The organism is Corynebacterium sp. Marseille-P8863 (assembly GCF_946902955.1).
Lineage (GTDB): Bacteria > Actinomycetota > Actinomycetes > Mycobacteriales > Mycobacteriaceae > Corynebacterium > Corynebacterium gottingense.
Map to the genome: position 1 here is coordinate 1 of NZ_CAMPQC010000001.1, position 56042 is coordinate 56042.

Annotated in this window: 53 protein-coding genes, 2 tRNA genes and 2 pseudogenes (1 of these 57 running past the window's edge); 39 read left to right on the plus strand and 18 right to left on the minus strand. The window is 64.6% G+C overall.

Annotated elements, in window-relative coordinates; genetic code table 11:
* Positions 1-219 precede the first annotated feature (219 nt).
* Both OVO38_RS00005 and OVO38_RS00010 read right to left on the minus strand, forming a co-directional pair.
* A tRNA-Pro gene (locus OVO38_RS00005) sits at positions 220-293 on the minus strand.
* A 79-nt stretch (positions 294-372) separates the two neighbouring features.
* Positions 373-1224 carry a metallophosphoesterase gene (locus tag OVO38_RS00010; protein ID WP_095535959.1) on the minus strand — a complete coding sequence of 284 codons (852 nt, stop codon included), beginning with the start codon at positions 1222-1224 and terminating at the stop codon, positions 373-375.
* 112 nt (positions 1225-1336) lie between these two features.
* On the opposite strand from OVO38_RS00010, the gene OVO38_RS00015 reads away from it, so the two are divergent.
* Positions 1337-1789 (plus strand): GatB/YqeY domain-containing protein, encoded by a 453-nt coding sequence (locus OVO38_RS00015; RefSeq protein WP_095538153.1) that lies wholly within the window; start codon positions 1337-1339, stop codon positions 1787-1789.
* Between the two features lie 13 nt (positions 1790-1802).
* Here OVO38_RS00015 and OVO38_RS00020 read toward each other — a convergent pair whose 3' ends face one another.
* Positions 1803-4280, minus strand: a complete 2478-nt coding sequence (locus OVO38_RS00020) for a transglycosylase domain-containing protein (protein WP_267207419.1) — start codon at positions 4278-4280, stop codon at positions 1803-1805.
* A gap of 363 nt (positions 4281-4643) precedes the next feature.
* On the opposite strand from OVO38_RS00020, the gene OVO38_RS00025 reads away from it, so the two are divergent.
* The 10 genes from OVO38_RS00025 to OVO38_RS00070 all read left to right on the plus strand — a co-directional run bounded on the left by OVO38_RS00025 (position 4644) and on the right by OVO38_RS00070 (position 14584).
* The gene (locus OVO38_RS00025; RefSeq protein ID WP_095275337.1) at positions 4644-4922 is read left to right on the plus strand and encodes a WhiB family transcriptional regulator; all 279 of its coding nucleotides are present in this window, start codon (positions 4644-4646) and stop codon (positions 4920-4922) included.
* 342 nt (positions 4923-5264) lie between these two features.
* Positions 5265-5363 (plus strand): K(+)-transporting ATPase subunit F, encoded by a 99-nt coding sequence (kdpF, locus tag OVO38_RS00030; protein WP_095275207.1) that lies wholly within the window; start codon positions 5265-5267, stop codon positions 5361-5363.
* The gene (kdpA, locus tag OVO38_RS00035; protein WP_095535927.1) at positions 5360-7075 is read left to right on the plus strand and encodes a potassium-transporting ATPase subunit KdpA; all 1716 of its coding nucleotides are present in this window, start codon (positions 5360-5362) and stop codon (positions 7073-7075) included. Before kdpF ends, kdpA begins: the two co-directional genes overlap by 4 nt.
* Positions 7072-9126: a potassium-transporting ATPase subunit KdpB gene (gene kdpB / locus OVO38_RS00040; RefSeq protein ID WP_095535928.1), complete on the plus strand. Its 2055-nt coding sequence runs from the start codon at positions 7072-7074 to the stop codon at positions 9124-9126. Before kdpA ends, kdpB begins: the two co-directional genes overlap by 4 nt.
* Before the next feature lie 13 nt (positions 9127-9139).
* Entirely contained in the window at positions 9140-9691 is a 552-nt protein-coding gene (locus OVO38_RS00045) for a potassium-transporting ATPase subunit C (RefSeq protein WP_095535929.1), read from the plus strand.
* Positions 9692-9793: 102 nt separating this feature from the next.
* Complete coding sequence (locus OVO38_RS00050) at positions 9794-12328, plus strand: ATP-binding protein (RefSeq protein WP_416358554.1); 2535 nt, start codon at positions 9794-9796, stop codon at positions 12326-12328.
* Complete coding sequence (locus OVO38_RS00055) at positions 12318-13037, plus strand: response regulator (protein WP_095535931.1); 720 nt, start codon at positions 12318-12320, stop codon at positions 13035-13037. The genes OVO38_RS00050 and OVO38_RS00055 overlap by 11 nt, the downstream gene beginning before the upstream one ends.
* Before the next feature lie 41 nt (positions 13038-13078).
* A complete protein-coding gene (locus OVO38_RS00060; protein ID WP_095066741.1) occupies positions 13079-13234 on the plus strand; it encodes a DUF4177 domain-containing protein in 156 nt (51 codons plus the stop codon).
* Positions 13235-13237: 3 nt separating this feature from the next.
* On the plus strand, positions 13238-13720 hold the full coding sequence (locus OVO38_RS00065; protein WP_095554540.1) for a RidA family protein: 483 nt from the start codon (positions 13238-13240) through the stop codon (positions 13718-13720).
* 51 nt (positions 13721-13771) lie between these two features.
* Positions 13772-14584, plus strand: a complete 813-nt coding sequence (locus OVO38_RS00070; protein WP_095538156.1) for an MBL fold metallo-hydrolase — start codon at positions 13772-13774, stop codon at positions 14582-14584.
* Positions 14585-14652: 68 nt separating this feature from the next.
* On the opposite strand, the gene glxR is transcribed toward OVO38_RS00070, so the two are convergent.
* On the minus strand, positions 14653-15336 hold the full coding sequence (glxR, locus tag OVO38_RS00075; protein WP_095535934.1) for a CRP-like cAMP-activated global transcriptional regulator GlxR: 684 nt from the start codon (positions 15334-15336) through the stop codon (positions 14653-14655).
* A gap of 319 nt (positions 15337-15655) precedes the next feature.
* Between glxR and nth the strand changes: the two genes are divergently transcribed.
* The 4 genes from nth to OVO38_RS00095 are packed head-to-tail and all read left to right on the plus strand — an operon-like array spanning position 15656 to position 19061.
* On the plus strand, positions 15656-16489 hold the full coding sequence (gene nth / locus OVO38_RS00080; protein ID WP_095275198.1) for an endonuclease III: 834 nt from the start codon (positions 15656-15658) through the stop codon (positions 16487-16489).
* Positions 16486-17076, plus strand: coding sequence for a TlpA family protein disulfide reductase (locus tag OVO38_RS00085; RefSeq protein ID WP_095553277.1), 591 nt, complete (start codon positions 16486-16488; stop codon positions 17074-17076). Before nth ends, OVO38_RS00085 begins: the two co-directional genes overlap by 4 nt.
* Entirely contained in the window at positions 17073-17813 is a 741-nt protein-coding gene (locus tag OVO38_RS00090) for an NUDIX hydrolase (RefSeq protein WP_095275196.1), read from the plus strand. The genes OVO38_RS00085 and OVO38_RS00090 overlap by 4 nt, the downstream gene beginning before the upstream one ends.
* A 57-nt stretch (positions 17814-17870) precedes the next feature.
* Positions 17871-19061, plus strand: a complete 1191-nt coding sequence (locus tag OVO38_RS00095; protein ID WP_095553279.1) for a MarP family serine protease — start codon at positions 17871-17873, stop codon at positions 19059-19061.
* A 13-nt stretch (positions 19062-19074) separates the two neighbouring features.
* Here OVO38_RS00095 and OVO38_RS00100 read toward each other — a convergent pair whose 3' ends face one another.
* Together OVO38_RS00100 and OVO38_RS00105 are read right to left on the minus strand one after the other, a co-directional pair.
* Positions 19075-19848 carry an alpha/beta fold hydrolase gene (locus OVO38_RS00100; RefSeq protein ID WP_095553280.1) on the minus strand — a complete coding sequence of 258 codons (774 nt, stop codon included), beginning with the start codon at positions 19846-19848 and terminating at the stop codon, positions 19075-19077.
* A gap of 30 nt (positions 19849-19878) precedes the next feature.
* Positions 19879-20421: a phage holin family protein gene (locus tag OVO38_RS00105; RefSeq protein WP_095275193.1), complete on the minus strand. Its 543-nt coding sequence runs from the start codon at positions 20419-20421 to the stop codon at positions 19879-19881.
* Between the two features lie 251 nt (positions 20422-20672).
* On the opposite strand from OVO38_RS00105, the gene OVO38_RS00110 reads away from it, so the two are divergent.
* The gene (locus OVO38_RS00110; protein WP_267207433.1) at positions 20673-21695 is read left to right on the plus strand and encodes a dienelactone hydrolase family protein; all 1023 of its coding nucleotides are present in this window, start codon (positions 20673-20675) and stop codon (positions 21693-21695) included.
* 24 nt (positions 21696-21719) lie between these two features.
* Here OVO38_RS00110 and OVO38_RS00115 read toward each other — a convergent pair whose 3' ends face one another.
* Positions 21720-22526: an HAD family hydrolase gene (locus OVO38_RS00115; RefSeq protein WP_267207435.1), complete on the minus strand. Its 807-nt coding sequence runs from the start codon at positions 22524-22526 to the stop codon at positions 21720-21722.
* Positions 22527-22701: 175 nt separating this feature from the next.
* Between OVO38_RS00115 and ssd the strand changes: the two genes are divergently transcribed.
* The 7 genes from ssd (at position 22702) to OVO38_RS00150 (ending at position 27159) form a co-directional block, all read left to right on the plus strand.
* On the plus strand, positions 22702-23727 hold the full coding sequence (ssd, locus tag OVO38_RS00120; RefSeq protein ID WP_267207437.1) for a septum site-determining protein Ssd: 1026 nt from the start codon (positions 22702-22704) through the stop codon (positions 23725-23727).
* Positions 23727-24854, plus strand: coding sequence for a TadA family conjugal transfer-associated ATPase (locus OVO38_RS00125; protein WP_095538165.1), 1128 nt, complete (start codon positions 23727-23729; stop codon positions 24852-24854). The genes ssd and OVO38_RS00125 overlap by 1 nt, the downstream gene beginning before the upstream one ends.
* Entirely contained in the window at positions 24851-25642 is a 792-nt protein-coding gene (locus OVO38_RS00130; RefSeq protein ID WP_095553284.1) for a type II secretion system F family protein, read from the plus strand. The genes OVO38_RS00125 and OVO38_RS00130 overlap by 4 nt, the downstream gene beginning before the upstream one ends.
* Positions 25639-26229: a type II secretion system F family protein gene (locus OVO38_RS00135; RefSeq protein WP_095554551.1), complete on the plus strand. Its 591-nt coding sequence runs from the start codon at positions 25639-25641 to the stop codon at positions 26227-26229. The genes OVO38_RS00130 and OVO38_RS00135 overlap by 4 nt, the downstream gene beginning before the upstream one ends.
* Positions 26230-26327: 98 nt before the next feature.
* Positions 26328-26519, plus strand: a complete 192-nt coding sequence (locus OVO38_RS00140; protein ID WP_267207643.1) for a DUF4244 domain-containing protein — start codon at positions 26328-26330, stop codon at positions 26517-26519.
* Positions 26519-26803, plus strand: a complete 285-nt coding sequence (locus OVO38_RS00145) for a hypothetical protein (RefSeq protein WP_095548586.1) — start codon at positions 26519-26521, stop codon at positions 26801-26803. Before OVO38_RS00140 ends, OVO38_RS00145 begins: the two co-directional genes overlap by 1 nt.
* Positions 26803-27159 carry an Rv3654c family TadE-like protein gene (locus OVO38_RS00150; protein ID WP_095275185.1) on the plus strand — a complete coding sequence of 119 codons (357 nt, stop codon included), beginning with the start codon at positions 26803-26805 and terminating at the stop codon, positions 27157-27159. Before OVO38_RS00145 ends, OVO38_RS00150 begins: the two co-directional genes overlap by 1 nt.
* Here the strand turns inward: OVO38_RS00150 and OVO38_RS00155 are convergent.
* Positions 27107-29494: a DEAD/DEAH box helicase gene (locus OVO38_RS00155; RefSeq protein ID WP_267207445.1), complete on the minus strand. Its 2388-nt coding sequence runs from the start codon at positions 29492-29494 to the stop codon at positions 27107-27109. The two genes, OVO38_RS00150 and OVO38_RS00155, sit on opposite strands and share 53 nt — an antisense overlap.
* A gap of 190 nt (positions 29495-29684) precedes the next feature.
* Here OVO38_RS00155 and OVO38_RS00160 point away from each other — a divergent pair, with 190 nt between their 5' ends.
* On the plus strand, positions 29685-29888 hold the full coding sequence (locus tag OVO38_RS00160; RefSeq protein ID WP_034996968.1) for a cold-shock protein: 204 nt from the start codon (positions 29685-29687) through the stop codon (positions 29886-29888).
* 133 nt (positions 29889-30021) lie between these two features.
* Here OVO38_RS00160 and OVO38_RS00165 read toward each other — a convergent pair whose 3' ends face one another.
* A complete protein-coding gene (locus OVO38_RS00165; RefSeq protein WP_011018353.1) occupies positions 30022-31206 on the minus strand; it encodes an IS256-like element IS3503 family transposase in 1185 nt (394 codons plus the stop codon).
* A gap of 271 nt (positions 31207-31477) precedes the next feature.
* Between OVO38_RS00165 and OVO38_RS00170 the strand changes: the two genes are divergently transcribed.
* The 4 genes and pseudogenes from OVO38_RS00170 to OVO38_RS00185 form a co-directional block, all read left to right on the plus strand.
* Complete coding sequence (locus OVO38_RS00170; protein ID WP_011274127.1) at positions 31478-31705, plus strand: MbtH family protein; 228 nt, start codon at positions 31478-31480, stop codon at positions 31703-31705.
* Between the two features lie 93 nt (positions 31706-31798).
* Positions 31799-33523 carry an ABC transporter ATP-binding protein gene (locus OVO38_RS00175; protein ID WP_005291902.1) on the plus strand — a complete coding sequence of 575 codons (1725 nt, stop codon included), beginning with the start codon at positions 31799-31801 and terminating at the stop codon, positions 33521-33523.
* On the plus strand, positions 33516-35243 hold the full coding sequence (locus OVO38_RS00180; RefSeq protein WP_011274125.1) for an ABC transporter transmembrane domain-containing protein: 1728 nt from the start codon (positions 33516-33518) through the stop codon (positions 35241-35243). The genes OVO38_RS00175 and OVO38_RS00180 overlap by 8 nt, the downstream gene beginning before the upstream one ends.
* 79 nt (positions 35244-35322) lie before the next feature.
* A pseudogene (locus OVO38_RS00185) lies at positions 35323-35439 on the plus strand (hypothetical protein); the annotation flags it as partial.
* A gap of 59 nt (positions 35440-35498) precedes the next feature.
* On the opposite strand, the pseudogene OVO38_RS00190 reads toward OVO38_RS00185, so the two are convergent.
* Positions 35499-36122 (minus strand): annotated as a pseudogene (locus OVO38_RS00190) (enterochelin esterase); the annotation flags it as partial.
* A gap of 59 nt (positions 36123-36181) precedes the next feature.
* On the opposite strand from OVO38_RS00190, the gene OVO38_RS00195 reads away from it, so the two are divergent.
* From OVO38_RS00195 to OVO38_RS00205, 3 genes are all read left to right on the plus strand, one after another.
* Positions 36182-37126, plus strand: coding sequence for a methionyl-tRNA formyltransferase (locus OVO38_RS00195; protein WP_005325328.1), 945 nt, complete (start codon positions 36182-36184; stop codon positions 37124-37126).
* Positions 37127-37191: 65 nt separating this feature from the next.
* Positions 37192-38208 carry an iron-siderophore ABC transporter substrate-binding protein gene (locus OVO38_RS00200; protein WP_095535948.1) on the plus strand — a complete coding sequence of 339 codons (1017 nt, stop codon included), beginning with the start codon at positions 37192-37194 and terminating at the stop codon, positions 38206-38208.
* A 173-nt stretch (positions 38209-38381) separates the two neighbouring features.
* A complete protein-coding gene (locus OVO38_RS00205; RefSeq protein WP_005325329.1) occupies positions 38382-39020 on the plus strand; it encodes a DedA family protein in 639 nt (212 codons plus the stop codon).
* Positions 39021-39030: 10 nt separating this feature from the next.
* Here the strand turns inward: OVO38_RS00205 and OVO38_RS00210 are convergent, their stop codons facing one another.
* The 5 genes from OVO38_RS00210 to OVO38_RS00230 form a co-directional block, all read right to left on the minus strand.
* Positions 39031-39813 (minus strand): ABC transporter ATP-binding protein, encoded by a 783-nt coding sequence (locus tag OVO38_RS00210; protein WP_019176090.1) that lies wholly within the window; start codon positions 39811-39813, stop codon positions 39031-39033.
* A 50-nt stretch (positions 39814-39863) separates the two neighbouring features.
* Complete coding sequence (locus OVO38_RS00215) at positions 39864-40958, minus strand: FecCD family ABC transporter permease (RefSeq protein ID WP_005325330.1); 1095 nt, start codon at positions 40956-40958, stop codon at positions 39864-39866.
* Positions 40958-42076 (minus strand): FecCD family ABC transporter permease, encoded by a 1119-nt coding sequence (locus OVO38_RS00220; RefSeq protein WP_095535949.1) that lies wholly within the window; start codon positions 42074-42076, stop codon positions 40958-40960. The genes OVO38_RS00215 and OVO38_RS00220 overlap by 1 nt, the downstream gene beginning before the upstream one ends.
* A gap of 475 nt (positions 42077-42551) precedes the next feature.
* A complete protein-coding gene (locus tag OVO38_RS00225; protein WP_011018353.1) occupies positions 42552-43736 on the minus strand; it encodes an IS256-like element IS3503 family transposase in 1185 nt (394 codons plus the stop codon).
* A 369-nt stretch (positions 43737-44105) separates the two neighbouring features.
* A complete protein-coding gene (locus OVO38_RS00230) occupies positions 44106-44738 on the minus strand; it encodes a DedA family protein (protein ID WP_323746813.1) in 633 nt (210 codons plus the stop codon).
* Positions 44739-44999: 261 nt separating this feature from the next.
* Here OVO38_RS00230 and topA point away from each other — a divergent pair, with 261 nt between their 5' ends.
* The gene (topA, locus tag OVO38_RS00235; RefSeq protein ID WP_267207467.1) at positions 45000-47912 is read left to right on the plus strand and encodes a type I DNA topoisomerase; all 2913 of its coding nucleotides are present in this window, start codon (positions 45000-45002) and stop codon (positions 47910-47912) included.
* Complete coding sequence (locus OVO38_RS00240; protein ID WP_267207468.1) at positions 47913-48686, plus strand: hypothetical protein; 774 nt, start codon at positions 47913-47915, stop codon at positions 48684-48686.
* A gap of 132 nt (positions 48687-48818) precedes the next feature.
* Here the strand turns inward: OVO38_RS00240 and OVO38_RS00245 are convergent, their stop codons facing one another.
* The gene (locus OVO38_RS00245) at positions 48819-50345 is read right to left on the minus strand and encodes an adenylate/guanylate cyclase domain-containing protein (protein ID WP_095535188.1); all 1527 of its coding nucleotides are present in this window, start codon (positions 50343-50345) and stop codon (positions 48819-48821) included.
* A 58-nt stretch (positions 50346-50403) separates the two neighbouring features.
* Between OVO38_RS00245 and OVO38_RS00250 the strand changes: the two genes are divergently transcribed.
* From OVO38_RS00250 to OVO38_RS00275, 6 genes are all read left to right on the plus strand, one after another.
* Positions 50404-51633, plus strand: coding sequence for a DNA polymerase III subunit delta' (locus OVO38_RS00250; RefSeq protein WP_267207469.1), 1230 nt, complete (start codon positions 50404-50406; stop codon positions 51631-51633).
* Positions 51634-51707: 74 nt separating this feature from the next.
* Positions 51708-51783: transfer RNA gene (locus tag OVO38_RS00255), tRNA-Thr, on the plus strand.
* 107 nt (positions 51784-51890) lie between these two features.
* Positions 51891-52178, plus strand: a complete 288-nt coding sequence (locus tag OVO38_RS00260; protein ID WP_267207470.1) for a hypothetical protein — start codon at positions 51891-51893, stop codon at positions 52176-52178.
* A gap of 74 nt (positions 52179-52252) precedes the next feature.
* On the plus strand, positions 52253-52672 hold the full coding sequence (locus OVO38_RS00265) for a hypothetical protein (protein ID WP_095547727.1): 420 nt from the start codon (positions 52253-52255) through the stop codon (positions 52670-52672).
* A gap of 4 nt (positions 52673-52676) precedes the next feature.
* Positions 52677-53096 carry a hypothetical protein gene (locus OVO38_RS00270; protein WP_095275177.1) on the plus strand — a complete coding sequence of 140 codons (420 nt, stop codon included), beginning with the start codon at positions 52677-52679 and terminating at the stop codon, positions 53094-53096.
* Positions 53097-53636: 540 nt separating this feature from the next.
* Positions 53637-54224: a hypothetical protein gene (locus OVO38_RS00275; RefSeq protein ID WP_267207471.1), complete on the plus strand. Its 588-nt coding sequence runs from the start codon at positions 53637-53639 to the stop codon at positions 54222-54224.
* Positions 54225-54513: 289 nt separating this feature from the next.
* Here OVO38_RS00275 and OVO38_RS00280 read toward each other — a convergent pair whose 3' ends face one another.
* The gene (locus OVO38_RS00280; RefSeq protein ID WP_233126916.1) at positions 54514-55026 is read right to left on the minus strand and encodes a hypothetical protein; all 513 of its coding nucleotides are present in this window, start codon (positions 55024-55026) and stop codon (positions 54514-54516) included.
* A gap of 255 nt (positions 55027-55281) precedes the next feature.
* A protein-coding gene (locus tag OVO38_RS00285; protein ID WP_267207472.1) for an MFS transporter crosses the window boundary here: on the minus strand, positions 55282-56042 show its 3' portion. It continues 427 nt past the right edge of the window; only the last 761 of its 1188 coding nucleotides appear in the window; its start codon lies beyond the right edge, outside the window; the stop codon is at positions 55282-55284.

Genomic DNA, 56042 nt, shown 5'->3' on the forward strand with positions numbered 1-56042 from the left:
GCCTGCGCCTGTGCCGGGGCTGGGGCGGTTGCCTGCCGGGATTTACGGTGTTTTCGGTGCTTTTCGGCTAGATGACGAGGGCAGGGTGACGAGGATGCGAGTAAGTCCTCGCATCCTCGTCATGGTGATCTCGTCAAACACGCCCAGCCCCCACACACCGCAACCCCGCCAACAAGGCAAAGCAAAAACCCCGCCCTGCTGGGCGGGGTTTCAGTACCGTCGGGATAACAGGATTTGAACCTGCGACCTCCTCGTCCCGAACGAGGCGCGCTACCAAGCTGCGCCATATCCCGGTTGTAACTGCTCTGCTGAGCGGTACCTGGGATACTTTAGCCCAGCGTCGCCGTTTGGCCAAAACGGCAGGTCAAGTGCCTACTCGGCTCGTTCGGTGATGTGCAGCAGCGCCGCCGACGGCGGGCAGAACAGCCGCACCGGCGCGTACTTGGAGGTGCCGAGCCCGTTGGAGACCTCCATCCACATCTTCCCGTAGCGGTGCAGGCCGGAGGCGCGCTCGCGGTCGATGTCCGCATTCGTGACGATGGCGCGCTCGCCCGGCAAACAGATCTGCCCGCCGTGCGTGTGTCCGGCAAGCGCGAGGTCGTAGCCGTCTGTTTCGAATTGGTCGAGGACGCGTCGATAAGGCGCGTGCAACAGGCCGATCGACAGGTCCGCGTCCGCATTGGGTGCTCCCGCGATCTCCTCGTAACGGTCCAGGTCGTGGTGCGGGTCGTCCACACCGGCGAGCGCGAGTCGGACGTCGCCGACCTTGAACTCGAGGCGGTGGTGGGTGGCGTCGCGCCAGCCGCGCTCGATGAACGCGGCGCGCATCCCCTCCCACGGCAGGTCCACGTACGACGGCTCGCGCTTCTGGTCCAGCAGGTATTTGAACGGGTTCACGGGCTTGGGCGCCCAGTAGTCGTTGGTGCCAAAGACGAACGCACCGGGGCGGTCGAGCAGCGGCCCGAGCGCGTCGAGGACCCACGGCACGCCGCGCAGGTCCGAGAGGTTGTCGCCGGTGTTGATCACCAGGTCGGGCTCGAGCGCGTCGAGGGAGGAGACGAACTCCACCTTGCGCTTTGCCCCCGGGATCATGTGCAGGTCCGCGATGTGGAGGACGTCGAAGGAGTCCTTCCCGCGCAGCGTGCCTGGCGCGAGCAGCGGCAGCTCGTATTCCTTGAGTTGGAAGTTGGTGGTCTGGCTCGCGCCGTACGCCAGCGCGCCCATGCCGGCCGCGCCGAGGCCGCCGATGGTCGTTGCGATAGTTTTCAGCTTGCTCACTCGCCCAACCTTAGTGTGCCCCCGCCGTCGTGGGGGTGCGTCGCGTATCGTTTGCCCTATGAGTGCATTGAAAGACCAGATCCGCGCAGACCTCAAGGAAGCTATGAAGGCGAAGGAGAAGGAGCGCACCGGCACGATCCGCATGCTGCTGGCCTCCATTCAGGCCGCGGAGACCGAGGGCTCCAAGCACGAGGTCACCGACGAGGACATCCAGAAGATCATCGCCCGCGAGGTGAAGAAGCGCCGCGAGTCGGCGGAGATCTACTCGCAGAACGGCCGCGAGGATCTCGCGGAGTCCGAGCTCGCGGAGGCGGAGATTCTGCAGGGCTACCAGCCGAAGCAGCTGGATGATGCGGAGCTCAAGGAGCTTGTCGACGCCGCCGTGTCCGCCACCGGAGCCACCTCCATGGCCCAGATGGGCCAGGTAATGAAGGAGGCGACCGCCAAGGCCGCTGGCCGCGCCGACGGCAAGCGCATCTCCGAGGCGGTCAAGGCGCGCCTCTCCCAGTAAGCGCCGACCGCGCCTACTGCTGGCCGTTACCGCCGAGGATGTTGCTGATGTTGTCGGCGGCGTCGCCAAGCTGGCGGCCAATATCATCCAGGTCGACCGGTGCCTCCGGCGCCTGGGGCGCCGCCGGGCCCGACGGCGCGGGGGCGGAGGGGGCGGCCGGCGACGGGTTCGCCGGGGCCGCTGCGCCCGCACCGCCTGCACCTCCGGCGCCTGGGGCGCCGCCGGAGCCGCCCGAGCCATCAGAAGCGTTGATGGTGACCAAGCTGCCGGGGGCAAGGTTCGGATCCGCGGGGACGGCGGAGACGACGCTGTTGAACGGCGCGCCGCCGCCGGCGACCATGTTGACTGTCACCGTGTAGCCCAGGCCCTGGAGCCGGGCGCGCGCGGTGTTCGCGTCCATGCCGACGACCTGATCAATCGGCCCGCGCCTCGTGCCCTTGTCAAAGGCGCCGCTGGCGGCCGGGATGCCGGCCGCTGCCGCGCCGGGCACGCCGTAGGCGGTTTGGAACCAGGTGCGGGCGGCCTCGTTGCCGCCGTACAGGTCGCCGTAGGAGCACTGGCGGACTGGGCCGGTGCACAGCGGGGTGGTCTGGGTGCCGTCATTGAAGATGTAGGTCGCCGCCGCCATCCCGCGGGTGAACCCGAGGAACGCGGAGGACTGGTGGGACTCGGTCGTGCCGGTCTTGGCGGCGACCGGGGCGTTCCACCCGGCCGCGGCGGCGGCGTCCTTCGCGGTGCCGTTCACGGCGTCGCCCGACATGCCCTGCGCCAGCGCATTCGCGATGTCGGGCTCGATCGCCTGCTCGCAGGCGGGGCGGTCGATGAAGACCTCCTGGCCGTGCTTGTCGCGCACGGACCTGATCGGGTTCGGCTCGCACCAGCGGCCGTTGGAGGCCAGCGAGGCGCCCACGTTGGACAGCTCCAGCGCGTTCACGGCGGTGGGGCCGAGGACGAAGGCGCCCATGTTCTCGTCCTTGGCGGCCTGGGCGACGGAGCGGTCGTCGCCAAACGAGCCCTCGTCCAGGTAGGAGCGGAGCCCCAGGCGCACGGCAATGTCCACGGTGCGCGCGACACCGACCTGCTGCACGAGCTGGATGAAGGTGGTGTTGGGGGACTGCGCGAGGGCGTCGCGAAGCGAAAGGCGCGGCTTGTAGGTGCCCGCGTTCTCCACGCAGTACGCGTCGGGCGGGCAGTTGGCGGCGCCGCCCTTGCCCATGCCGTAGACGACGGCGCGGGTGGGCGTCTCCAGCATGGTGTCCAGGCCGTAGCCCTGCTCCAGCGCGGCAGCGGCGGTGAAGATCTTGAACACGGAGCCGGCACCGTTGCCCACCAGGGAGGTCGGCTGCGGCATGATGGTCTGGCTCTGCTCCAGGTCCAGGCCGTAGTAGCGCGACGAGGCCATGGCCAGGATGTCACGGGAATCCGCGCCCGGCTTGATCACGTTGACCACCTCGGCCACGCCGTTGGTGTACGGGCTGACGTTGTTGCGCGCCGCCTGCACCGTGGACTCCTGCACCTGCGGGTCCAGGGTGGTGGTGATGGTGTAGGAACCGCGCTCAAGCTCCTCCAGGGGCAGGCCCTTGTCGGCAAGGTAGCGCAGCGCGTAGTCGCACATGAAGCCGCTGTCGCCCGCGGTGAGGCAGCCCTGGGGGAGGGTGCGCGGCGTATCCACGATGCCCAGCGGCTTGCCCGCCAGCACGTCGGCCTCGTGCTGGTCCAGGAAGCCCTGCGCGGCCATGTTGTTCAGCACCACGTTGCGGCGCTCGGTCGCCCCGTCCGGGTTGGTGTAGGGGTTGAGGTATTCCACGGACTGGAGCAGGCCGATGAGCAGCGCGGCCTGGTCTGGGGTGAGTTCCTTCGCCGAGGTGTCGAAGTAGGTGCGCGCGGCGGCCTCGATGCCAAACGCGTGGTTACCAAAGGAGACGAGGTTGAGGTAGCGCGTGAGGATCTCGTCCTTGCTCAGCGTCTTGTCTAGGTCCGAGGCCATGCGCATCTCGCGCAGCTTGCGGGGGATCGACTGCTCAGTCGCGGCCTGCGCGTCCTCGTCGTCCTTCGCGTCCACGAGCCAGAGGTAGTTCTTCACGTACTGCTGGTTAATCGTGGAGGCACCCTGCTCCACGCCGCCGGCGAGCACGTTGGTGACCATCGCGCGGGCGAAGCCCTGCATGTCGACGCCCTCGTGCTGGTAGAAGCGGCGGTCTTCCGTGGAGACGAGTGCGTCCTTCACGTGCTGGGAAATCTCCTCGCTGCCCACCTCGTAGCGGCGCTGGTTGTAGATCCATGCCATGGGTGTGCCGTTGACGTCCGTCACCGTGGTCACGCCGGGCACCTCGCCGCCCGACATGTCGGAGAGGTTTGACTGCATCGTCTCATCGGTGCGGGCAATAGCCATGCCGCCGATGCCCGCGACGGGGGCCAGGCAGAGCGCGATAGCGACGCCGGCGGCGAGGAGCGCGGCGAGAAGTTTTCCTAAGGAACTCAGTGCAGACACGCCTTTACCTTAAATGATCGGCGTGCCGCGGGTGAATACATATCTCCCCCCAAAAATGTGACCCATTCGACAGGGGTGGGGGTGTGTGAATACACTTACAGGTGCAAAATGCATACAGCATTCCTGAAGCTTATTTGCCAGGTTGCGGGCCCGCGATCGGGAACCTGCAGCAAAGCAACGGTAGGCCGATGTGGGTGCCGCACAGGCTTGGCGTAGTATAAATTGCGTCAAGGTGTGAATTATGCACGAACGCCCTCCCGAAAGGAGCCCGCCATGACCACAACACTCGGACGCAACGACCTGCACGCTGGACTGCGCGCAGCCTCTACCACCGCGCGAAAGTGTGACGCAGACGGCAACCTCATGTTTGATCGCGGGGAATGGGTGACCAGGGCGCATTGCCGCAACGGCGATCCGGACGCGCTCTTCGTTCGCGGCGCCGAACAGCGCAAAGCCGCGGCCATCTGCCGCCGCTGCCCGGTGCAGATGGAATGCTGCGCGGACGCGCTGGACAACAAGGTGGAGTTCGGCGTCTGGGGCGGCCTTACCGAGCGCCAGCGTCGCGCCGTGCTGCGCAAGAACCCCGATGTGACCGACTGGGCCGAGTACCTGTCCTCCGGAAAGGAAATCGAAGGGCTCTAACGCACGTACGTCTTGCGGCCCCGCTCAACTTTCTGAGCGGGGCCGCACTCTTTTCACGGCTTCTCCCGACGGGTGGAAGTGGGCGCGTAAAGAAAACGTAAAAGTTTGGCAGGTGGGGTGTAAATATCGCGCAAAGAACATGCGGAAGCGACGCTGACTAGCCATAACGTGAGTTGTGGCAGGTGCAATCGCACCGGCGCCTGATTCGCAGCACGTATCGGGCAATCGCTTCAACACATGTTCACATGGAGGACTCTTCCTGATGCTGGACCTTTTCGTCATTGTGGTCGTGTTCCTTACGCTCGGCTGCCCCTCCCTGGTTAATGAGATCAGGAGAGGAAAATGATGAGTACCGTAACCGCGACAGTCGGGCTCATCGTTGTCGCACTCCTCGTGGTCTACCTTGTCATTTCGCTCATTGATCCGGAGCGATTCGCATGATGCACGCAATAGCGGCGGTACTGCCGCAATTCCTCGTCCTTATAGCGCTGCTGGTGCTCGCGTACGTTCCCCTGGGCAGTTGGATGGCGCGCAGCTACACATCCGAGCGGGATTGGGCGGTAGAGCGCGGTATTTACGCAATCCTGCGCGTCGACCCCAGCCGGGGGCACAGCAGTAAAAACTATGCGCGTGCACTCCTCGGATTCAGCCTCGCTTCCGTGCTCGCGCTCTACTTAGTCCAGCGGTTGCAAACGGTGCTGCCGAGTTTCGGCAACGCTCGCGACACGGCGGTCGAGCCGTGGATGGCCTTCAACACCGCGGCGTCGTTTGTGTCAAACACGAACTGGCAGTCTTACTCCGGCGAAGACACGCTGACCAACGCAACGCAGATGCTTGGCCTGACGGTACAGAACTTCGCCTCCGCAGCCGTTGGCATGTCTGTGGCTGCCGCGCTCATCCGCGGCATTGGCCACCTCGGGTATAGCCGCGACACGGTGGCTGAGCAGTCCGGCCAGCAGCTCATCGGAAACTTCTGGGTGGACTTAACGCGCAGCCTTGTCCGCATCCTGCTGCCGCTATCACTGGTCATTTCCACTGTGCTCATCCTGGGCGGCACGATGCAAACCTTCGGGTCCAATCTGGTGAGCGCGTCCGGCGTCGATATTTCGCGTGCGCCGGTGGCAAGCCAGGAAGCAATCAAGCTTCTCGGCACTAACGGCGGCGGTATCTTTGGTGCGAACTCTGCGCACCCGTTTGAAAACCCCACGGGCTTTACCAACATGGTGGAGATCTTCGCACTGCTCGTGATCTCCTTCAGCTTCATCCGCGCCTACGGTGTCATGCTCAAATCCCACAAGCACGCCTATACCCTCCTTGGGGTGGCCGGTGGTCTGTGGGCAGTGATGGTCATGCTGGTGGCGTGGGCGCAGCACACCGTGGTGGGAGGTGCCGCCACTGCGGCCGGAAGCAACATGGAGGGCATTGAGCAGCGCCTCGGCATCGATGCGTCCGCGCTCTTTGCGGTCTCGACGACAGGGACGTCCACGGGTGCAGTCGACTCGATGCATGACAGTTACTCGCCGCTCGGCGGCGGCCTGCTCATCCTCAACATGCTGTTGGGAGAAATCGCGCCGGGTGGCGTCGGTACCGGTCTATACGGCCTGGTGATTGTCGCTGTGCTCGCAGTGTTCATCGGCGGGCTACTGGTCGGTCGCACTCCAGAGTTCATGGGCAACAAGATTGGCCGCCAGGAGATTTCCGCGGTGAGCTTGTACATCCTGACGATGCCGGTACTGGTGCTGGTCGGCGTCGGTGCGTCGGTTGCGCAGCGTGCGCTGGTTGAAGCGTCCGCGACGAACTTTGGCGCGCCGGGCACGCCTGACAACGCCCACGCGCTCTCTGAAGTGCTGTACGCCTTCACCTCGGCGGCAAACAACAACGGCTCCGCCTTCGCAGGGCTGACGGTGACCGAACCGTGGTGGCAGATCTCGCTTGGCGTGGTCATGCTGCTTGGCCGGTTCTTGCCCATCGTGTTCGCGCTGTCGCTGGCCGGCAGCCTTGCGGGGCAGCGTGCCCAAGCAACCACCGCGGGGAGCTTGCCCACGGCTGGCATCACCTTCGCCTTGCTCACGGTTGGCGTCATCGTGCTGGTCGCAGCACTGACGTTCTTCCCCGTTCTTACCCTGGGTCCCATTTCGGAGGCACTCTCATGACTACCCAAACTTTGACACCCCAAAAGAAGCAGCGCAACGACAACAGCAGTCTCGTGGGCCCGGCGCTGCAGGCGCTGCCCCGGAAGATGTCGCCGCTGGAGCAGTCCCGGAACCCTGTGATGTTCGTCGTCTGGGTCGGCGCTGCGCTGACCACGATGTGGTCCATCGCTGCGCCGAGTGTCTACGGCTGGGTGATCACGATTTGGCTGTGGTTTACCATCGCGTTCGCGGCGTTTGCGGAAGCCTACGCTGAGGGGCGCGGCAAGGCCCAGGCTGACAGTTTGCGCTCGGTGCGTGACGACGCCACCGCGAACCTCGTGACCGACAACGGCATCGAAGTCGTCCCGGCGTCGGAGCTAACAAGAGGCGCGATTGTCCGGGTTGAAGCGGGGGAGACCATCCCCGGCGACGGTGATGTGATCGAGGGCGCGGCCACTGTCGATGAATCTGCGATCACTGGTGAGTCTGCCCCGGTTGTGCGCGAGGCGGGCGGCGATCGCTGTGCAGTGACGGGCGGCACCGTCGTGTTGTCCGACTCCATCGTTGTCACGATCACCTCCGAGCCCGGCTCGACCTTCGTGGATACCATGATCGCGCTGGTGGAGGGGGCTGAGCGCAGGAAAACACCCAACGAGATCGCGTTGAGCATCCTGTTGTCTACGCTGACGATCCTTTTCCTCATCGCCGTCACCGCCCTTGCCCCAATGGGTGTTTTTACTGGCGCTGAACTGTCCCCACTCTCACTGATCGCGCTGCTGGTGTGCCTGATCCCCACGACGATTGCGGCACTGCTTTCTGCGGTGGGCATCGCAGGGATGAACCGCCTGGTTCGCCACAACGTGCTCGCCACCTCGGGCCGCGCGGTGGAAGCCGCCGGTGACGTGGCGACCCTGCTGCTAGATAAGACGGGCACCATCACCTACGGAAACCGTCAGGCAACGGACCTGATCGTGGCGCAAGGCGTCGATGAACTCGAGGCAGCGAACGTCGCGCGCGTGGCTTCGGTCGCAGATGAAACGCCCGAGGGGCGCTCGATTGTCGCATGGCTGATCGAGCACTACGACCTGTCCTCCGGGGCAGGCGAGGAAGAACGCACCGCCGAGGTCATCCCGTTCAGTGCTTCGACTCGCATGTCCGGCCTGGACCTTGCCGGGCGCAAACTGCGCAAGGGCGCAGGAGACGCGGTGCGCCGCTGGGTCACCGAGGCCGGTGGCCAGTGGCCGCAAGAGATTGAGGCGGCAATCACCCAGATCGCGCAGGAAGGCGGGACCCCGCTGCCTGTTGCCGTGGAAGAGGCGGACGAGACTCGGCGGGTGCTGGCAGTGGTGCGCTTGAGCGACGTCGTGAAGCCGGGCATGGCGGAGCGCTTCGCGGAACTGCGCGCAATGGGCATTAAAACGGTGATGGTCACCGGCGATAACCCGCTCACGGCTGCCGCGATCGCACAAGAGGCCGGCGTGGACGACTACATTGCCGAGGCTACCCCAGAGGATAAACTCGCCCGCATTCGGGAAGAGCAGGCACAAGGGCGCATGGTCGCGATGACCGGCGATGGCACGAACGACGCACCGGCGCTCGCGCAGGCCGATGTCGGCGTGGCGATGAATACTGGCACCTCCGCGGCCAAGGAGGCCGCGAACATGGTCGATCTGGATTCGGACCCGACAAAGCTCATCGACGTCGTGCGTATCGGCAAGCAGCTGCTTATCACCCGCGGCGCGCTGACCACCTTCTCTCTGGCCAACGACCTGGCGAAGTACTTCGCCATTCTGCCTGCGTTGTTCTCCGCGCAGCTGCCGCACCTCGAACAGCTCAACGTGATGCACCTGCATTCACCGCAGTCGGCCATCGTTTCTGCAGTGGTGTTTAACGCGCTGATTATCGTCGCGCTGATCCCGCTCGCCTTGAAGGGTGTGTCGTACACCCCCGCTTCAGCGTCCTCGTTACTTCGCCGCAACCTCGGAATCTGGGGGCTGGGCGGCGTGCTCACACCATTCATCGGGATCTGGCTCATTGACCAGGTCGTCGCACTCCTCCCGGGATTGCAGTAGGAAAGGAATAGTCATGCGTATCTATATGCGTAACCTCATCGCCGGTTTTGTGGCAGTACTGCTGTGTACCTTCGCCCTCGGTTTGGCGTACCCGGCGGCGGTGTGGGGAATTTCCCGCATCAAGGTGGATTCGGCGGAGGGGAGCCTGCTCTACCAGGGTGAATGTCTGGCGGGCTCAGCCAAAATTCAAGATGGCGTGAGCGAAGGCCCGTACTTCTTCCCTCGCGCCGAGGGCATGAGCAACTACGGTGCGAGTAGTGCGGTGCTGCAGGAGGAGATAGGCAAGCGTCGGCAAGCAATTGCTCAGCGGGAAGGGGTCGCGGAGGGCGAGGTACCGAGCGACGCGGTGACCGGCTCTGGTTCCGGCGTCGACCCTGGGATCAGCCCCGCGTACGCCGCACTCCAAGCACCTCGAGTCGCGCGGGAGCAGGGTATGAGTGTCGCGGAGATCGAGGAGCTGATTGCCACCCACACTGACCTCGCTAGCCTGGGGATTCTTGGCCAGGACGCTGTCAATGTGACCACGCTGAACATGGCGTTGCCCACGCCACCGCCCTGCGCATAAGAGAATTGACTTATGTCCACGCACTCCACACCCCAGACTCCTAAGCGGGGTCGGCTCAAAATCTATCTTGGCGCTGCGCCCGGCTCGGGCAAGACCTGCGCAATGCTGAGTGAGGCGCACACACTGCTGCGGGGTGGCACTGATGTAGTCGTCGGCATTGTTGAAGATCACGGCCGTGCCTACACGAAGTCGCTGTGCGAGGGCCTCGAGGTCATTCCGCGGCGGCACGTTGGCGCGATCGCCGCCGGTGAGTTGGATACCGAGGCAGTGCTTAGGAGGCGACCGAGCATCGTGCTTATCGACGAGTTCGCGCACTCCAATCCTCGCGGCGAAACGCACGCGAAGCGCTGGGAGGATGTAGAGGAGATCTTGGATGCGGGAATCGACGTGATTTCCACCTTGAACATCCAGCACGTAGAAAGCCTCAACGACGTCATCACGCAGATCACAGGCATCGCGCCGCAGGAAACGGTGCCCGATGAGGTGGTTCGTGCCGCCGACGAGATCGAGCTGATTGACGTCTCCCCGCAACTGTTGCGCACGCGCTTGAGCGACGGCCAGGTCTACCACGAGGCGCGCATCGCACCGGCGCTAAATAACTACTTTCGCGTCGGTAACCTCACCGCGCTCCGCGAGCTCGCCCTGCTTTGGCTGGCAGATCAGGTCGACGAAGCCCTGGCGGCCTACCGTGCCGAGCAGGAGATCACGGAGACGTGGGAGGCGCGGGAGCGGGTTGTCGTGGCTGTGCAGAATGTTGCGCACGCCGAGCTGCTCATCCGGCGCGGGCGTCGCATTGCGACGAAGTCTTCCGCGGAGCTACACGTGGTGCACGTGGTCTTTGGGGACTCTTTCGCATCCGGTACCTCGTCCGTAGCGGGGTCGGCGCAGCAACTGGCAAAGCTGCAAACGCTGGCCCAGGACGTCGGCGCGCGATTGCACCAGGTCACCGGCGACTCGGTGCCAGAAGCCTTGCTGAATTTTGCACGGAGTGTCAATGCAACGCAGCTGGTGCTGGGGGTCTCCTCCAGGGGACGGTTTGAGCTGCACGGCCCCAGCTCTGTGGTGGATGCGGTGGTGCGCCAGTCCGGCAAGATTGACTGCCACATTGTGAACCTGCCTCCCAAACGAACGCGCAGGGTCACTCAGCTCTTTCGCCCACTGCGCTCGGTTCCGCGCCGCGCGGTGTCGTTGGTGGTGGCGGCTCTTGCCTTCGTCGCGTTGACCGCGCTTCTTGTCGCGGCAGATGGCCAGGCGTTGGGCACCGGCACCTGCGCCGCGTTCTATTTTGCACTCATCCTCCTGGTCAGCCTCGCTGCAGACTTGCTCTCCGCAGTGCTGGTGGCGGTGGCGTCGGGACTGGCGGTGAACTGGTACTTCACCCCTCCCATACATACTTTTGACATTGCTGATCCGGCGAACGCGGTGATCGCCGCTGTCATGGTTGCCACCGCGTTGGCCGTGGGGATCTTGGTTCGGAGGACCAAGGGGGAGCGCCACAATGCGCTCGTAGCTGCCCGCGACGCGGAGCTCCTCACCGTCTTCTCCCGCGCAGTGCTCAACCGCAACGCCGACGTGGCACCAATCGACGCGGTGATGCGGAAAGTCGGCGAAGCGTTTGGATGCCACCGCGCCGAACTTGTTGACGCCTCAGGCGACAGCCTCGCTGTGTGGTACTCCTCGTCTGCGGCACGGGGATCTCAGAGCACTGGCAGCGGGGAGCGAAAACACACTCGTCTCCCTATTCCGCGTTCGGCCCCGGGTAAAAACATCGAGACGGTCGTTTACAGTGAGGACCAGACTGTCGAGCTGGCTCTGGAAGGCCCGGCGTTGTCGGCGCGCGACCGGACCCTAGTCGCAGTCGTCGCTGGGTATCTCGCGGGTGTGGTGCGCGAGGAACAGCTGAGCCAGGAGGCGGCGCGCGTGAACGCGGTGGCGGCGGCAGATGAGCTGCGCCGCGCGCTGTTGTCGAGCGTGAGCCACGATCTACGCACCCCACTGGCTACGGCGAAGCTCGCGGTCTCTTCGCTGCGTAACTCGGAGGTGGAATTCAGCCCGGAGGATAGGGAGGAGCTGTTGGCGGAAACCGCTGCGAGTATTGACCAGCTCACGCTTCTGGTGACGAACCTGTTGGACCACTCGCGTCTGAGTGCCGGTGCGGTGACGGCTCGTCGTGAAGCGGTGGAGCTCTACGAGGTGGCGCACCGCGCGATTGCTTCTTGCGCGTTTGGACATTCGCGCGCGCAGACGCAGCGCTTTGTGCTCGATGAAAGCTTGCGGGGCATGACCTGCTGCGCCGATGCCGCCCTGCTCGAGCGGGTGCTGGCGAACCTGTTCGATAACGCGCTGCGCTACGCGCCAACGGGGGAGATTCTCCTGAGCGCGGCAGTTGTGGACGATCGAGTAGAGCTGACTTTGTCGGACGAGGGGCCGGGGATTCCGCCCGAGAAACAAAAGGACATGTTCGTGGCGTTCCAGCGTCTCGGCGATACCAACAACGACAGTGGCGTAGGTCTTGGTTTGTCAGTAGTTCGCGGGTTTGTCGAGGCAATGCGCGGTACGGTCACCGTCGAAGCCACCCCGGGGGCAACGTTTACCCTAAGTTTCCCGCAGCGGGAAGGAGAAAGCGATGACGAATAGGAAAGTGCGTATTGCGATCGTGGACGATGACCCGCGTCTGCTCAACGCGCTGCGGATCAACTTTAAAGCGCGCGGCTACGAGGTCTTTGTCGCGGGCACTGGCGCAAAGGGGCTGCAGGTCGTCTCGCGCAACGAGCCCGACGTGGTCATCTTGGATATGGGCTTGCCCGACATGGACGGCTCCGTGGTGCTGGACGGGATCCGCGGCTGGTCCGCGGTACCCGTGGTGATCCTGACGGCCCGCGCTGATCCCTTCTTAAGCGCCGCGGCGCTGGACCAAGGTGCCGATGATTACGTGACCAAGCCCTTTTCCATGGAAGAGTTGCTTGCCCGTGTCCGCGTCGCGTTGCGGCACGGTGCGCCGCAGCAGTCCCCGGTGCACCAGAACACCGGGGTCATTCGCGCGGGGGATCTGCGCATTGATATTCCGCAGCACAGCGTGACCAAAGCCGGTGAGGTCCTCCACCTGACCCCGACGGAGTGGGGTGTGCTCACCACGCTGCTCCGCGCGCACGGCGGACTCGTGCGCAAGGAGGATTTGCTAGAGGAGATCTGGGGTCCGGGTTTTGAAGGGCAGGGTCACTACCTGCGTGTGTATGCCTCCCAGCTGCGGCGCAAGCTGGAAGATGACCCGACGAACCCGCAGTTTCTCCTCACTGAGCCGGGGCTGGGGTACCGCTTCGTCGTGCCTGAGCCGACACGAGAATAGAAGCCCCGCTGTCGCGTGGCGCGGCACGGTAGGGTGGTCGCATGAAGAAATGGGAATACGCCACCGTGCCGCTACTCACTCACGCAACCAAGCAGATCCTGGATACCTGGGGCGAGGACGGGTGGGAGCTCGTCTCCGTCACCCCGGGCCCCAACCCGGATAACGTGGTCGCGTACCTCAAGCGAGAGGTGGAGTAGGCCATGGCAGGATCGTGGACCGCAACACTCGCCGAGCTCGGCATTGAGCTCCCGCAGGTCGCCGCGCCCGTCGCGGCGTACGTCCCCGCGAACCGCGTCGGCAACCAGGTCTGGACGTCGGGGCAGTTGCCGCTTATCGACGGCACACTGCCGGCCACCGGCAAAGTCGGCGCAGAGGTCAACGCGGAAGATGCCTACACGTACGCCCGCCAGGCCGCGCTGAACGCGCTCGCCGCCGTGGACGCGCTCGTGGGGCTGGACAATGTCACCCGCATCTCCAAGGTCGTCGGCTTCGTCGCCTCGGACCCGTCCTTCACCGGCCAGCCGGCCGTGATTAACGGCGCCTCCGACCTGATGAAGGAGGTCTTCGGCGAGGCTGGTGAGCACGCCCGTTCCGCGGTCGGCGTTGCTGTCCTGCCGCTGGACGCACCCGTCGAAGTTGAGCTCGTGGTTGAGGTTGCGGAGGGTGCGGAGGGGCGTCGATAAGCGCATGCCCCGTGCTGCGCTGATGGTGCAGGACGCGGTAGGGTTGGAGGCATGAAGCACCCCGCTTACAGTCAGTTGCGCCCTGTGACGACCTCCGCCGCTGTCGTATTGGCGCCCAACCCGAGCTATGCGGCGCTGGAAGGCACGAACTCGTGGGTCATCCGCGACCCGGAAGATGAGTACAGCATCGTCGTAGACCCGGGCCCGGCGGATGAAGGCCACCTCAACGTGCTGCAGGCTAAGGCAGACAAGGTCGCCCTCATCCTCATCACCCACCGCCACCACGACCACGCGGACGGTGCAGAGCGGTTCCGACAGCTCACCGGCGCGCCGATTCGTTCGTTCGACCCGCAGTACTGCCACAACGCGGAAGCGCTGCAGGATGGAGAGATCATTTCCATCGACGGCGTGACGCCGAAGCTGCAGGTCGCGCACACCCCCGGCCACACCCGGGACTCCGTCAGCTTCTTCGTCTACACCCACGAGGTGGAGGACGATCAGCTGGAGGGCATCATCACCGGCGACACCATCGCGGGGCGCCACACCACCATGATCTCCGAGACTGATGGTGATGTGGGCGAGTACCTGGACAGCCTGGAGATGCTGGAGGCTCGCGGCGAAAACATCATGCTGCTGCCGGGCCACGGCCCCGAGGGCGAGGACCTGTCCAAGTACGCGCGCAAGTACATTGACCGCCGCAACCAGCGCCTCGAGCAGATCCAGCAGGCACTCAAGGAGCACGGCGAGGACGCGGACATCAACACCCTCGTCGACGCGATTTATGACGATGTTGATCCGGTCCTCCGCGGCGCCGCCGAGCAATCCACCCGCGTGGGCCTGCGCTACCTGCGCAACCAGAAGTAACGCCCCGAACAACAACGACTGCCCCGGCAAGGTGCCGGGGCAGTGTTCGTTTTTGGGGTGCTCGCGCGCTAGCGGGCGCGGCGAGCCAGGTGCTCGGTGTCCACGATGAGGACGGACTTGCCCTCCAGCTTGATCCAGCCGCGGTGCATAAACGTAGCGAGCGCCTTGTTCACGGTCTCGCGGGAGGCGCCGACCAGCTGCGCGATCTCTTCCTGCGTGAGGTCGTGGTTGACGCGCAGCGCGCCGCCCTCCTGGGTGCCGAAGCGGTTGGCCAGCTGCAGCAGCGTCTTGGCCACGCGGCCGGGCACGTCGGTGAAGATGAGGTCTGCCAGCGAAGCGTTGGTGCGGCGCAGGCGGCGGGCCAGCACGCGCAGCAGCTGCTGGGAGATTTCCGGGTGGTCCGTGATCCACTGCTTGAGCATCTGTGAGTCCATCGTCGCCGCGGTCACCTCGGTGACGCAGACGGCGGAGGAGGTACGCGGGCCCGGGTCGAAGATGGACAGCTCGCCGAACATATCGGACGGGCCCATCACGGAGAGCAGATTCTCGCGTCCGTCGGGGGCGTGGCGAGCCAGCTTTACCTTGCCGTCTACGATGATGTAGAGCCGGTCGCCCGGTTCGCCCTCATCAAAAATGGTGGTACCGCGGGAGAACGTCAGCGTCTCCATCTCTTTGATCAGAGCGGCCACCGCGTCGGCGTCGACGCCCTGGAAAATGCCGGCCTTGGCCAGCGTGTCCTGAATGCCTTCCATTGAACCTCCTCGGAACGGCGGTGACTGTTATCCTCTGCGTGGTTTGGGTCACCTAAGTGTTGTTTTTACGGCGTGGTCACAATGGCGGATACTACCAGTTCATGTTGTGATGGGTACCATATCCCGGAAAAGTTTCCCTACCGGCAATTTTAGGTTCAGCAAACGTTCAGTCTGCAGCACTAGTACGTGTTAATGGGCCTCAACCGATGCTGATTCGAGGCGTTCCATGCCCAGGGTGAACAGGCCGAGGAAGAGGGGCAGGATCGCAACTAAAATTACCGTCATAGGGGTCATGGTACGTGTGCGATAGCATTGCAGCATGTCCAACGTCTCGCTTCCCCCCGCACCGGACGCCGGGAAACCGCTGGCCGGCAAGCTTACGCCGCCGCGGCGCCGCGCACCGGGATCCCACCCGGCGGCGAAAGGGAAGGAGACGGAGCTGGGCCGCACCCGCCGCGCCCGGCGGATCAATCGCACCCTGGCGGCGGCGTTCCCGGATGCCCACGCGGAGCTGGACTTTTCCAACCCGCTCGAGCTGCTCGTCGCCACGGTGCTCTCGGCGCAGACGACCGATGTCCGCGTCAACCACGTCACCCCGGCCCTGTTTGCCACCTACCGCACGGCGCAGGATTACGCGGCGGCAAACCAGGCGGAGGTAGAGGCGCTGATCCGCCCCACCGGGTTCTACCGCGCGAAGGCCGCCAACTTGATCGGGCTGGGGCAGAAACTGGTCACGGACTTCGGCGGCGAGGTCCCGGTCGCGCTCGAAGACCTGGTCACGCTCCCCGGAGTGGGGCGCAAGACCGCGCACGTGGTGCGGGGCAACGCTTTTGGTAAGCCGGGGCTCACCGTGGATACGCACTTCCAGCGGCTCGTCGCGCGCCTAGCGCTGAGTGCGCAGCGCGACCCGGTGAAGATCGAGCGGGAGATCGCCCAGATCATCCCCGCGAGCGAGTGGACGATGTTCTCGCACCGACTCATCTTCCACGGCCGGCGCGTCTGCCACGCGAAGAAGCCGGCGTGCGGCGCGTGCCCCATTGCGTTCGACTGCCCCGGCTTCGGCGCGGGGCCAACCGACCCGGAGGAGGCGGCGGCCCTGGTCACCGGGGAAGAGCGCGAGCACATCCTGGGCATGCTGGGTGATGCGCAGTGAGGTCGGGCAAGACCGCGGTCGTGGCCAGCGTGGTGGGCGCGCTGGTGGTCACGTGCTTCGTCGTCGCCGGCGCTGTGGCGCTGCTGCGCGGCGGCGGATCGGGTGATGAAGTGCGTGGGGAGGGGGAGACGGGGGCGTCGCTAAGCGAGGAAGCGCCCGTGGCTCAGCGGCCCGACTGCGTGGCTGGTGGGGTCGGTGGCGTGGAGCTGCCGTGCCTGGGTGGCGCCGATGTGCCCGGCGAGCGCGCGGGCGTGACGGTGGTCAACGTGTGGGCCTGGTGGTGCGAGCCGTGCCGCACTGAGCTGCCCGTGCTCGAGCGCTACGCCGCAGACCACCCGGACGTGGAGGTCGTGGGCGTGCACGCGGACCGCCAGGCGGCGGCTGGGGCCGATCTGCTCAACGAGCTCGGCGTGGAACTGTCCAGCTACCAGGACTCCGACAACAGTTTCGCGGGGCAGCTGGGTCTGCCCGGCGTCGTGCCCATCACGGTGGTGTTCCGCGACGGCGAGCAGGTGGGCACGCTCGCGCAGGCCTTCGAGTCGGAAGAAGCGCTGGCCAGCGCCATCGACGGGGTGCTTGGGCGATGAGCGAGCGCAAGGAAGGGCAGCTTCTCGACGTCCCACTGCAGCCCCACAAGGCACCCCGCTGGCTCGCGCCGCTGATCGACCGGATTCAACGCGGCACCTACCGCGAGGCGGTGCGCCCCCTCCTGCACGGGCGCACCGCGCCGGAGGACGCGGCGGACGAGGCCGCGGTGCTGATCCTGTTTACCGGGAACGCGGCGTCGGCGACCATCCCGGACGACGCGCACGTGCTCATCACCCACCGCACGCCGCGGATGCGGAGCCACTCGGGGCAGATGGCGTTTCCCGGCGGGCATATCGACGCCGGGGACCGCGGGCCCGTCGACGCGGCGCTGCGCGAGGCCTGGGAGGAGACCGGCCTCGAGCGTTCGCGCGTGACGCCGCTGGCCACGCTGCGCACCGTGACTACGGGCGGCAGCGGACTCCGGGTGCGGCCGGTGATTGCGTACGCGGAGCAGCCGGGCGAGACCTACGTGGCCAGCCCGTTTGAAACGGACGACGTCTTCTTCATCGCCGTGCGCGACCTGGTGGACCCCGCGAACCGGCTGCAGGTGGGGCTGGCCAATTTTGCCGGACCCGCCTTCCGCGCCGGGTGTTACGTTGTGTGGGGCTTTACGGCTATTCTGCTCTCAATACTTTTGGAGCAAGCCGCGTGGGCCCGCGACTGGGACCGCACTTTGCGCGATTTGGACGAGGTGCTCGCCAACTCCGCCAACGGGGAGCCGCGGTACACGCGGTAGCCCCCGCGGACCGGCCCCGATGACGCCCCACAACACGAACCAGGAGACAGCAAAACAGTGACCGGATCAGCCATCGTGGACCTCGTCGCGGCGATTCTGGTGGTGGGCAGCTTCGCGGCGGGGTGGCGACGGGGCGTGCTGGCGTCCGTGTTCATCGCGGTGGGCAGCGTGGCCGGCTTGATTGTGGGGCTGCTCGCTGCCGCGTACACGCTCGACTTCTTCTCCGGCCGCGGGCTGCGCGTCATCATTTTCCTGGCGGTCGTGGTGTTCTTCGTCGGGCTGGGGAACTTGGCTGGCTCCGCGATTGGCGACGCCCTGCGCGGCGCCCAGCGGTGGCGCCCGATGCGCGCGCTGGATTCCGTCGCGGGCGCGCTACTGCAGGCGCTGGCCATGTCCCTGGCGCTGTGGCTGGTGTCTATCCCGCTGGTCAGCGCGCTTCCGGAGCAGCAGAGCGCCGCGCTGCGGGACTCGCGGGTGCTGCGCGGGATCGACGGCGCAACACCGGACGCGTGGGCGCAGCTGCCCGCTAAGGCGGCCGCGTTGCTGCACGACACGGGCCTGCCGCCGCTGGTCTCGCCGTTGAGCGCCGATGCGAAGCGTGAGGTGGACGCGCCGGACGAGTCGGTGGTGACCGGTGACCTGGTCGACCGCGTCCGACCGAGCGTCGTCCACGTCGTGGGTGACTCGGAGACCTGCCACCACCGCCTGATGGGCAGCGGCTTCGTCATCGCGGACGGCTACGTGCTGACCAACGCCCACGTGGTGGCGGGCACCCAGCTGGTCAACCTGGACACCGTGCTGGGCGTGAAGCACGCGGACGTCGTGCTCTACGACCCGGAGGTGGACATCGCCGTCCTTCACGCCCCCGAGCTGGGCCTGCCGGAGCTGACGTGGGCGCCGCGCGAGCTAAAGTCCGGCGATGATGCCGTGGTGATGGGCTTCCCCGAGTCCGGCCCCTTTGAAGCAGACGCGGTACGCGTGCGGACCCAGTTGGAGCTCAGCGGCCCGGACATTTACGCCACTGGCCGGGTGGAGCGCGGCGCGTACACGATCCGCGGCGACATCCGCCAGGGCAACTCCGGCGGGCCCATGTTCACCCCGGAGGGGCAGGTCGCGGGCATGATTTTCGGCACGGACGTGGACGTCGCGGACACCGGCTACGCCCTGACCGGCACGCAGCTCCGCGAGGTGATTGGCGACGTCGAGCGCCTCACCGACCCGGTGGACACGCAAACCTGCGCGGTCTAAAGCACCAGGAGTGCTATGACGCCAAGTGCTTCTCGACGCCCCGCACAAACGCCCCCGGATCCCCCGCGTAGGGCAGGGCGTGGAGGACGTGGTTGGCGCCGTCTGCTGGCGCGTGCCGCCGCAGGCGGTGCGTGGCGAGGATGTGGGGCAGCGCGTTATCGATGCGCAGCGCCGCAAGCCGGGTCGCGAGCGTTTCCGCTGGGTGATCGGGGTGCTTGGCGGCGCTGTCGGCCGCTGCCCGCGCGAGGGTGGCGTGAAACGCGCTACGCCACGCGCGGTCCAGCGCGCCGGGCAGGTGTGTGGCGGTGGCGGCCGCGACGGGGGCGGGGAGGCGGCCGAGCCAGGCGGGGAGGTGCGGCTCGTTGGGGAGCGTGAGCACGCTGCGGACAAGCTGGGGCTGGGCCTGCTCGAGGGCGCGGGCGACCACGGCGCCGGTATCGGCGGCGACGAGGGCGGCGTTCGCGTGTCCCAGGGTATGGATCACCCCGCCGAGGTCGCCGCGCAGGATGCGCAGCAGGTTGCCGCCTCGGTGGGCGGGCTTGTCAGACATGCCGAAGCCCCGCTGGTCCAGCGCGGCAACGTGGTAGCCGCGGCTGGCCAGCGGGGCGAGGGCGTAGCGGAAGTCGAACCAGCCGCCGTACGCGCCGTGGATGAGCAGGACCAGGGGGTCGGCGGAGTCGCCGGCCACGGCGGCGTGCAGGCGCACGCCGCGAGTGTGCAGCATGCGGTGCGCAAACTCCCCCGGCAGGTCAACGACCGAGGGTGGCGTCGGGGTCAGGCGGGGCATGCCCGGAGCGGCCCTGGAGGCGAAAAGCGCCTACTTGGTCACTGCCGTGGAGCCGGTGGTGTGCGCGGCGGAGGAGTACAGGCCGCTGGAATCCTTGGACAGGTTCTGCTGGGCCTGGCCCGGGCGCAGGTGCTTCAGCTCGCCGACGGACTCGATGGTCTTCTCCGGCGCCTTGATCTTCTTCACCTTCTGCAGGCCCATGAAGGCCAGGATGCCGGCGAGGGCGATCATGATGAGGAAGACGATGAGGAATGCCCAGCCGCGGTGCATCCAGGACGCGAGCATCTCCGCCAGGGCGAAGAAGGCGAAGAAGCTGGAGTACAGTGCGATGACGCCGGCCACAGCGAAGAGGCCGCCACCCATGGCGCCCTTCTTGACCTCGCCGATGACCTCGGTCTTGGCCAGCTCGATCTCGCCGCGGACCAGGGTGGAAATCTGCTCCGTCGCGTTGGAGACCAGCGTGCCAATGGAATCCTTACCCGGCTGGGTGGTGTCGGCGTCGCGCAGCGGGATGGAGTCCACCTTGGCAGACACTGCCGTGGAACCGCTGGTGTACAGACCGTCTTTGCTCACTGTTTTTCAAACCTTCCTGCGAGTCGCCTACAAGGCGTGTGGCTACTGCTGCTCTCGCGCGTATACGTACACGTGTGATGCATTGTCCTCCACGACTTTAGCTATAGTCCAGCCTTCGTGCCTGTATTGGGGCCGGAAGGTCGACGAAACCGCTGCCGCGCAAGTTAGGATTTAAGCCTAAAACATCCTGTAAATGGTCCAAAATGCGCAGATTCTCTCACGGGTGTGAGCGCTGCGTGGGAAGGAATGTGGTGAAGGCCCTTAAGATCCTTGGCAAGGCGCTGGTTGCGCTCCTGGTTGTGCTCGTGCTCCTCGCGGCGGTGATTGTTGGGTTGCGCGCTTACAACCGGCACACCTACCCGTTCGCGAGCGTGGGGTCGTCTTCTGTTGCGGGGGAGGGGGATGGCGGGGCGTCGTTAAGCGTTGCCCCGATCCACGGGGACCAGATCGAGGGGTTCCACATCACGCCAGAGCGGAAGGTGCACCCGGGCGTGGTGGTTGTGTACGGCGGCTCCGAGGGCGGGGCGGACCGCTCTCGTGCCGAGTGGCTCGCGGGCGAGGGCTACGAGGTGCTCAGCATGTATTTCTTCGGGCAGGAGGAGCAGCAGCAGGGGCTCGCAGATGTGCCGCTGGAGCAGTTTGATGAGGTCAGCACGCTTATCGACGCCACCGTGGACGGCGACGGGCCGGTGACGGTGGTGGGGACGTCGAAGGGCGCGGAGTTTGTGGAGCTGCTGGCGGCAAACGGCTTCCCGGTGGATAACGTGGTCGCGTTCGTGCCCGCGAGCTATTCCTACCCCGGGCTGGTGTTCCAGCAGGCGGAGGAATTGCCGTCGTTTACCTACAAGGGTGAGGCGGTGCCGTTCGCGTCGTTCCGCGCGGGGTCCATGGCGGCCGGGGCGAAGCAGATGTGGGACATGGTGACCGGCTACCCGGTGTCGTACCGCGCGACCTACGAGTCCGCGGCGGAAGCGGCACCGGATGAGGCGCGCATTGACCTTGCGCACTTCGGCGGGAACGTGCTGCTCTTCGCCGGCGAGGACGACCAGATGTGGCAGTCCGCGGACGCGGCGCGCGAGCTCGAGGCGCAGGGCGAGCGGGTGGAGGCCCACGTGTACCCGGACGCCGGGCACGTCTTCTTTGCGCACGCGGAGGAGCTGCCGGACGGCTGGCAGATCATGCTCGGGGGTACTCCGGAAGGTAACCGCGCCGCGTACGAGGACTCGCGGGCCGTGTTGCTGGAGCGCCTCGACCAGTGGCACGGGAGGCAGTAGCTACTCGAGCTCCTCGGGCGGGGGCTAGGCGGAGCGGCCGTCGCGCATGATCGCGCGGGTGACCAGCGCACCGACGACCGCGAGCGCCGTGATCCCGGCGATGACGCCCGCGCCGATGCCCACCTCGCGCGCGTTGGGCATCTGGATGAGCGGCTCCGGATTCTTGAACGTGCGGATCTCCCAGCCAGACGACATGGCGTGCTTGCGCAGGGGGCGGTCCGGGTTGACGGCCACGGGGTTGCCCACGGCCGCGAGCATCGGGATGTCCGTGGCGGAATCGGAGTAGGCGTAGCAGCGCGCGAGTTCGTAGCCGTGCTCGCGGGCGAATGTTTCCACGGCCGCCGCCTTGGCCTCGCCCTTGAGGTACTGGGTGATTGTGCCGGTGAGCTTGCCGTCTTCCACCTCCACCTCGGTGGCCACGACAGTGTCCACGCCGAGCTCGGCGGCGATCGGCTCGACGAGGATGTCCGCGGAGGCGGAGATGATGATCACGTCGTGGCCCGCCGCGCGGTGCTGCTCGATCAGCTCGCGCGCCTCGCGGTAGATCGCGGGCGTGACCACGTTGTGCATCGTTTCGGTGGTGATGCGTCGCACTTCGTCCACATCCCAGCCTTTGACCAGCTGCGCGAGTTGGTCGCGCGAGGCGTCCATCTGCTCACTGGAGTGGCCGACGAGCATGTAGGAGGCCTTGGACAGGTAGAGGTCGAGCGCCTCCTGACGGGTGATCAGGCCGTTGTTGAGGAACTCTTTGCCAAAGGCGTAGGCAGACGAGGTCGCGATGATCGTCTTGTCCAGGTCGAAGAATGCCGCCACCGGCGCGCGAGTTGCCATGTGCTTCATTCTAACGAGCCAACCTCAGCGCCCGGCGTGTAAATGCTGAGGCGCGTGTGAGTGATGGGACTGGGTTATCCACAGTTTGTTTGTTTTGGATGTACTCGCGGTCTGGGTTATCCACAGATGTCTCCAACCTATTGCGCTTTGATATTGCGCCTGCAATGCTTGCGACATGAAACAACCAAAAGAATCGAATTCTCGCGCCGGCCGCCCCATCATCGTCGCGGTGGACGACCCGCTCCTCCACCCGGAGGTAACCCACCTCGCCGCAGCCGCTGGCCACGCCATCGTGGACGTTGCCGACCCCACCACGCTGCCGCAATACGTGGCGCGTGCGTTCGCAGTGCTTGTCGACGCCACCTGGGCCCCACACCTCCCTCCACCCCGAGCCGACAACGTGTTCATTGTCAGCGGCAGCCTCGCCGACGCCTCCGCGTCCCCGGACGCCTTCGTCCTGCCGGCGCAGGCCGGCGACCTCCTCGTCGCGCTCGGCCGTTGCGCACAGGCGAGCCAGCACAGCGGCGGCGGGCGCACGATCGCCGTGCTCGGCGCGGGCGGTGGCGTCGGCGCATCCGTCCTCGCCTGTGCGCTCGCCGAGGTGGGCGGGAACGCCACGCTCATCGACGCACACCGGCTCTCCGGCGGACTCGATCTTCTCCTCGGCGTTGAGGAGCGGCCGGGCGCGCGCTGGGGCGAGATCGTGCTGGGCGATGGTGCCGTAGCGCGCACCGACGTGCGCCGCGCCCTGCCCTCCACCGCTTCCGGCACCGCGGTCCTCACGTTTGCGCGCAGCACCGTCGCGGACCCGTTCCGGGTCGACACGGCGGAGCTGGAGAGGCTCTGCCGCGCTGTGGGCGGCGAGGGCCTGACCGTCCTCGATGTCCCCATCGACCTGCTCCCGGCGGCGTGCGACCTGGCCGTCATCGTCGTGACGCCGACGGTGCGCTCCGTCTGCGCGGCGCAGACGATCGCGTTGGAGTGCAACGCCGCCGGCGTCGAGCACGTGCTGGTCCTCCGCGACTCCCCTTGGCAGGGCATCGACGACGACGGCGTTGTCGCAGTGACCCGCTCGCGGATCTGCCACCGACTGCCCACGCTGCACCGGCTGCCGCGCTCGATCGAGAGCGCTGGGCTCCCGGCGCGCCTGCCCAAGCCCCTGCGTAAGGCGGCCGACGCGGTGCTCGGGGAGGTGGCGTGATGGATGCCAACGACGTACTCGCGCGCGTGCAGCGCCGCCTTGCGGACGAGCCCGCGCCCCCGTCGCCCGCACGGCTGGTGGACATTATCCGCGACGAGGCGGTGGTGATTAGCGACCTCGACGTGCTCGCGCTCATGCGCAAGCTCCGCGACGACACCACCGGAGCCGGCCCGCTCGAACCGCTGCTGGCGGCCGGCGATGTGACGGATATTTGTGTCAACGGCCCGTCCGAGGTCTACGTCGACCGCGGCCGTGGCCTCGAGCTGGCGGAGACCACCTTCGACTCGGAGGCGGACGTACGTGCCCTGGCCACGCGCCTCGCGCTGAGCTGCGGGCGCAGGCTCGACGACGCACAGCCATACTGCGACGGGCACCTCACCCGCGATGACGGCACGCTCTTACGCTTCCACGCGATCCTCGCCCCAACGGCGCAGGTGGGCACCTGTTTGTCGCTGCGCGTGCTGCGCACCGCCACCGCCTCGCTCGCGGACCTGGTGGCGGGCGGCTCCCTCGATCAGGAGCGCGCCGACCTGCTGCGCGCGCTGGTGGCGCAGCGCAAGGCGATCCTGGTGGTGGGCGGCACCGGCTCCGGCAAGACGACGCTTCTGTCGGCCCTGCTTGCAGAGGCCGCCCCCACCGAGCGCATCATTGCCATCGAGGACACGCTCGAGCTGACCCCGCACCACCCGCACGTGCTCAACCTGACCACGCGCGCCGCCAACGCCGAGGGCGCCGGCGCGATCACCATCGCGGACCTGGTGCGCCAGGCCCTGCGCATGCGGCCGGACCGCATCGTGGTCGGCGAGATCCGCGGTGCCGAGGTCGTTGACCTCCTCGCCGCGCTCAACACGGGCCACGACGGCGGCGCGGGCACCCTCCACGCGAACTCCATCCACGAGGTCCCCGCTCGACTGGAGGCGCTCGCGGCCCTCGGTGGGCTGGACCGCGCCGGGCTGCACTCGCAGCTCGCCGCAGCCGTGGACGCCGTGGTGGTGGTCCGCCGCGGCCCCGACGGCACCCGCTACGTGCATCAGATCGGCGTGCTGGAGGGCCAGCCCGTCACTGCTCGCGTGGTGTGGGACAGCGAGCGCGGCCCCGCCGCCGGCTACAAGGAGCTGGCAGCATGAACCCACTGCTCATCGCCGCCGCGGCAACCGCGCTCACCGCCCCCGCTCCCTCCGCCCGCCTGGGCGCACTCACGCGCAACGTGCAACGCTTCTCGACGCCACGCCTCCACTCCACGCTCTGCATCGCCGGCATCGCGCTCGCGCTCGGCCTGGTCGCCGCCAAACGGGTCAGCGTGGTCCTCGCGGCAGTCATGGCCGGGGCGACCGTCGTCGACCTCATCGTCCGGCGCCGGGAGCAGCGGCAACGCGCCAAGGGTGCGGCCGTGACCGCCGACTTTCTCGGCCACGTGGTGGCCAACCTGGACGCCGGAGCCCCGCTGCCGCGCGCCTGCGTGACCGCCGCCGAGCGCCTGCCCGACAACGCGCCGGCCCCACTCGCGCGCGACATCCACCGGCTGGTCCACCACATCCGGCTCGGGCACTCTGCCGCGCAGATCGAGGTGCCCACGGCGCAGCCGGAGCTCGCGCGCATGGTCACGCTGTGGCGGCTTGCAACCGGGCGCGGGATCCCCGTCGCCCAGCTGCTGCGAGCCGCGCGCGACGAGCTCGACCACGCCGAGCGGCACCGAGCCGCGACAACCGCGGCGCTGGCCGGGCCGCGCACCACGGCCATGGTGCTCGCCGCGTTGCCGCTCGCCGGGATGCTCATGGGCGCCGCGATGGGGGCGAACCCCGTCGGGCTGCTGACCTCCGGCGGCATAGGTGGGGTGCTCCTCGTCGTCGGCACCGCCTTGGTATGCGCGGGCACGGTCGTGTCTCGGGTGATTATTGAAAGGGCGGCGCAATGATCCTGCTTCTCGCATCACTGTTCCTCGCGGCCGCGCTCGCCCTGCCCCGGGTCCAGCCGTTGCTGCGGCTGCGCGTCGCTCCCGGCGCGGGTTCGAAGACCCCGCGGGATGGTCCCCACGGGGAAGTGTCGGGTATCGACGCCCACCGCAGCGCAGCCGACATCACGCTCTTCGCGGCATGCTGCGAGGCCGGGCTCCCGCTCGCCGGCGCCGCCGCCGCTGTTGCTGAAACTTACGGCGACACCGGCGGAGGCAATGCACGCGCGAGTCCTTGGCATACCGTCGCTGCGCTGACGGCGCTCGGGGTGAGCCCCGAGCGCGCCTGGTCAGAGCTCCATAGCGTCCCGGGCGGCGCGGAGCTCGCCGGGCTTGTTGCCCTCTCCAACTCCTCGGGGTCCGCCATCGTGGCGGGCTGCGAGCGCATCGTCACCAAGCTCCGTGCTGAAGCTGCCGACGAGGCGAGCGCCAAAGCGGAACGGGCGGGCGTCCTCATCGCGATCCCGCTTACCGCCTGCTTCCTCCCGGCATTCTTCGTCCTCGGGCTTGCACCGGCGGTGCTCAGCTTGGGGGCGGCGATCTTGCACTAACTATCCACTCCGAAAATCAACGACCACTCTCAACCAACGAAGGGAACACAAATACTATGAATACGATCAACACTGCTACCAGCATGTGCGCCCAGAAAATGCGCGGTTACTCCGGGAAACTCGCTGCAAGAATGCAGGATGACCAGGGGATGTCAACCATCGAATATGCGTTTGGGTCACTCGCGGCGGCCGCACTCGCCGGAGTGCTCTACCTCGTGGTGAACGGCGACGGTGTGACCTCTGCAATTGAGGGCGTGATTACCGACGCACTCACGAACACCCCGGGCTAATGACCACGATCGAGACAGCGCTCTCGCTGTCCGCACTTGTCACCGTCGCGGCTGCCATCGTTGCCGGCATCGCCACCATCGCCGCCTACATCACGGCGGTGGATACGGCCGGGGCGGCGGCGCGCGCCCACGCGATCGGGGTGGAGTTCGCCCCGCCGCGCGGCAGCGTCGATGTAGCCGAGGCCGGCGGGGTCGTGACGGTGACCGCGCGGGTCCCGGCGGCGGTAGGGCAGATGCAGGCAACCGCGCTGTTCCCCGTCGAGCACATCGCGGGGGAACGCTGATGGGCTGGCTCCGGAGGCTTCGCAGCGAGGAAGGCTCGGCGACGGTCACCTCGGCGGGCATTATCACCGCGGTGATCGCGCTGGCGCTCGCCGTAGCCGCGGTCGGCGCGCGCGTCGTGGACCACCACCGCGCGCAGGTTGCCGCCGACCTCGCTGCCGTTTCCGGGGCGACGGCGCTCTACACGGGTGCGCCCGCCTGCGAGGCCGCCGAGCGCACCGCGACGCTCAACTCTGCGGCCGCAGAGTTGTGCGAGGTGGACACCGGCGACGTCACCGTCCGTGCCCGGATCGGGCGCGCGGAAGCTACTGCCCGGGCTGGCCCGGCTGAGGAGGAACGTCCCCGGCGGTCATGGTGACCAGCGCGCCCAGCAGCTTCAGCGCAGCGTGCTTGTTCAGCGGTTGGTTCCCGTTGCCGCACTTCGGGGACTGCACGCAAGACGGGCACCCGGACTCGCAGGGGCAGGCGCGCACCGCCTCGAACGTCGCGGTGATCCACTCGTGGAAGCGGGCGAAGCCCTCGTCGGCGAAGCCCGCGCCGCCCGGGTGGCCGTCGTAGACAAACACCGTGGGCAGCATGGTGTCCGGGTGCAGCGCCGTGGACACGCCGCCGATGTCCCACCTGTCGCAGGTGGCCAGGAGCGGAAGCAGCCCGATGGCTGCGTGCTCTGCGGCGTGCAGCGCGCCGGGGACGTCGCCCGCCGAGATCCCCAGCTCGTCGAGGACCAACGGATCGATGGTGTAGGCCACCGCCCGGGTGATCAGCGTCTGTTCGGGGAGGTCGAGCGGGATGTGCTCGGACACGGTGCCGTCGGCAAGCCGCACGACGTAGCCGGTGACCCGGTCGGTCACCTCGACGTCGACGTTGGCCACCCACAGGCCCGGGGAGGGGTGGACGCGCGCGGAGGCGTCGCCCAGGATCGCGATGTCCGTGGTGGATCGCGCCTGCGTGGAGTAGTCGGGCGTCTCGGGTGCCACCAGCGCCACGTAGCCGTCAAGGTCAAGCTCCTGGACCACGAAGGACTCGCCCTGGTGCAGGTAGACGGCACCGTCGTGGACCTGCGTAGCAGCGCGCGCAGCGTCCACGGTGCCCAGCAGCCGGCCGTCCGTCGCGTCCACGATGAGGACCTCCTCCCCGGTGCCGCCGCGCAGGGACACGACGGAGTGCGCGGTCTCCGGGGTGAGCTCACCCTCCAGTTGCGGGGTGGCGAACCAGCCGCGGGGGCGGCGTCGTAAATAGCCCTCCCGCTCGAGCTCCTCGACGACCTCGTGCGCGCCAAACGCATCCACGTCCGCGTGCGACAGTGGCCGTTCGACGGCGGCGCAATAGACGTGTCCGCGCAGGATGTACGGGTTCTGCGGGTTGAACACCGAGGACTCCACCGGGCGGCCCAGCAGTGCGTCCGGATGGTGGACCAGGTAGGTGTCCATCGGCTCGTCGCGGGCGACCATGACCACCACGGAAGCCTGGCCGCGGCGCCCGGCGCGCCCCGCCTGCTGGCGGAACGAGGCGACCGTCCCCGGGAAACCGGCCATGACCACCGCGTCGAGGCCCCCGACGTCAATGCCCAGCTCAAGCGCGTTCGTGGTGGCGAGACCGAGGAGGTCGCCCTCGTCCAGCGCGCGCTCCAGCTTGCGACGATCCTCCGCCAGGTAGCCAGCGCGGTAGGACGCCACCCGGCCCGCCATGTCGGCGCGGCCCGCCACGACCAGGTCCTCCTGCGCACGCAGCGCGACCGTCTCCGCGGCGCGGCGCGAGCGCACGAAGGTAAGCGTGCGCGCGCCCTCCTGCATCAGCGTCGACATGATGGACGCTGCTTCGGTGGAGGCGGCGTAGCGCACGGGCGCACCGTTTTCGCCCTCCGCGCCCTCGATGAATCCGGGCTCCCACAGCGCGATCGTGCGGGACCCGGTCGGCGCGGTGTCCTCGGTGATGGCGGTGACGCTGCGGCCGCAGAGTCGGGACGCCTGCCCGGCCGGGTCCGCGGCGGTTGCGGAGGCGAACACCACGACCGGGTGCGACCCGTACGCGGCGGCGATACGCAACAGGCGGCGCAGGACGAGGGACACGTTGGCGCCGAAGACGCCGCGGTAGGTGTGGCACTCGTCCACCACCACGAAGCGGAGCTGGCGCAGGAAGCGCGCCCACCGGGGGTGCGCGCCGAGCAGCCCAGCGTGCAGCATGTCGGGGTTGGAGAAGACGAAGCGGGACGCCTCGCGGATTCCGGCCCGGGCCTCGGTGGGGGTGTCGCCGTCGTACGGGGCCGGGTGGACGCCGGAGAGCTGGGGAATCTGCGACGTCATCCGCAGCGTCGCCTGGAGCTGGTCCGAGCCCAGCGCCTTGGTGGGGGTGAGGTAGAGGGCGCACGCCTTGGGGTCCTCTGCAAGCGCGGTGAGGATGGGAAGCTGGTAACCGAGCGACTTTCCGGAGGAGGTGCCCGTGGCGATAACGGTGTCGTTGCCGTCGCGCACCGACTGCGCGCACTGGGCCTGGTGGGTGTAGGGAGCGGTGACGGAGGCGTCGATAAGCACTTGCTTCAGCTCGGGGAGCACCCACGCTGGCCACGGAGCGAACTGCGCGGGCGAAGCGGGGACGTCCTCCACGTGCGTGATGGTGGAGCTGCCGAAACGGCGGCGCAGGAGCTCGATGAGTTCTGCGCCGAGCGACGGTGGGGGTGCGGGGGTATGAGTCATTCCATATGAAGTATGCCACTCGCTATGCCAAAGTATGCGATTCGTGGCACACTAGAGCACGGTCACAGATTTTGTGTGCGCCCTCCAAAGGTGCTCGCGAGGATCGTTGACGCGGGCGCCAGGAACCCCGAGATGGTCCTGGTGGACGACCAAACATATCTCACTCAAGTTTTACGTGAAAGGTTTCACCATGGCTACCGGAACTGTTAAGTGGTTCAACGCAGAAAAGGGCTTCGGCTTCATCGCACCGGACGACGGCTCCTCCGACGTCTTCGTGCACTACTCCGAGATCCAGGGCTCCGGCTTCCGCACCCTGGAGGAGAACCAGCAGGTCGAGTTCGAGGTGGGCGAGGGCGCCAAGGGCCCGCAGGCCCAGCAGGTGCGCGCGCTGTAAGCCCGCATTCCAAAGAGCCCCCGCTGCCGGTGACCCCGGAAGCGGGGTATTTTTGGGCCCGCTGCCCGGTCAGCCGGGGTGCCCGGGTGAGGGTTAAGTAAAGAAAAGTGTGTCTTTTCCGGGCGTGTTGCGGTTATTTGATCCAGCCTTTTTGGATGCCGAGGTTGTGTTGGTAGCTGGTGTCGATGGCGGTGTCGTATTCTGCTGGTGCACCGATGTCATTGGTAGTGGCTGTGGTGTTGTGGGTGATCAGGTCTGTTGCTGTGGAAAGTGCGTCTTGACCCCATCGTTGGTCCCTGGCGATCTTGACCGGATCGTCAGGGACTTCTGTATGTAGATACAGCCACCAATCCATCACTGTGCGTTGATGCGGTAGTGATAGTCCGCGGTGTCTGCGGGCTAGTTCTTTTATGGGGGCGTTGATGCCACCTTCGAGGCTGTTTGTTGTTGCTGCAAGGTTGTCGGGGTCGATGGTTGTTGGTGGGGGTTGCAGGTAGGTAAACAGCAGGTCTCTGCGGTGCAGAGATAGCAATGATTGATAGGCCGCTCGGACGCGTTGGTGGGTGTAGACCTTGGTGTAGGCGCCGGTAGCAGGGTCTTTGATGGTGGTTTTCTCGTTCATCCATTCCCGGTAGGTGTGGTCGAATTCGTGCAGGTGGGCGACCCATGTGGATGCTTGGTCAAGGTCGGTGATGCGAGTGAGTTTCAGGGCTAGGCGGTAGAGGGTTTTGCCGGCATCGGTGCGGGGGTTGCTGGTGGTGTGGCGGCGGACTGTTCGTTGGGCGTGGACGAGGCAGCGTTGGATGCGTGTTGTTGGCCAGCAGTGGTGGATGGCTGATTGGGCACCTTGTCCGCCGTCTGTGACTGCGATTAGTGGTGCGGCAATGGGGCGTAGGAGTTCGGTGTAGGCGGCGGTGGTTTCGTGTCTGGCCCAGGTCCAGTTGATGACGTGGGTTTTACTGGCTGCGATCAGGAGGCATCCGGACTTTAGATAGGTCGCGTCGAGGAAGATTTGGTCATGGATGCGGAATGAGTCGATGGTGGGTGTGGGGATGATCCACCAGCACCATCGGAATCGGTGGTGCATGGTTTGCCTGGTTACGCCATGGTGTGCGGCGAAGGTGGTTAGAGATTGGGTGCCGGTGGCCCATTGGATGAACAAAGCCATGGTGGCGGTATTTTTGTTGTGGGTTTGGGTGTTGCGGGTAAAGGAGTGTCCGCAGTGGGTGCAGCGCCAACGGGTGGTTGATTTGCTGGTGGTGCCGTTTTTCTTTGTGTTGTTGCCGCATAGTGGGCAGCTGGGGCGGTTGGTGGTCATCCTTTAATCCAACCGGTGTGCGGTTAGCACAAATGTGGCCGGAGGTGCGGGATGGTGTGGGTAATAGCTTTCGGGGAGCTATTCTTTGGTGATTTGTGGTGTGTGGTCTGGGGTTATGGTGGCATGCGGACACACTTTTCTTTACTTAACCCTCAAAAGCTGCATATTAGGTTATGCTAAGTTAATTCACGCTTGCTGCACTTGTGCCACCACTTTGGCCAACGCAGCCCATAAACCCGTTATTTCCGCATCATGAGACAAGGAGCGCGTGTTGTCTAGCAACCCGTTTGATGACGAACAGGGCAGCTTCTTCGCCCTTATCAACGACGAGGGACAGTACTCGTTGTGGCCTACGTTCGCCGCCGTGCCAGACGGATGGACCGTGGCTCTGGGAGACCCTTCCCGTGGCGTAGACGGCGGGGTATCGCGGGACGAGGCGATGGAGTTCATCGACCGCGAGTGGACCACCTTGCAACCGGCAGGAAAGTCTCACGCTTAAGTGAGTGCCGTACTTCCCACTGCTTTGCCTGGTGAGTCCGCTGCGGAGATTGGCCGCCTGCTCCGTCGCACCGCAACTCCAGCAATTAGTGCGGTGCTGTTCACTTTCGCCGGTGCCTTGCTCTCTCTGGTGCCCATTTATCTGCTGGCCAGCGTCATCGATGCGGTAGCCGCCGGTGACGGCAAGTCTGGCGTGCTGAAGGTGATTGTGTGGGCTGCCGTGGCGTGTGTTGGTACTGCCGTTGTCGCTGGCCTTGCGGAGGCGCTGACGGGTGTGACGATTGCCCAGGTAGTTGCGAAGTTGCGTGAGCGCGCCGTCGCCGCGGTGCTGAATCTGCCTTCCACCACGGTGGAGTCCCTGGGCCGGGGAGAGGTGCTGGGCCGAGTTGGTGCGGATGTCGCCGCGCTGGTGAGCAGTGCCCGCAAGTCGGTTCCATCGACCCTCAGCGCGCTGGTGATGGTCGTGGTGGCCAGCGCTGGAATAGCGGGGTTGGATTGGCGCCTCGCGTTGGCGGGGCTGTGCGGGATTCCGTTCTATGCGCTGGGGTTGCGATGGTATCTTCCTCGTTCTGCCCCTTTGTATCGACGCCAACGCGAATTAGAAGCCGGTGTCATCGGTTCCTTGCAAGGTTCTATGGAGGGCATTCGTTCGGTTCGTTCGCATCGGCTGGTGGATAGCCGCCAAGGTCTCACCAGGCGCTACGCGCAGGCTTCGCGGGACGAATCAATCGCTGCGTTTCGTGTGTTTTCCGGGCTGGTGGCGCGGGAGAACTTCGCGGAGTTCATGGGGTTGTCAGCCCTGTCTGTCGTAGGCTGGTTGCTCTTCCGCGAAGATGCGGTGACGGTGGGCGAGATCTCGGCAGCGTTGATTCTGTTCCACCGTCAGTTCGTGCCGATCGGCACGATTCTGTTCACCTTTGATGAACTGCAGCGCAGCGGGGCGGCCTTGGGGCGCATCGTGGGACTCATTCGCTCCGCGGGTGCGGATACGCCACAGCCGATTGATGACTACTCCTCGCATCGGCAGAGTCCAGCTGTAGAGGTCAAGGGCCTGAATTATCGGTACGAGGATGGCCCAGAGATCTTGCATGACTTGGCGTTCCACATCCCTGCGGGGTGCACGGTATGCGTGGTCGGCGGATCGGGAGCTGGCAAGTCCACGGTTGCGGAAATTGTCTCTGGAACCCTCGAGATGGCAGAGCCGGGTGTGATCACCGTTGGGGGGTGCGACGTGGTGGGAATGAGTGCGCAAGAAAGAAGCTCGATCTTTTGCGTTGCCTCCCAGGAAAACTACGTCTTCGCGATGAGTTTGCGCGATAATCTCCTGCTGGCAGCCGAAGGTGCCAGCGACGCAGAAATATGGGATGCGCTGCGCCGAACCGGTGCGGAAGATTGGTGCACATCCTTGTCCCATGGCGACAAGCAGGGCTTAGACACAATGCTGGGCGAAGGGGGCCTGCACGTAGATGCGGTGGCGGCACAGCGTCTGGCGCTGGCCAGGGTGGCATTGTCTCGGGCTGGCGTCGTCATTCTTGACGAATCAACGGCCGAAGATGACGGTGACCTCGAGGAAACACAGCAATCACACGAGGCCTTTTCGATGTCCTTGGAGGACGCTGCCCGCGCGGCGATCCGCGGACGGACGGCGATGGTGATTGCGCACCGGCTCAGCCAAGCAACCTCCGCCGATAGCGTGGTGGTGATGGAGCGCGGGCGCGTGGTGGAAACAGGTACGCACGAGGAGCTGGCAGCAAGAAACGGAACATATGCCGATATGTGGACCGCCTGGAATGAGCAGGGGAGGCAGGCGCGTGTCTGACAACAAGGTGGTGACGCTGCGCGGGCTGGTCAGAAAAAATTCTCGCGCGATGGCTCTGAGTGGCTTGTTGCTGAGCATCTACCACGTGGCAGAAGCCATGATTGCGGTGTTACTGGGATGGTTGGCGCACAGTCTTATCGCTAGCGAGAATGTGTGGCACCTGGTGGGTGGAATCGCAGCCTTAGGCGCTACGCTGGCGACGGTGTCTGTGAGCTGGCAGACAGGGTTCCGGATACTGCAGGCTACGTCGGCTCGGAACGTATGTGAATTGCGGGCAGGCATCACCTCGCAGGTGGTGAGCCATGGTGGGCATTCCGACGATGCGGACAGTCTGCCTCGCCAGGAATTGCCCACGGTGGTGGGTGAAGACGTGGTGCAGGCGGTAGACATCATCGAAGTGGTCCCGGTGGGGATCAGTGCGCTGGTGGGAGCCATTTTCTGCACGATTGTTCTGGCGCTGATTGATCTGCCACTGGGAGTGGTGGTGTTGGTGCTCAGCGCGGTGGTGTTGATAGTCCTGCACCGGCTGTCTCAGATCATTGAACGCCGCGCGGAGCGGCAACAAACTCTGCTCGCGCGAGTGACCGCGCGCATGACCGACATTCTGCAGGGGCTGCCGGTGATCTCGGGAGTGGCTGGCGCGCATCCGGCCTACCGTGGATATGCGCGTAAATCTGAAGAGGCGTGTGCGGATGCTCGGAAGCTCGCGTGGGTCAGCGGAGGTTATGAAGCCGTGGCGATGGGCAGCAATGTGCTGTTGCTGAGTGCGGTGGGCCTGTACGCGGGCTATCGAACCATTTCCGGCGATGTGACGTTGGGGGAGTTGGTCACCGTGGTGGCGCTGTCACAATTTATCGCGGAGCCGATGCGGCAGTGCAGCAGAATGCCGCGCTTCATTGGATTGGCGAGGGCTTCCGTTCGGAGGCTGCAGCGCGTGGCGGAAGCTCAGCGGCTGCGTGAGGGGCAGGGCGTGCCATCTGCTCAGATTGGCACGCCTGCCATTTCCATGCGCGGTGGAGACGGTGAGGCCGAAGGAGACGGCGAGGTCGAGGGATCAGAGCAGGCTTCCGTGGCGTTCGCAGAGGGGCGACTGACGGTGGTGCACTGTTCAGCCGCATGGGCAGATGCTCTGGTGGATGCGTTGGTCGCGGGGGAGTCGATGGAGCTTGGCTCCCTGACTAGGCCACAAACTCAACAACTGTGGATCCGGGGGCGCGATATTTGCGAGATCTCGGTAGACGATGTGCGTTCCGCTGTGCTTGCCGAGCCTCGGAAGCCGGCATTGTTTGGGGACACAGTGGGGCAGGCGGTGCTGCGGAGCTCTGGAGAGGGCAGGGCGGAGGATGCAGTAGACATTCTTAACGCCTTAGGGCTCGATGAACTGGCGCCGGGGGCGGCTCATTCAGCCGGGGTATTGGATCACGAGCTGACCGAAGGTGCGCGCAATCTTTCCGGTGGTCAGCGGCAGCGGCTGGGATTGGCACGAGCGCTACTGGCTGAGCCGGAGATGTTGGTGATGGTTGATCCGGTCTCGTCAGTGGATTCAATGACGGGCATGAAAGTGGCGCGTGCGGTGAGAGATATTCGCCGCGGGCGTACCACGGTGGTCCTGTGTGTGGGGAGGGCCTTCCAGTCGGTAGCCGAGGACGTAGTTGATGTGAAGCCTCTAGCTGGGAGTTTGCGGACGCGGGGTGAGCAATTCCCGCTAGGGGGTTGTTGAGCAATAGAAGATAGGTTAGCCTACCCTTTGCATTGCCTACCCTAAGAAGTTGGTTGGCGCATCCTACAGAGAGGCCATAGTGACCATCATCGATCGTCAAGCTCAGACATCCGCAGAGCGCAGTACCCACGAAAATTCCGTCCGCGACATCGTCGGGATCGGCATCGGCCCCGGAAACCTCGGGCTCGCGGTAGCTATCGAAGAGCAAGCTCCAGAACTCGATGCACTCTTTGTGGAAGCCGTAAGAGCTGCGCGCAGGGCGGAGAGACCGCCGAAGCTTTGCCCCACCAGGACTATGTGGCTGCTGTTGATGATCGGCGGAAGCTCGGTGGCCAGTGCGCTGGCGAATGTTTGGGAGGTGTACTCCTCGCTGCGGTCTTTGGCTGCCGGCAGGAAGACGCGGTTGATCTGGGGGATAAGCCCTGCCGTGACTGCCCGGTCCAGTGCGCCCGTGAGGTCATGCAGATGGATCCAGTCATCGCCATCCGAAAACACCACGGTGGTATCCGCACCGCGGTCATCGAGGCGCGCGGTGCAGCGCCTGCCGAATACCTTCCGGTCGATGGACAGGCGTGCGCCGGGCAAGTCCGCGATGACTTCTGGGGAGCGAGGCGGCCAGAGTGTCTGGTCCACAGAATCGCCGCTCAATAGGCTCGCCTGTGGGCCTGCGCCGTGTGCGTTATGTGGATCGGGATATTTCAGCTCGCCGGATTGAAAGCTATAGGTCACTGCTGAGTGCGCCGGGATGCGCACATCGACGGTGGACATCGATTCGGTGAGCTCGACGTTCGAGCGGTAGGGGTCCGGGAAAACGAGGGCTTCCGCATCCGCGGGCACCGAGATTCGGTGAAGGGTGGTCACGTCCGGGGAGTCTGGCATGAAAATTGCGCCACTTTCATCATTGACTACATAGGTAAACCTAAGCTAACATCCCCTGCATGCGAGTTGCTGTTTTCGGCTATCAGTCGTGGGGACACCGGACGTTGTCTGCGGTCATCAATGCTGGTCATGAAGTAGTTTTGGTAGTTACGCACCCTGCCAGCGATCACCCTTATGAGCAAATGTGGGCAGACTCCGTTGAGGAGCTCGCCAGCGAACATGAGCTCCAGGTGTGTGTCACTGAGCGCGTGGGTCAAGACGTCATTGAGGCGTTGCGCGATGCTGCACCAGACATCATCGTGGCCAACAATTGGCGAACCTGGCTTCCTCCCGAGGTTTTCAGCCTGGCCAAGCACGGCGCATTGAATGTCCACGATGGTCTCCTGCCCGAGTACGCCGGATTTTCGCCCATCCTGTGGGCGCTGTTGAACCGGGAAACTCACGTGGGCGTCACTGTGCACGAGATGGATGAAGTGCTGGACGGCGGACCCATCGTTGCCCAGCGCGCGATCCCCGTGGGTCCGCAGGACACCACCACGGATCTCGTGGCCAAGACCATCGACCTCATCGAGCCCCTCGTGGAACGCGCATTGAGTGACGTCGCCCAAGGCACCGCCACTGCGCAACCTCAAGATCCCACCCGCGCTACGTACTTCCACAAGCGCGGCGAGCAGGAATCTCGCATAGATTTCACCCAACCTGCGGAAGATATCGCCTTGCTGGTCAGGGCGCAGTCCGACCCGTACCCCAATGCTTACTTTGAATTCCGAGGCCAGCGCGTCCGCGTGCTTTCCGCGCACGTCTCGCAGGGCCGCTTCGGCGGAACCCCCGGCCGAGTCACCATCCCTCACGAGGGAGGAATCGCGGTGGTCTGTGGATCGCCCCGTGCCAACGTGCCGGCGCCGGCGATTGTTCTGGATCGTGTTCGTCTCGACGACAACTCGGAACTGACCGCCACCGAATTCTTTGGACATAGGGCTGGATATATCCAACCAAAGGTTTGACCTTTCCCTTTTGTGTACGGGCCACGCCTCGCGCGGAAATCCGTCACCAGTAACAACGGAGAAAAATGACACTCAAGAAGATTCTCGTTAGCACCGCTGCTGTGCTGACCTTGGGCGCGGCACTGACCTCTTGCTCGACTGATGACCAGTCCGGAAATTCCGGGGACTCCCAGGCAGTCAACGCCGAGCAGGGCGCATTCCCCACCACCATCGAGCACCGCTACGGCTCCACCGAAATCAAGGAAGCCCCGCAGCGCGTGGTCTCCTTGGGCTACACGGATCAGGACGCACTGCTGGCGCTGGGAGTTACTCCTGTCTCCGTGAAGTACTGGGACGGAATGACCCCGGATGGTCAGGCTGCGGGCAACTGGTCCAATGACAAGATCGAGGGCGACACTCCTCGGATCGACAAGGACACAGAAGTCAACGCGGAAGCCATCGCCAAGGACAATCCAGACCTCATCGTGGCCGTGTACTCGGACATCGATGAAGACACGTACAAGAAGCTGTCTGAGATCGCCCCTGTCGTCGTACAAAAGGGCGAATACGAAGAACTACAGCAACCATGGGACGTGACCACGGAAGAGATCGGGCAGGCCGTGGGCAAGCCTGAAGAGGCAAAGCGCCAGGTGGAGCAGGTCAAGGAGAAGTTCGCAGAGCTCAAGGGCCGCCACCCAGAATGGGCCGAAAAGGAACTCGGCGTGGCCACTGTCTCCGACGAGAGCCTGGCTGTCTTTGCCGAGGGCGATCCGCGTAGCCGCTTCTTCACCGAGCTGGGATTCAAGATCAACCCGGCCTACGCGGGCATCACCAAGGACAAGTTCTACGGTGAGGTCTCCAAGGAAAACGCAGACCAGATCAACTCTGACGTGCTGGTGTGGGATCAACTGTCTTACTCTCCGAAGCAGAGCAAGGCTTCTGTGACCGAGGATCCGATCGTGGGCAAGCTGCCCGCCGTGAAGGACGGACACAGTGTCTACCTGGAAGGCGACCTGGAAAAGGCCTTCGGATGGCAGACCGTGCTGAGCCTGAACTACCTGCTGGACAAGATCGAGCAGCCGTTGGCAGACGCCACGAAGTAGTCTGAATCAACTGCCGAACCGCCCCGCATGAACGTGCTGGGGCGGTTTTGCTGTTGCTGGCTAGGGGACGGGCACTCATGGGGATAACGGATGCACGCTAGGGGCGAGCTGCCTGTATTCCGGTCAGAAACCGGGGTAAGAATAGACCAGTTGTTTTCTAGAAGGGATTCCCTGTGCACTTAAGCGACCTCATGGACGCCACCACCCTGCTCCAGAACTTTGGCGGCTGGGCGCTCGGCGGCATTGCGCTGATTATCTTTATTGAATCCGGCGTGCTCTTCCCGTTCCTCCCCGGCGATTCCATGCTGGTCACCGCGGCAATCTTGCGCGATCAGCTGGGCTTGAACGTTCCGATTCTGGTGGGCGTGGCCATCGTCGCGGCGTTCTTGGGCGACCAGGTAGGTTTCTGGCTCGGCCACCGCTTTGGCCGCAAGTTGTTTAAGCCCGACGCCAAGATCCTCATAACCGAGCACCTCGAACAAGCCGAGGCTTTCTTCCTGAAGTACGGGCCGTTGGCTCTGGTACTGGGGCGCTTCATCCCGATCGTGCGTACCTACATTCCCGTGGCCGCTGGTACCGCGGAGATGCCGTACAAGAAGTTCGTGGGATGGAACGTCACGGGTGCAGTGCTGTGGATTGTCAGCATGGTCGGCATTGGCGTGCTGCTGGGGGATATCCCGGGCATTGCGGATCGCATCGACATGATCGCCATCGTCATCGTGCTGGTGTCTGTGACTCCGGTGGTGATTTCCGCGATGATCAACTGGCGGAAGTCCAAGAAGACTCCCGCCCAGGAGCTGATGGAGGACTAAGCCCTGATCGTCACTTGGGGACGATCAGCGGACCGCCGGTGACAGGATCCTCGATGACTAGCGCGTTGAGGGCAAACGCCTCGAGCAGTAGCTCTGGGGTAATGACCTCGCTGGGACGCCCGGTGGCGAGGACCTGTCCATCCTTCATCACCACGAGATTATCGCTGTAGCGTACAGCCAAGTTGAGATCGTGCAGCACCATCACCACAGTCCGATCCAGCTCTCGGCGTAGACGCTGCACCAGCTCCAAAATCTCTACCGACGTGGCCAGATCCAGGTAGGTGGTGGGCTCGTCCAGGAACAGGATGTCCGTGTTCTGCGCAAGAACCATGGAGATCCACACACGCTGCCGCTGCCCTCCGGACAGAGAATCCAGGGTGCGCTCCGCCAGCCCCATCGAGCCAGTCATTTCCAGCGCCTTGTGCACCTCGGCTTCGTCCGTGGACGACCACTGACGGATCCACGATTGGTGTGGGTGCCGACCGCGCGAGACGAGATCAGCCACGTTGAGTCCCTCCGGGGCGGTAGGGGTTTGTGGCAGCACGCTGATGGTCCGTGCGAGGTCCTTGCGCCTGATGGATGAGATATCGGCGCCGTCTAACAGCACTTCGCCCTCATTCGCCGGAAGGAGACGAGACATGGCTCGCAACAACGTGGATTTGCCGCAGCCATTGGGGCCGATGATTGTGGTGATCTGCCCGCGAGGAAAGTCCACGTCCAAGCCTTCGATGACCGTCCGGTCGCCGTAGCCCACGGCGAGGCCGCGTGCGCTCATGCTGTGCTTCTGAGTCATGTGTCCTTCTTTGTTCGCGGCACTGCTAACTTCCAGGGTGGGATCTTTTCTCATGCCGTGGTTGACCTATTCCGTTGGACCAGCAAATAAATAAGGAACGCACCGCCGATTGCCGAGGTGAGAATGCCCACCGGCAGCTCTACGGGCAGAAGAGTTTGGGTGCTGATATCTGCCAGCAGGAGTAGCGCAGCGCCGGTCAGCGCAGAGGCCAGAAGCGGTGGTGCAGAGCAGTTGCACAAGCGCAGCGCCACCTGTGGGGCCACGAAGGCGACGAACCCGATGGGGCCAGCGGCCGAGACCGCCACTGCTGCCAAAGCCACGGCAGCGGCGAGCAGAAGCACCTGCACACCCTGGACGTTTTGTCCCAAAGCCCGTGCAGTATCCGAGCCCAGCAAGGTGGCTAAAAGTTGGTGACCAATCCAGGCCAGCAGCGGTGTAAACACCAACACAACAATGGCGATGGGCCACATCTTGGACCAGTCCGCAGTGCTCAGGGAGCCAGTAAGCCAGAACTGCGCGGCCGCGGCATCGCGCAACTCCGTGCGGATCATCAGGAAGTTGATATACGAGGTCAACAGAGCAGAGATGATGATGCCGAACAGCACTAGCCGGAAGGAATCAGTCGATCTCCTCCACGCCAGAGCCCACATCACCGTTGCGGTGACAGCCGCACCAAGCACCGCGGCCAAGGGAATGCCGATGCTGCTGAGCCAGCCGAGGAAACCACCAGCGCCACCACCCAGAGTGATGACGGTGACCGCGGCCGCGGACGCGCCCGTAGTGAAGCCCAAGATATCCGGGCTGGCCAGCGCATTGCGAGTCACGGACTGAGTGAGGGCTCCGGATAATCCCAGCGCACAGCCCACCAGAATGGCCGTCAGCGCACGAGGCATGCGCCAATCCAAAACCACCAGACGCTCAATGCGGGTGCCCTGGCCGGTGAACAGCACCTCCAGCACACGAGCCGGGGACACAGGATAGTCACCCAGGCCGATGGAGACCGCCGCTAGCAAGACGATCGCCACGAGCAGCAATAGAGACACCGTCAACGCGCGAGGGCGCCAGACCACAGAAAATGAGCCCACGCGGAATGGCGGGCGCCCAGGGATAGTGGAAGAGGTAGGGCGGGCAAGGAGGGAACTCATTAAATGGCCACCACCCGGCGTCGATAAATAAGGGCGATGAAGAACGGCGCGCCCACGAACGCGAGGATGATGCCTACTTGCAACTCGCCCGGACGAGCGATCAGACGGCCCACCACGTCTGCGAACAGCATCATCACCGCACCCGTCAGGGCAGAGTAAGGGAGGATCCAGCGGTAATCAGGGCCCGTGATGGCGCGCACGAGGTGCGGGACCACCAGGCCGATGAAGGTGATGGGGCCGGCGGCAGCTGTCGCGGCACCGGCCAGCAGTGCGATCAGAGCCATGCCAATCAGGCGGGCGCGCTGGGTGTTGATGCCCAGTCCGGAGGCGATGTCATCGCCCAGATTCAGGAGGTTTAGCTGCGGTGCCGTGATGAACGCCAGCAGGAGGCCCACCAGGATAAACGGCAGCACGCCGTAGAACACGGTGAGATCCCGGCCCGCGATGGAGCCGACGGTCCAGAAGCGCATGCGATCCAGATTGGCATCGTCAGTGAGGATAAAACCGCTGATGATGGCGCTGAGGACCGCGGACAAAGCCGCGCCGCCGAGGACCAGCGTCATTGGATTGGCCTGTCCTCCTCCTATGGACGCCAAACTAAACACCAACGCAGTAGCAGCGATGGCCCCACCGAACGCCCACATGCTGGTAGCCCACACGGACGTCACACCCAGCAAGGAGAAGCTGGCAACCACGGCCAGGGACGCACCGTAGTTGATGCCGAGAATGCCCGTGTCCGCGAGAGGGTTGCGCGTGTGCCCTTGGATCAATGCACCGGAGGCGCCAAGGGCAGCACCGGCGACTAGGCCCAACAGGGTGCGGGGAATGCGGAGCTCGACGATCACGCGCTGATCCACATTCAGCCCCTCCGCGTGGCCGAACGCCGTGCCGAGATCGCGGAACACGGCGGACACTTCTCCAAAAGGGATCTGCCGTGATCCAAACACGATGCTGGCAACGATGCTGGCGAGCAATAGGAGGAAAAGGACGCCGAGGCCGACGAGGCGACGCGGGATTTTACCTGATGGAGCGCTGGCAGAAGCGTCCGCAGTAGCGTCCGCGCGAGGCCCCAGGTGTGATTGAGAAGGGGATTGCGCATGCGGGGTAGAGATAGCCATGCATCCCTCCTTGACGCGTGAAAGTCCATGATCTTAACGGGAGCAAGCTTATATGAACAAGGTAAGCCTAATCAAAGTACTACAAGGAGGGATTGTGGAGCTGTGCAGGTGAGTGTGTGAGCCAGCAGGTGCGGCTAGTGAGGTCGGTCGGCCCTGAATGGCGCCGACCCTACACCTCAGCTCTATGCTTCTGAGCAGGGATTTGGACATGTTTTAGCTGGTTGCTAGGCTAGTCAGGTCTTGCCGTAGGTAGGTACCCCCATGTTCTTTTTTTCGACGCTAACGCGTCAAAATCCCGGGAATGCCACATGACCTGCGGAAAGAGTCTCCCGCTACAAGGGAGAAAAACTGTACATCCACTTTGTTACAGGCCCCTCGCCCGAAGCGGCCGCACGGATAAAGGCAGCGAGCACCCCTAACTACTGAGTTAGGGGGTTAAGTAAAGAAAAGTGTGTCTTTTCCGGGCGTGTTGCGGTTATTTGATCCAGCCTTTTTGGATGCCGAGGTTGTGTTGGTAGCTGGTGTCGATGGCGGTGTCGTATTCTGCTGGTGCACCGATGTCATTGGTAGTGGCTGTGGTGTTGTGGGTGATCAGGTCTGTTGCTGTGGAAAGTGCGTCTTGACCCCATCGTTGGTCCCTGGCGATCTTGACCGGATCGTCAGGGACTTCTGTATGTAGATACAGCCACCAATCCATCACTGTGCGTTGATGCGGTAGTGATAGTCCGCGGTGTCTGCGGGCTAGTTCTTTTATGGGGGCGTTGATGCCACCTTCGAGGCTGTTTGTTGTTGCTGCAAGGTTGTCGGGGTCGATGGTTGTTGGTGGGGGTTGCAGGTAGGTAAACAGCAGGTCTCTGCGGTGCAGAGATAGCAATGATTGATAGGCCGCTCGGACGCGTTGGTGGGTGTAGACCTTGGTGTAGGCGCCGGTAGCAGGGTCTTTGATGGTGGTTTTCTCGTTCATCCATTCCCGGTAGGTGTGGTCGAATTCGTGCAGGTGGGCGACCCATGTGGATGCTTGGTCAAGGTCGGTGATGCGAGTGAGTTTCAGGGCTAGGCGGTAGAGGGTTTTGCCGGCATCGGTGCGGGGGTTGCTGGTGGTGTGGCGGCGGACTGTTCGTTGGGCGTGGACGAGGCAGCGTTGGATGCGTGTTGTTGGCCAGCAGTGGTGGATGGCTGATTGGGCACCTTGTCCGCCGTCTGTGACTGCGATTAGTGGTGCGGCAATGGGGCGTAGGAGTTCGGTGTAGGCGGCGGTGGTTTCGTGTCTGGCCCAGGTCCAGTTGATGACGTGGGTTTTACTGGCTGCGATCAGGAGGCATCCGGACTTTAGATAGGTCGCGTCGAGGAAGATTTGGTCATGGATGCGGAATGAGTCGATGGTGGGTGTGGGGATGATCCACCAGCACCATCGGAATCGGTGGTGCATGGTTTGCCTGGTTACGCCATGGTGTGCGGCGAAGGTGGTTAGAGATTGGGTGCCGGTGGCCCATTGGATGAACAAAGCCATGGTGGCGGTATTTTTGTTGTGGGTTTGGGTGTTGCGGGTAAAGGAGTGTCCGCAGTGGGTGCAGCGCCAACGGGTGGTTGATTTGCTGGTGGTGCCGTTTTTCTTTGTGTTGTTGCCGCATAGTGGGCAGCTGGGGCGGTTGGTGGTCATCCTTTAATCCAACCGGTGTGCGGTTAGCACAAATGTGGCCGGAGGTGCGGGATGGTGTGGGTAATAGCTTTCGGGGAGCTATTCTTTGGTGATTTGTGGTGTGTGGTCTGGGGTTATGGTGGCATGCGGACACACTTTTCTTTACTTAACCCCCGGGTGAAACGAGGGTGAAACGACAAAATGTGTGCCGGCGGGGTGGGGGTTGGCCTGTTTGACGAGGACAGGGTGACGAAGACGCGGAATTTGTCGCATCCTCGTCAACCAGTTCTCGTCATCTGGGTGTCGAGAGCGCTGTCCCCGCCGTCGCCGCGGGCTGGCCGCCCTGTTGCCCCGGCGAGCGCAGGCGCCCCTCCCTACAGCCCTACACCCCTACAGCGAGGACTCGCCGCGGCGCTCGTCGCGCCAGTCGAACAGCTTGCCCTGCAGCTTCTGGACGCCAAAGCCGACGAGCGAGCCGAGCAGCACGCCCACAACCATGCCGAGCAGCGGGAAATCCGAGAACAGCGCGCCGCCGGCGTAGCCGATGCCCACGGAGAGGATAGCCCAGACGATGACGCCGATCGTGTCGTAGATGACGAAGGCGAACCAGTTAAAGCGCACCGAGCCGAGCACGATCGTGGCTACCCAGCGGGCCCAGGGGATGAAGCGGGCGACGATGATGGTGGCGCCCGCGCCGCGGTTCATGTTGCGGCGCACCCAGAGGATCGCCTGGCCGGCCTTGGACTCCGCGTCGAGCCGCTCGACATAACCGATGAGGCGGCCGCCGAGGGCGAAGCAGATGTTGTCGCCGATAATGCCGCCAATGATCGCGGCGACGATCACGGCCGTTACATCCGGCACTCCTTGCGAGCCGGCGAACGCGCCCGACAGGTTGAGCACGGACTCGGACGGGACGATCGGCGCGAGGGCGTCGGCGACGATGAGCACCGTGACGAGGGGGTAGAACAATGGGGTGCCCATGAGCATGTGGAGGAAGTTGATGAACGGGTCGAACATCTCCATGGGGTTCCTCCTCTCAAAACGCCTGGTCACGGGCTTGCCGCAGCGGTGCGATGGGCGCGGCGCTGCCGTATGCTCCCCGCTACGATACGCGCATGCGCCGGGGACTGCGAGATCTCGGGTCTGCTACAAATGTTGGTGTTTGAGATTCGGCGTTTAGGCGCGCCCGCCGGGTGTATGCATATACTGCGAGAAAGCGCATGTATCGCATCAGTACATATATATAGGTGCGAATCGAGTAAATAGAGCGAGGTGTCACAAAGCGTGGCGGGAAACGGCAAAACCCTGGTCATCGTGGAGTCGGCGACAAAGGCGAAGAAGATCCAGAAGTATCTGGGCAACGACTACATCGTCGAGGCGTCCGTCGGCCACATCCGCGACCTGCCGGGCCGCGCCGCCGACATCCCCGCGAAGTACAAGAAGGAGCCGTGGGCGAAGCTGGGCGTGAACCCGGAGGCGGGATTCTCGCCGATCTACGTGGTCAGCCCGGACAAGAAGAAGAAGGTCGCTGACCTGCGCGCCAAGCTCAAGGAGTCGGACAAGCTGCTGCTCGCCACAGACCCCGACCGCGAGGGCGAGGCGATCGCGTGGCACCTGCTGGAGACGCTGAAGCCGAAGGTCCCGGTGGAGCGCATGGTGTTCAACGAGATTACCGAGTCCGCCATCCGCGAGGCCGCCGAAAACACCCGCGAGTTGGACATGGACCTGGTGGAGGCGCAGGAGACCCGCCGCATCCTCGACCGCCTGTACGGCTACGAGGTGTCGCCGGTGCTGTGGAAGAAGGTCATGCCGCGCCTGTCCGCCGGCCGCGTGCAGTCCGTGGCCACCCGCGTCATCGTGGAGCGGGAGCGTGAGCGCATGGCGTTCATCGCCGCCGAGTACTGGGACATCACGGCGTCACTGCTGCCGCAGCAGGGCGAGAAGACCGAGTTCGACGCGAAGCTGGCCACGCTCGACGGGCAGCGCGTGGCGCAGGGCCGCGACTTTGATGATCGGGGGCGGCTGAAGGGCGAGGCGGTGGTCGTCGATAAGCAAAAGGCCAATTCGCTTGCCGACGGCCTCCGCGACCGCCCCATGCGCGTCACCGCAGTGGAGGAAAAGCCGTACACCCGCCGCCCGCACGCGCCGTTTATGACCTCGACCCTGCAACAGGAAGCAGGGCGCAAGCTGCACTTCACGTCCGCGCGCACGATGCGCATCGCGCAGCGCCTGTACGAAAACGGCCACATTACGTATATGCGTACGGACTCGACCTCCCTGTCCAAGCAGGGCCTGCAGGCCGCGCGCTCCGCGGCCACCGAAGTGTACGGCGACAGCTTCGTGTCCAAGTCCCCGCGCACCTACGACCGCAAGGTGAAGAACTCGCAGGAGGCGCACGAGGCGATCCGCCCCGCCGGTGAGCGCTTCGCCACCCCCGGCCAGCTCGGCGGGTCGCTGGACGCGGAGGAGTTCAAGCTCTACGAGCTGATCTGGCAGCGCACCGTGGCCTCGCAGATGGCGGACGCGCGCGGCAACTCCACCAAGGTCACCGTCGCCGGCGAGGCGGAAAGCGGCGAGCGCGCCGAGTTCACCGCCACCGGCCGCACCATTACCTTCCCGGGCTGGCTGCGCGCGTACTCCGACACCAACGACAAGGAGACGCACCTGCCGCAGCTGGCCAAGGGCGACGTGTTGGACGCGACGAAGCTCAGCGCCGACGAGCACACCACCAACCCGCCGTCGCGCTACAACGAGGCCAGCCTGGTCAAAAAGATGGAGGACCTGGGCATCGGCCGCCCGTCCACCTACGCCAGCATCATCAAGACCATCCAGGACCGCGGCTACGTGGTTACCCGTGGGAACGCGCTCGTGCCCACCTGGGTGGCGTTCTCCGTCATCGGGCTCATGGAGAACAACTTCGACGCGCTGGTGGACTACGACTTCACCTCCTCCATGGAGGACGAGCTGGACGAGATCGCGCACGGCAACGAGGACCGCACCGAGTGGCTCACCGGCTTCTACTTCGGCGACGCCGAGGCGGACGAGAACATGGCCGAGGCCGTCGCGCGCCGCGGCGGGCTCAAGCACATCATCGAGGCCAACCTGGAAAGCATCGACGCGCGCCAGGTGAACTCGCTCAAGCTCTTCGAGGACGCGGAGGGACGCGACATCAACGTGCGCGTCGGCCGCTACGGCCCATACATCGAGCGCCAGGTGGGCGTGACCGCCGACGGCGAGCCGGACTACCAGCGCGCCAACCTGCCGGAGGCCTCCACCCCGGACGGCATCACGCTCGAGATGGCGGAGAAGCTCTTCGCCACCCCGCAGTCCGGCCGCGAGCTGGGGGAGAACCCGGCCAACGGCCGCACCGTGGTGGCCAAGGAGGGCCGCTACGGCCCGTACGTCACCGAGCTTGTGCGTGACGACGAGCGCGCCACCGCCGAAGCGCACGCCGAGGAGGTCATCGCCGCCGAGCGCGCCGAGGAGGACGCCCAGCGCGCCGAGGAGGGCAAGCGCAAGAAGAACTGGGACACGAAGACCGCGGCGAAGCAGAAGGAAAAGCGCATGGGCGAGCTGGTGGACGAGCAGCTCAAGCCCGCCACGGCGTCCCTGTTCCAGGACATGGAGCCGGCCTCGGTCACGCTCGAGGAAGCGCTGAAGCTGCTGAGCCTCCCGCGCGAGGTGGGCACGGACCCGGCAGACGGCGAGGTCATCACCGCGCAGAACGGCCGCTACGGCCCGTACCTGAAGAAGGGTACGGACTCGCGTTCCCTGGCCAGCGAGGACCAAATCTTCAGCATCACCCTCGACGAAGCCCGCCGCATCTACGCGGAGCCGAAGCGCCGCGGCCGCGCCGCCGCGAAGCCACCGCTGAAGATGCTGGGCGACAACGACGTCTCCGGCAAACCCATGACCATCAAGGACGGCCGTTTCGGCCCGTACGTCACCGACGGCGAGACCAACGCGTCGCTGCAGCGCGGCGACACCCCGGAGACGGTCACCGACCAGCGCGCAAATGAGCTGCTCTCCGCCCGCCGCGCCCGCGAGGCCGAAGAGGGCCCGAAGAAGGCAACCAAGAAGAAGGCCACGAAGAAGAAGGCCACCAAGAAGAAGGCGACCAAGCGCGCGAAGAAGACGGTGAAGAAGCCCACGCAGACCACCAAGCGCGTGGTCAAGGCCGGCTCCAGGAAGAAGTAAATGTTCACCCGCACGCTCCGGGGCGCCGAGGCGCTTGTCGACGCCCTGCTTCCCCACACCAACCCCACCCCAGCCCGCCTCGCGTGGGCCGGGTGCGCGGACGCCGCCGGCATCGCCCACCTCGCCGATTCGCGCAGGGCCGCACTGGTCGCCGAGCCCGCCTCCCGCGTCGCGCTCGTAGCGCTCCCGCTGCACCGGGAGGGCGGACGCGGCGCTGCCTCCGGCGCCGACGCTGTCCTGACCTGCGCCGTCCTGGCCTCCGCCGTCGCCGCCTTCGAGCAGCACCGCGCCCCGACGCGCCCGTCGGCGCTCGGCGTTGCGGCCCTGGTCGGCGCGCAGGCCGGCTATATCCCGCGGCTCGTGCAGCGCGGCGCGACGGTGGGGAAGCGCGGCGCCGCGGCGGCCGCTGGTGTCGTCGCCGCTGGTGGTGTGGTCGCGGCCCGGGCGGACCGCCGCCTGCTGCCTGCCACGCTGCTCGGCGGCGCGGCGGTGGCTGCGACTGCCGCGCTGGCGAACGACCCCGCCTTCCGCGCCGATGCGAACGCGACCACTATCGACCCGGCCCGGGAGGGGTTAAGCCACGGTGCGAATCTGCTCGTCGCCGCCGAGGGGCTGCGCCTGCTCACCAACTCCGGCGTGGCGGCCCGGGTGTGCCGCGCCGCGGGCCTCCCGGCGTGGCTTGGCGAGCGCGGCACGCGCGCCGCGGTCTCCTGGGCGGGGTCGATCGGCCAGCTGCTACTCGTCCACGGGCTCACCGCGCCGGACCGACAGTGACAGATTTGCTCGGCGCGGGGGAGCCGGGAGGGGGGGCGACCTGGGGGAATAGGGCTGGGTGCGGGAAATTTTACGCACTCTCGTCATTTAGGAGGCCACAGGGGGCCCAGCATCCCCCAAGCAACAACCTGCCTAGTACCGGTCCGCCATGGTGGAGCGCACTGGGCGCGCCAGCTGCGTCATCTTGTTGCGGCCGCGTAGCTCGACCGACTTCATGAGGGTCCAGCGCTGCTGCTCGACCTCGTTGGCGGCGCGCAGGGTCGATGCGTTGGTGAGCACCCGGCCCTGGACGCCCTTGGCCAGCTCGGTGAGGCGGGCGGCGGCGTTGACGGCGTCGCCGATCACGGTGTACTCGAAGCGGTCGTGGCCGCCGATGTGGCCCGCCACGACGTGCCCGGAGGCGACGCCCACGCCGGCTTCGAGCTCCAGCCCGCCGAGCTCCTGGCGGAGTTCCCGGGCTGCTTGGAGGGCGTGCGAGGTGGCGTCGTGAAGCGAAACTGGGGCCCCGAAGACGGCGAGCGCCGCATCGCCCTGGAACTTGTTGATCACGCCCTTGTTGCGGTGGACGACCTCGACGACGATTTCGAAGAACTTGTTCAGCGCCGCGACGACCTCCTCGGGGGTGTGGTCGACGGCAAAGGTGGTGGAGCCGACGACGTCGACAAACACGACGGCGACCTTGCGGTCCTCGCCGCCCAGCTCCGGCTTTTCCTCGAGTGCCTTCTGGGCGACCTCGCTGCCCACGTAGCGGCCGAAGATGTCGCGGACGCGCTGGCGTTCGCGCAAGCCCCGCATCATCTCGTTGAACCCGGCCTGGAGGACGCCGATTTCGGAGCCGTCGTAAATGTCCACCTGTGTATTCGTCTCGCCGCGGCGCACGCTGTTGATGGCGTCCTGCAGCTCCTTGATCGGGTCGACCACGCTCATGATCACAAACGCGGTGCCGAACGCGCCCGTGACCAGGGCGGAGATGGCGAGCGCGAAGACGGCTGGCCCGAGCTCGCCCGGGGTATCGGTGAAGAAGCCGCGCGCCTGCGCAACGAAGAGCAGGACGATGCCCAGGATCGGCACCGCGGAGGTGGTGAACCACGTCATGTACAGGCGCTGCTTGATCGGCGGCTCCAGCGTGGAGTCCTCGAAGCGGCGCGCGAGCGCGGTGGCGGCGATCGGCCGCACGAGGCGCTCAGCCTGCAGGTAGGTGAGCACGGCGGTAACGAAGCAGGCCATGGAGGTCGCGATGAAAATGACCAGCGCAAACGGGCCGCTCGTGCGCGCGGTGATCACGGCGAGGATGGCGATACCGATGAGCCACACCACCACCACGATCATCGTCTGCAACACCGGCAGACGAAGCACCAGGTGGCGCACCATGTTTGGGTCGTGGTCCTCGGGGCTTCGCTGCCATTCCAGCACGGGCCGGAAGAGGAAGAACGTGACCACCATGCCCACGATCACGGCGAACACCACGTACACCAGCCCGATCAGGCCGAGCGTGGAGCTGTGCAGCGCCAGTTCATCGGTCTCCGGCATGGGGATGAAGTACCTGATGAACAACATGATTGCGGCGGCGCCGAGCACGTTGGTGCCAAGCACGGTTGCGGCGTACAGGGGCCATGAGGTGCCCCACACCCAACGCAGTCCGTGCCAGAATCTCTCCATGACCTATCACCTTAGCGTTCATCGTGGTTGTGGGGGCGAACTAGTAGGCTAGAGCAGCGTGACTCAGCCAGCCAATCCACGCAGCGTCGCAGAGCGCCTCGCCGACGCACCCCACGTGCGCGACGTCATCTTGTTCGCCGCAGCGTCTGCGCGCGAGCAGTTGCTTATCGACGCTCCCGCGGACCAATACGCAATGACCCACTCCTGGCTGTTCACGGGCCCGCCGGGCTCAGGGCGCTCGCAGGCCGCGATGGCGTTCGCCGCGGCGCTGGTGTGCACGGACCCGCACGAGGTAGGCTGCGGCCGCTGCGCCGGGTGCCGCGACGCGCTGGCGGACCAGCACGCCGACGTGGTGCACGTGGTGCCCAAGGAGCTGATCATCAAAACCGAGTACATCCGGGACATCGTGGCGCAGGCGGCCCGAATGCCCACGGTGGCCTCGCACCGCGTCCTGATCATCGAGAACGCGGATCGCCTCCACCCGGCCGCCGCGGACGCCCTGCTCAAGACGGTGGAGGAGCCGCCGGAGCGCACCGTGATCATCATGCTCGCGCCGTCGACGGACCCCGAGGACTTCTCGCAAACCCTGCGCTCTCGCTGCAGGCACCTCTATATCCCGTCGCCGTCCGAGTCGGAGCTCGTGCGCATCCTCATGGACGAGGAGGGCGCGAGCGAGCACGACGCGCGCCTGGCCGCGGCGACCTCGCTGCGCCACGTGGGCCGCGCGCGCCTGCTGGTGCGCAACCCGGACATCCAGCAGCGCCGCGGCCGCGCGATCAACCTGGCCGAGCTGATTTTCCACGGCGCACAGGCGTTCCAAGCGGTGGGGGCGCTGGTCAAGGCGACTGAGAAGGAAGCTGTCGACGCCTACACAGAGGAAGATGCCGCCGAGCGCGCCAAACTCGAGCAGGCCCTGGGCATGGGCGCGAAGGGGAAGGGCGCGGCGAAGGCGCTGCGCGGGGCGGCCAGCTCCATCAAGGAGCTTGAGTCGCGGCAGAAAGCGCGCGGCACCCGGCGCAAGCGCGACGTCTTCGACCTGGTCCTGGTGGACCTCGCCGGCGTGTACCGGGATGCGCTGGTGGTGCAGTCGGGTGCCGACGTCCCGCTGACGCACCCCGACTTCGAGCCACTCGCCCGCGAGGTAGCGGACCGCGTGCCCGCCGCCGGCCTGGTCGCCTGCCAGGACGCGATCGCGCAGTGTCGCGCCCGCCTGCACCAGTCCGTGACGCCGACCGTGGCGTTCAACGGCATGATCGGTCACCTGCGCATCGCCTGCGGCGTGCGCTGACCTGCTGGTTTATTATTTGCTGGTTTCTGCACTACAATCACTTTCCGGTACAGCGTCACTTTGTGCGTTGTCCGGCCGCCTTAGCTCAGTCGGCAGAGCGTTTCACTCGTAATGAAAAGGTCGCGAGTTCGATTCTCGCAGGCGGCTCCACCAAAACCCCAGCTAGAACACCGTTTTAGCTGGGACTTCATCGTAGGTCTGGCGCGCCAGTTGTTCCAGGTTGTGGTGGCCACCCCCAGATGAATTCAGGGAGAAATATGATCTATATGGTCTTTGGCGCAGCGGTCGCGATATTCATCTCCTTATGCATCATGGCAATGGGGTACCTTGTCCACCTTTCAGTGAAGCGAAAGGTGCTTTCTCCATTCCGTTTCTTAGTCGTGATGGTTTTACTAGCCCCGGTTTTTCTGATCTACGACATTCTCAGCGATGAGATGTGTAGCGGCCTTTTCAATTATGCGGTCAGCGGATACTTAATTACCGCAGTCATCATCGGATCTCTAGGGCGCATCATCGCGGATGGCTCCAGTGAAGCGCGGGAATAGGGGCGACTCCTGGGCAAGAGAACGACTCACCTGACCCCAAACGTCTCATCAACACCTAACTCGGCAGGAGCAAAATGAGTTCATACAAAGACATCACGACCTTCTCTGTCCCTATGCTCGTCAAGTCTCTGAATACGTTGCAGATTTCTGCGAGAGAGGACAACGGCGATTGGGGCGCCCAATTTCCGCAAGGTGTTGCCATCTTCGTTCCCGAGGGTGAATATTTCAGTGTCCGCATTGAGTCCTCTCAAACAATCCCGTCAGGCGAGCAGCTTGCGGCAATGAACGCTATCAATGCGACGAACGACAACCTCGCATTCGGCAAAGTGGTTCCTAATGTCATCGAGGGACGCAGGACGGTTGTCTTCCGCAATCACTTCAACTTCACCCAAGGTGTGTCCCAATTCCAGCTGGACACGCTCATCGACGCCAGCTTGCAGGTCGGGTTCGACGCGCTGGGAAAGATCGAAGCTCTTTTTGAAGGAACGGAGTAAGTCCATGGGATTGTTTGGAAAGAAGAAGCCGACGTTGCGTGAAGCATCCGTCGAATCTATTGGGGAGGCACTCTCCTCTCTGGGGCTTAGCTGCTCGCAGCTGTCGACTGGTGGGTTGCTTACTAAGGTCAATGGGGTTCCTATCTACATCGTTGATCAGGACACGAACATTGGTATTGGTGGGATGATCCAGGCGCGTCAGCCGAAAGCAGAGGACCTCAATTGGATCAGCGACTTTAATAATCGTGCGCTGTGGCCGGTGGTCTTCCGCGTGGACCAAGAGACTGCGAGTGTTATCCACGCTGAGCATCGAATCATCAAGGGCGTTGCGTACTCCGAAGCACAGCTGCGTGACGAAGCTGAGCTTGGAGTCCTGATTGTTGCGGATACCTTGCTGCGTTACAGCGAGGAGCATCCGCAGTAGGCCACTACCCAATAAGACTCTCGGTATGAGCAAGCGAGTGCAATGAGTTTTTGCGTTTTAACCATCATCTCATTCATTTCGCCCGCTCAAGCCAGCACGTTCGGACAGGCACCCACGGTATCCTACGCAGTCGATTTGAATGATCCGCAGGAACAGGAACATGTCAATCCATATGGATTGTTTCCGCAGCCATTCAGATTCAAATCTCGTTTTTCGACCTCCCGCATATTTCTACATCTGAAGGACCTAGGGCGGCCAGTGTCCACGGATGGTGGGATCAGGTTTCTGGCCCGCAAGAACTGCTACGGTACGTATTGAGCTTTGGCCAAGGACCCCATGGCCAGGGGTTCCGAAAGGTAGGGACGGGTACCAAAATTCTATTCCTGGTGGGGGCGGTCGCTGAAATCGGGCTACCGCACGTGCTATCTGCAAGAATCACGGTCAAACGGTATTTCGAGGCGACGTCGATGTGGAGATCAACGATGATGCTGATGCCCCTGGCATGGTTTGGGGTGTAGAAGTGACGCTACCCTGCGGGGTGTGACATACACCGTGTACGAGGACAACTACATCATCCTTGAGACTTCTGCCTCAGCCGCCGTGGAAGTAGACGTAGACCTACTCTTTGATCGCTTTAGGTGGGCAGAATTATCGCTTGGCTTCGCCAGCACCGGGAATTCCTTGAACGAGGAAGTCTCTTCGGGTCTCTGGGAACTCAATGACGTCACACGCAACATGAACAAAGAGCTACAAGCTATCCAAATACATGTAAATGTCCGCTCTGCGGAGGGCCGATTGCCCCTTCGGCAACTCTTCGCTGTGTGGGACTTGGCGCTCCCTGTAGCTATCATCTCGAACCTTCGGTCGGTCGCCATGAAGAGAATTTCGCGTCCTGGAATCTCTCCAGTACAGCGGAATTCCTTTCCCGACTTCTATTCGGGGCACTGCCTTGCAGATATAGACAAGGAATCCTGGGCAAGTGCTGTAGCGCTCGTCGATCATGCTGTAGTTCGACACCGCACACCTGGGCAAGGAAAAATCGCGTTGAAAGTCAGGGGAGAAAAGACCAAAGAAGTAACGTTCTATGCAGAAGGATTCCGCCCCCGTGATCATCTCCCGTGGTTTTGAATCGATCTTGGGTGATCTTCCCCTCGAAGAAGAATGGTCTGTCGCAGCTATCCGGATATGAGCAGGGCATTGATTGCAAGCCTCAGCCACGAGATCAACACACTCGAACCGGCGAGGCTGCATTGTCCAAACGGAGCTAGCTCCATTTGGACCAAGGCCGGGCACAAAACCCCAGTTCGCACCGTTTTAGCTGGGGTTTCTTCGTTGGTTTGGCGCGCCGGGTTGCCGCAGGAAATCCGGGGTGAGAAGTGGGTCACCTCACGGAATCTATAGGCCCTTGAAGCAATACTTAGACCGACCAAGGGCGACCGTAATTAATGTTTTCGTTACTACTTTCAGTAAACGGTGACAGCAAGTAGCGACTCTTCCATGGGCATGGGACCCGCCACAGGTACGTGTTATCGCCTAAATAACCGTCTTCGTTTTGTGTTCCTTCTCGTTCAGGTTGGGGACGCACGATTCCAAGGAAATTATCTGGGACGCGAGCTTTACGTCCTACCGGATCCGACCATTGGAGATCCTGATTACAGTAGCCCTCGTCCATAAAATCACCGGTAAAATGGATGAGGATTTCACGCGGTGCAGCACTGGGATGAGGGAGATTATCAATGGGAATGTCCTCATACCAGATATCATGGTTTATCTGTTTCCCCTCTTCGATCCAGTTGAGAACGGTTGTTTCGTCGAAACTAGCACCTGCCAAAACTTGTAAAGCCGAGGAAGGGTCATCTAGGTAGAAACGTTTCACATACGCCAGATAGATACGAGGCGGGGGAGCGACCCGGGAAGCATTGTCAGTCATTGCCGGGAATCTTACCGCCTACGCGGGTTGTTTTGCTATCGCAGCAGCTATCCGGATATGAGTAGGGGCAATGATTCTCGGCACTAGCGACGCGATTCATCACACTCCAACCCGTGGGATTGCATTGTCCAAACGGAGCTAGCTCCATTTGCACCCGCCCGCTCCGTAAAGCCCCAGGTCGCCGTCGCCCGCATCGGCCAAACGGAGCTAGCTCCATCTAGGACGTCACACCCACGACGCCACACCGACGAAACCTCAACTCCCAACAACCCCACGCATCAGGTACCCGCGGCGAATCTGCGCGGCGCGGATGAGCGCGGAGCACCCGGCCAGCGCGGCGAGCACCACGAACGGCAGGCTCGGCCCGACGCGCGGCGTGATCCACGCGATCAGCGGCGAGATCCCGAACCCGATGTAGGTGGCCACGTAGTACAGCCCGATGACGCGGCCGCGTTTTTCGGGTGGGGTGTACTCGTCGACGTCGAGAAGCCCCTCGCGCAGGCACAGCCCGTACGCCAGCCCGAGCAGCGCGGTCGCCGCCACAAACACCCAAGCAGACGGCCGTGCTCCGCCAACCGCGATGAGCGCCATGCCGCCGCCCGCGCCGAGCGCCCCGACCACACCCGCGCGCGGCCCCCACTGCCCGCGCCGCGCGAGCGCCTGCACGGCCAGCGCCACGCTAAAGCCCAGCACCGCGGCCACACCAGGCATAAACGCCGCGCCGATGGCAAAGTCGGTACGCCCAGCCAGCACCACCATCGCGGTCGTGATCGAGGCGAAAACCCATATCCCCATCGGCACCGCAGTCGCGAGCGCCTTGACCTCGCTGTGGCCCGGGCGAGCCTCAGCAGTCTCTCGCGTCACCGCAGGCGCGCCGTCGTCGCGCATGCTTATCGACGCCACCACCACCCCCATAGCCATCACAATCGGCACCACGAACGGGACCTTCACCGCGTCCGCGGCCAGGTGGGCGACCACACCGGAGGAGACCGGACCGAGCATGAACCCGGTGGTCA

Excerpts from the sequence above, each read along its gene's own strand:
- OVO38_RS00010 (WP_095535959.1), bottom strand. The coding sequence starts at position 1,224 with ATGGGCGCGCTGGCGTACGGCGCGAGCCAGACCACCAACTTCCAACTC.
- OVO38_RS00015 (WP_095538153.1), top strand. The coding sequence starts at position 1,337 with ATGAGTGCATTGAAAGACCAGATCCGCGCAGACCTCAAGGAAGCTATG.
- OVO38_RS00025 (WP_095275337.1), top strand. The coding sequence starts at position 4,644 with ATGTTTGATCGCGGGGAATGGGTGACCAGGGCGCATTGCCGCAACGGC.
- kdpF (WP_095275207.1), top strand. The coding sequence starts at position 5,265 with ATGATGAGTACCGTAACCGCGACAGTCGGGCTCATCGTTGTCGCACTC.
- kdpA (WP_095535927.1), top strand. The coding sequence starts at position 5,360 with ATGATGCACGCAATAGCGGCGGTACTGCCGCAATTCCTCGTCCTTATA.
- kdpB (WP_095535928.1), top strand. The coding sequence starts at position 7,072 with ATGACTACCCAAACTTTGACACCCCAAAAGAAGCAGCGCAACGACAAC.
- OVO38_RS00045 (WP_095535929.1), top strand. The coding sequence starts at position 9,140 with ATGCGTATCTATATGCGTAACCTCATCGCCGGTTTTGTGGCAGTACTG.
- OVO38_RS00050 (WP_416358554.1), top strand. The coding sequence starts at position 9,794 with ATGCTGAGTGAGGCGCACACACTGCTGCGGGGTGGCACTGATGTAGTC.
- OVO38_RS00055 (WP_095535931.1), top strand. The coding sequence starts at position 12,318 with ATGACGAATAGGAAAGTGCGTATTGCGATCGTGGACGATGACCCGCGT.
- OVO38_RS00060 (WP_095066741.1), top strand. The coding sequence starts at position 13,079 with ATGAAGAAATGGGAATACGCCACCGTGCCGCTACTCACTCACGCAACC.
- OVO38_RS00065 (WP_095554540.1), top strand. The coding sequence starts at position 13,238 with ATGGCAGGATCGTGGACCGCAACACTCGCCGAGCTCGGCATTGAGCTC.
- OVO38_RS00070 (WP_095538156.1), top strand. The coding sequence starts at position 13,772 with ATGAAGCACCCCGCTTACAGTCAGTTGCGCCCTGTGACGACCTCCGCC.
- glxR (WP_095535934.1), bottom strand. The coding sequence starts at position 15,336 with ATGGAAGGCATTCAGGACACGCTGGCCAAGGCCGGCATTTTCCAGGGC.
- nth (WP_095275198.1), top strand. The coding sequence starts at position 15,656 with ATGTCCAACGTCTCGCTTCCCCCCGCACCGGACGCCGGGAAACCGCTG.
- OVO38_RS00090 (WP_095275196.1), top strand. The coding sequence starts at position 17,073 with ATGAGCGAGCGCAAGGAAGGGCAGCTTCTCGACGTCCCACTGCAGCCC.
- OVO38_RS00100 (WP_095553280.1), bottom strand. The coding sequence starts at position 19,848 with ATGCCCCGCCTGACCCCGACGCCACCCTCGGTCGTTGACCTGCCGGGG.
- OVO38_RS00115 (WP_267207435.1), bottom strand. The coding sequence starts at position 22,526 with ATGGCAACTCGCGCGCCGGTGGCGGCATTCTTCGACCTGGACAAGACG.
- ssd (WP_267207437.1), top strand. The coding sequence starts at position 22,702 with ATGAAACAACCAAAAGAATCGAATTCTCGCGCCGGCCGCCCCATCATC.
- OVO38_RS00125 (WP_095538165.1), top strand. The coding sequence starts at position 23,727 with ATGGATGCCAACGACGTACTCGCGCGCGTGCAGCGCCGCCTTGCGGAC.
- OVO38_RS00130 (WP_095553284.1), top strand. The coding sequence starts at position 24,851 with ATGAACCCACTGCTCATCGCCGCCGCGGCAACCGCGCTCACCGCCCCC.
- OVO38_RS00135 (WP_095554551.1), top strand. The coding sequence starts at position 25,639 with ATGATCCTGCTTCTCGCATCACTGTTCCTCGCGGCCGCGCTCGCCCTG.
- OVO38_RS00140 (WP_267207643.1), top strand. The coding sequence starts at position 26,328 with ATGCGCGGTTACTCCGGGAAACTCGCTGCAAGAATGCAGGATGACCAG.
- OVO38_RS00145 (WP_095548586.1), top strand. The coding sequence starts at position 26,519 with ATGACCACGATCGAGACAGCGCTCTCGCTGTCCGCACTTGTCACCGTC.
- OVO38_RS00150 (WP_095275185.1), top strand. The coding sequence starts at position 26,803 with ATGGGCTGGCTCCGGAGGCTTCGCAGCGAGGAAGGCTCGGCGACGGTC.
- OVO38_RS00155 (WP_267207445.1), bottom strand. The coding sequence starts at position 29,494 with ATGACTCATACCCCCGCACCCCCACCGTCGCTCGGCGCAGAACTCATC.
- OVO38_RS00160 (WP_034996968.1), top strand. The coding sequence starts at position 29,685 with ATGGCTACCGGAACTGTTAAGTGGTTCAACGCAGAAAAGGGCTTCGGC.
- OVO38_RS00165 (WP_011018353.1), bottom strand. The coding sequence starts at position 31,206 with ATGACCACCAACCGCCCCAGCTGCCCACTATGCGGCAACAACACAAAG.
- OVO38_RS00195 (WP_005325328.1), top strand. The coding sequence starts at position 36,182 with ATGCGAGTTGCTGTTTTCGGCTATCAGTCGTGGGGACACCGGACGTTG.
- OVO38_RS00200 (WP_095535948.1), top strand. The coding sequence starts at position 37,192 with ATGACACTCAAGAAGATTCTCGTTAGCACCGCTGCTGTGCTGACCTTG.
- OVO38_RS00210 (WP_019176090.1), bottom strand. The coding sequence starts at position 39,813 with ATGACTCAGAAGCACAGCATGAGCGCACGCGGCCTCGCCGTGGGCTAC.
- OVO38_RS00215 (WP_005325330.1), bottom strand. The coding sequence starts at position 40,958 with ATGAGTTCCCTCCTTGCCCGCCCTACCTCTTCCACTATCCCTGGGCGC.
- OVO38_RS00220 (WP_095535949.1), bottom strand. The coding sequence starts at position 42,076 with ATGGCTATCTCTACCCCGCATGCGCAATCCCCTTCTCAATCACACCTG.
- OVO38_RS00225 (WP_011018353.1), bottom strand. The coding sequence starts at position 43,736 with ATGACCACCAACCGCCCCAGCTGCCCACTATGCGGCAACAACACAAAG.
- OVO38_RS00230 (WP_323746813.1), bottom strand. The coding sequence starts at position 44,738 with ATGGAGATGTTCGACCCGTTCATCAACTTCCTCCACATGCTCATGGGC.
- OVO38_RS00240 (WP_267207468.1), top strand. The coding sequence starts at position 47,913 with ATGTTCACCCGCACGCTCCGGGGCGCCGAGGCGCTTGTCGACGCCCTG.
- OVO38_RS00245 (WP_095535188.1), bottom strand. The coding sequence starts at position 50,345 with ATGGAGAGATTCTGGCACGGACTGCGTTGGGTGTGGGGCACCTCATGG.
- OVO38_RS00260 (WP_267207470.1), top strand. The coding sequence starts at position 51,891 with ATGATCTATATGGTCTTTGGCGCAGCGGTCGCGATATTCATCTCCTTA.
- OVO38_RS00265 (WP_095547727.1), top strand. The coding sequence starts at position 52,253 with ATGAGTTCATACAAAGACATCACGACCTTCTCTGTCCCTATGCTCGTC.
- OVO38_RS00270 (WP_095275177.1), top strand. The coding sequence starts at position 52,677 with ATGGGATTGTTTGGAAAGAAGAAGCCGACGTTGCGTGAAGCATCCGTC.
- OVO38_RS00280 (WP_233126916.1), bottom strand. The coding sequence starts at position 55,026 with ATGACTGACAATGCTTCCCGGGTCGCTCCCCCGCCTCGTATCTATCTG.